The 57,140-nt window shown below is 61.5% G+C and carries 53 protein-coding genes (2 of these 53 cut by a window edge); 38 read left to right on the top strand and 15 right to left on the bottom strand.

Features of this window, described 5'->3' with window-relative positions:
- Positions 1-3,061 carry the 3' portion of an efflux RND transporter permease subunit gene (locus tag QWI75_RS20325; protein WP_289271194.1) on the top strand. It extends 107 nt beyond the left edge of the window, so the window shows 3,061 of its 3,168 coding nt (coding positions 108-3,168); its start codon lies off the left edge, out of view; the stop codon is at positions 3,059-3,061.
- 39 nt (positions 3,062-3,100) lie between these two features.
- Here the strand turns inward: QWI75_RS20325 and QWI75_RS20320 are convergent, their stop codons facing one another.
- The 5 genes from QWI75_RS20320 to QWI75_RS20300 form a co-directional block, all read right to left on the bottom strand.
- Complete coding sequence (locus QWI75_RS20320) at positions 3,101-3,433, bottom strand: lipopolysaccharide assembly protein LapA domain-containing protein (protein WP_289271193.1); 333 nt, start codon at positions 3,431-3,433, stop codon at positions 3,101-3,103.
- Positions 3,434-3,620: 187 nt separating this feature from the next.
- Positions 3,621-5,351: a mechanosensitive ion channel family protein gene (locus QWI75_RS20315; protein WP_289271192.1), complete on the bottom strand. Its 1,731-nt coding sequence runs from the start codon at positions 5,349-5,351 to the stop codon at positions 3,621-3,623.
- 98 nt (positions 5,352-5,449) lie between these two features.
- Positions 5,450-6,343, bottom strand: coding sequence for an HAD-IIB family hydrolase (locus QWI75_RS20310; protein ID WP_289271191.1), 894 nt, complete (start codon positions 6,341-6,343; stop codon positions 5,450-5,452).
- A gap of 53 nt (positions 6,344-6,396) precedes the next feature.
- The gene (locus QWI75_RS20305) at positions 6,397-9,570 is read right to left on the bottom strand and encodes an efflux RND transporter permease subunit (protein ID WP_289271190.1); all 3,174 of its coding nucleotides are present in this window, start codon (positions 9,568-9,570) and stop codon (positions 6,397-6,399) included.
- Positions 9,567-10,613, bottom strand: coding sequence for an efflux RND transporter periplasmic adaptor subunit (locus QWI75_RS20300; protein ID WP_289271189.1), 1,047 nt, complete (start codon positions 10,611-10,613; stop codon positions 9,567-9,569). The genes QWI75_RS20305 and QWI75_RS20300 overlap by 4 nt, the downstream gene beginning before the upstream one ends.
- A 496-nt stretch (positions 10,614-11,109) precedes the next feature.
- On the opposite strand from QWI75_RS20300, the gene QWI75_RS20295 reads away from it, so the two are divergent.
- From QWI75_RS20295 to QWI75_RS20285, 3 genes are all read left to right on the top strand, one after another.
- A complete protein-coding gene (locus QWI75_RS20295) occupies positions 11,110-11,610 on the top strand; it encodes a thermonuclease family protein (protein ID WP_289271188.1) in 501 nt (166 codons plus the stop codon).
- Positions 11,611-11,784: 174 nt separating this feature from the next.
- Positions 11,785-12,201 carry a hypothetical protein gene (locus QWI75_RS20290; protein ID WP_289271187.1) on the top strand — a complete coding sequence of 139 codons (417 nt, stop codon included), beginning with the start codon at positions 11,785-11,787 and terminating at the stop codon, positions 12,199-12,201.
- A gap of 302 nt (positions 12,202-12,503) precedes the next feature.
- Positions 12,504-16,724 (top strand): tetratricopeptide repeat protein, encoded by a 4,221-nt coding sequence (locus QWI75_RS20285; protein ID WP_370693594.1) that lies wholly within the window; start codon positions 12,504-12,506, stop codon positions 16,722-16,724.
- 111 nt (positions 16,725-16,835) lie between these two features.
- On the opposite strand, the gene QWI75_RS20280 is transcribed toward QWI75_RS20285, so the two are convergent.
- Positions 16,836-17,201: a hypothetical protein gene (locus tag QWI75_RS20280; RefSeq protein WP_289271185.1), complete on the bottom strand. Its 366-nt coding sequence runs from the start codon at positions 17,199-17,201 to the stop codon at positions 16,836-16,838.
- A gap of 282 nt (positions 17,202-17,483) precedes the next feature.
- Between QWI75_RS20280 and QWI75_RS20275 the strand changes: the two genes are divergently transcribed.
- From QWI75_RS20275 to QWI75_RS20215, 13 genes are all read left to right on the top strand, one after another.
- Positions 17,484-18,971, top strand: coding sequence for an amidohydrolase family protein (locus QWI75_RS20275; RefSeq protein ID WP_289271184.1), 1,488 nt, complete (start codon positions 17,484-17,486; stop codon positions 18,969-18,971).
- 219 nt (positions 18,972-19,190) lie between these two features.
- On the top strand, positions 19,191-19,874 hold the full coding sequence (locus tag QWI75_RS20270) for a TIGR00266 family protein (RefSeq protein WP_289271183.1): 684 nt from the start codon (positions 19,191-19,193) through the stop codon (positions 19,872-19,874).
- Positions 19,875-19,963: 89 nt separating this feature from the next.
- A complete protein-coding gene (locus tag QWI75_RS20265; protein WP_289271182.1) occupies positions 19,964-21,079 on the top strand; it encodes a M48 family metallopeptidase in 1,116 nt (371 codons plus the stop codon).
- 36 nt (positions 21,080-21,115) lie between these two features.
- The gene (locus QWI75_RS20260; protein ID WP_289271181.1) at positions 21,116-21,730 is read left to right on the top strand and encodes a metallophosphoesterase family protein; all 615 of its coding nucleotides are present in this window, start codon (positions 21,116-21,118) and stop codon (positions 21,728-21,730) included.
- Positions 21,731-21,752: 22 nt separating this feature from the next.
- Positions 21,753-21,974, top strand: a complete 222-nt coding sequence (locus tag QWI75_RS20255; RefSeq protein ID WP_289271180.1) for a hypothetical protein — start codon at positions 21,753-21,755, stop codon at positions 21,972-21,974.
- A gap of 233 nt (positions 21,975-22,207) precedes the next feature.
- On the top strand, positions 22,208-22,696 hold the full coding sequence (locus tag QWI75_RS20250) for a hypothetical protein (RefSeq protein ID WP_289271179.1): 489 nt from the start codon (positions 22,208-22,210) through the stop codon (positions 22,694-22,696).
- 486 nt (positions 22,697-23,182) lie between these two features.
- Positions 23,183-23,527: a TRL domain-containing protein gene (locus QWI75_RS20245; protein WP_289271178.1), complete on the top strand. Its 345-nt coding sequence runs from the start codon at positions 23,183-23,185 to the stop codon at positions 23,525-23,527.
- A 245-nt stretch (positions 23,528-23,772) separates the two neighbouring features.
- Positions 23,773-24,369, top strand: a complete 597-nt coding sequence (locus tag QWI75_RS20240) for an outer membrane protein (protein ID WP_289271177.1) — start codon at positions 23,773-23,775, stop codon at positions 24,367-24,369.
- A gap of 122 nt (positions 24,370-24,491) precedes the next feature.
- Entirely contained in the window at positions 24,492-25,004 is a 513-nt protein-coding gene (locus QWI75_RS20235) for a DUF3015 domain-containing protein (RefSeq protein ID WP_289271176.1), read from the top strand.
- A 44-nt stretch (positions 25,005-25,048) separates the two neighbouring features.
- Positions 25,049-27,010, top strand: a complete 1,962-nt coding sequence (locus QWI75_RS20230; protein WP_289271175.1) for an Lnb N-terminal periplasmic domain-containing protein — start codon at positions 25,049-25,051, stop codon at positions 27,008-27,010.
- Between the two features lie 22 nt (positions 27,011-27,032).
- Positions 27,033-27,788, top strand: a complete 756-nt coding sequence (locus QWI75_RS20225; RefSeq protein WP_289271174.1) for an alpha/beta hydrolase — start codon at positions 27,033-27,035, stop codon at positions 27,786-27,788.
- A 188-nt stretch (positions 27,789-27,976) separates the two neighbouring features.
- Positions 27,977-28,483 carry a PilZ domain-containing protein gene (locus tag QWI75_RS20220; protein ID WP_289271173.1) on the top strand — a complete coding sequence of 169 codons (507 nt, stop codon included), beginning with the start codon at positions 27,977-27,979 and terminating at the stop codon, positions 28,481-28,483.
- Positions 28,484-28,702: 219 nt separating this feature from the next.
- On the top strand, positions 28,703-29,704 hold the full coding sequence (locus QWI75_RS20215; RefSeq protein ID WP_289271172.1) for an MlaA family lipoprotein: 1,002 nt from the start codon (positions 28,703-28,705) through the stop codon (positions 29,702-29,704).
- A 154-nt stretch (positions 29,705-29,858) separates the two neighbouring features.
- On the opposite strand, the gene QWI75_RS20210 is transcribed toward QWI75_RS20215, so the two are convergent.
- Both QWI75_RS20210 and tdh read right to left on the bottom strand, forming a co-directional pair.
- Positions 29,859-31,061: a glycine C-acetyltransferase gene (locus QWI75_RS20210; RefSeq protein ID WP_289271171.1), complete on the bottom strand. Its 1,203-nt coding sequence runs from the start codon at positions 31,059-31,061 to the stop codon at positions 29,859-29,861.
- Between the two features lie 102 nt (positions 31,062-31,163).
- On the bottom strand, positions 31,164-32,198 hold the full coding sequence (tdh, locus tag QWI75_RS20205) for an L-threonine 3-dehydrogenase (RefSeq protein WP_289271170.1): 1,035 nt from the start codon (positions 32,196-32,198) through the stop codon (positions 31,164-31,166).
- Positions 32,199-32,294: 96 nt separating this feature from the next.
- Between tdh and QWI75_RS20200 the strand changes: the two genes are divergently transcribed.
- The 8 genes from QWI75_RS20200 (at position 32,295) to QWI75_RS22965 (ending at position 38,419) form a co-directional block, all read left to right on the top strand.
- Positions 32,295-33,392 carry an energy transducer TonB family protein gene (locus tag QWI75_RS20200; RefSeq protein ID WP_289271169.1) on the top strand — a complete coding sequence of 366 codons (1,098 nt, stop codon included), beginning with the start codon at positions 32,295-32,297 and terminating at the stop codon, positions 33,390-33,392.
- Between the two features lie 59 nt (positions 33,393-33,451).
- Positions 33,452-34,051, top strand: coding sequence for a YceI family protein (locus QWI75_RS20195; protein ID WP_289271168.1), 600 nt, complete (start codon positions 33,452-33,454; stop codon positions 34,049-34,051).
- A 107-nt stretch (positions 34,052-34,158) separates the two neighbouring features.
- The gene (locus QWI75_RS20190; protein ID WP_289271167.1) at positions 34,159-35,160 is read left to right on the top strand and encodes a zinc-dependent alcohol dehydrogenase family protein; all 1,002 of its coding nucleotides are present in this window, start codon (positions 34,159-34,161) and stop codon (positions 35,158-35,160) included.
- Positions 35,161-35,247: 87 nt separating this feature from the next.
- Positions 35,248-35,856, top strand: a complete 609-nt coding sequence (locus tag QWI75_RS20185) for a hypothetical protein (protein WP_289271166.1) — start codon at positions 35,248-35,250, stop codon at positions 35,854-35,856.
- Positions 35,857-35,885: 29 nt separating this feature from the next.
- Entirely contained in the window at positions 35,886-36,839 is a 954-nt protein-coding gene (locus QWI75_RS20180; protein ID WP_289271165.1) for a formylglycine-generating enzyme family protein, read from the top strand.
- A 132-nt stretch (positions 36,840-36,971) separates the two neighbouring features.
- Positions 36,972-37,217: a type II toxin-antitoxin system HicB family antitoxin gene (locus tag QWI75_RS20175; protein ID WP_289271164.1), complete on the top strand. Its 246-nt coding sequence runs from the start codon at positions 36,972-36,974 to the stop codon at positions 37,215-37,217.
- A gap of 492 nt (positions 37,218-37,709) precedes the next feature.
- Entirely contained in the window at positions 37,710-38,105 is a 396-nt protein-coding gene (locus QWI75_RS20170; RefSeq protein ID WP_289271163.1) for a type II toxin-antitoxin system RelE/ParE family toxin, read from the top strand.
- On the top strand, positions 38,102-38,419 hold the full coding sequence (locus tag QWI75_RS22965) for a helix-turn-helix domain-containing protein (protein WP_370693593.1): 318 nt from the start codon (positions 38,102-38,104) through the stop codon (positions 38,417-38,419). Before QWI75_RS20170 ends, QWI75_RS22965 begins: the two co-directional genes overlap by 4 nt.
- 833 nt (positions 38,420-39,252) lie before the next feature.
- On the opposite strand, the gene QWI75_RS20165 is transcribed toward QWI75_RS22965, so the two are convergent.
- From QWI75_RS20165 to QWI75_RS20155, 3 genes are read right to left on the bottom strand one after another with little or no spacing between them, the layout of a single operon-like run.
- The gene (locus tag QWI75_RS20165) at positions 39,253-40,113 is read right to left on the bottom strand and encodes a uroporphyrinogen-III synthase (protein WP_289271162.1); all 861 of its coding nucleotides are present in this window, start codon (positions 40,111-40,113) and stop codon (positions 39,253-39,255) included.
- 22 nt (positions 40,114-40,135) lie between these two features.
- Entirely contained in the window at positions 40,136-40,564 is a 429-nt protein-coding gene (locus QWI75_RS20160; protein ID WP_289271161.1) for a hypothetical protein, read from the bottom strand.
- On the bottom strand, positions 40,561-41,430 hold the full coding sequence (locus tag QWI75_RS20155; protein WP_289271160.1) for a formylglycine-generating enzyme family protein: 870 nt from the start codon (positions 41,428-41,430) through the stop codon (positions 40,561-40,563). Before QWI75_RS20155 ends, QWI75_RS20160 begins: the two co-directional genes overlap by 4 nt.
- Before the next feature lie 191 nt (positions 41,431-41,621).
- Between QWI75_RS20155 and QWI75_RS20150 the strand changes: the two genes are divergently transcribed.
- The 4 genes from QWI75_RS20150 to QWI75_RS20135 all read left to right on the top strand — a co-directional run bounded on the left by QWI75_RS20150 (position 41,622) and on the right by QWI75_RS20135 (position 45,270).
- A complete protein-coding gene (locus QWI75_RS20150; RefSeq protein WP_289271159.1) occupies positions 41,622-42,062 on the top strand; it encodes a VOC family protein in 441 nt (146 codons plus the stop codon).
- A gap of 88 nt (positions 42,063-42,150) precedes the next feature.
- Positions 42,151-43,776 (top strand): MBL fold metallo-hydrolase, encoded by a 1,626-nt coding sequence (locus tag QWI75_RS20145; RefSeq protein ID WP_289271158.1) that lies wholly within the window; start codon positions 42,151-42,153, stop codon positions 43,774-43,776.
- A gap of 87 nt (positions 43,777-43,863) precedes the next feature.
- On the top strand, positions 43,864-44,880 hold the full coding sequence (locus QWI75_RS20140; RefSeq protein WP_289271157.1) for an NAD-dependent epimerase: 1,017 nt from the start codon (positions 43,864-43,866) through the stop codon (positions 44,878-44,880).
- A gap of 69 nt (positions 44,881-44,949) precedes the next feature.
- On the top strand, positions 44,950-45,270 hold the full coding sequence (locus QWI75_RS20135) for a PilZ domain-containing protein (RefSeq protein ID WP_289271156.1): 321 nt from the start codon (positions 44,950-44,952) through the stop codon (positions 45,268-45,270).
- Between the two features lie 38 nt (positions 45,271-45,308).
- Here QWI75_RS20135 and QWI75_RS20130 read toward each other — a convergent pair whose 3' ends face one another.
- Positions 45,309-47,060 (bottom strand): GspE/PulE family protein, encoded by a 1,752-nt coding sequence (locus tag QWI75_RS20130; RefSeq protein ID WP_289271155.1) that lies wholly within the window; start codon positions 47,058-47,060, stop codon positions 45,309-45,311.
- Between the two features lie 213 nt (positions 47,061-47,273).
- Between QWI75_RS20130 and QWI75_RS20125 the strand changes: the two genes are divergently transcribed.
- On the top strand, positions 47,274-47,702 hold the full coding sequence (locus QWI75_RS20125) for a hypothetical protein (protein WP_289271154.1): 429 nt from the start codon (positions 47,274-47,276) through the stop codon (positions 47,700-47,702).
- A 51-nt stretch (positions 47,703-47,753) separates the two neighbouring features.
- Here QWI75_RS20125 and QWI75_RS20120 read toward each other — a convergent pair whose 3' ends face one another.
- Positions 47,754-48,482 carry an HAD family hydrolase gene (locus QWI75_RS20120; protein WP_289271153.1) on the bottom strand — a complete coding sequence of 243 codons (729 nt, stop codon included), beginning with the start codon at positions 48,480-48,482 and terminating at the stop codon, positions 47,754-47,756.
- A 168-nt stretch (positions 48,483-48,650) separates the two neighbouring features.
- Here QWI75_RS20120 and QWI75_RS20115 point away from each other — a divergent pair, with 168 nt between their 5' ends.
- From QWI75_RS20115 to QWI75_RS20090, 6 genes are all read left to right on the top strand, one after another.
- Complete coding sequence (locus QWI75_RS20115) at positions 48,651-50,672, top strand: monovalent cation:proton antiporter family protein (protein ID WP_289271152.1); 2,022 nt, start codon at positions 48,651-48,653, stop codon at positions 50,670-50,672.
- A gap of 200 nt (positions 50,673-50,872) precedes the next feature.
- On the top strand, positions 50,873-51,403 hold the full coding sequence (locus QWI75_RS20110) for a DsrE/DsrF/DrsH-like family protein (protein WP_289271151.1): 531 nt from the start codon (positions 50,873-50,875) through the stop codon (positions 51,401-51,403).
- Between the two features lie 87 nt (positions 51,404-51,490).
- The gene (locus QWI75_RS20105; RefSeq protein ID WP_289271150.1) at positions 51,491-51,736 is read left to right on the top strand and encodes a sulfurtransferase TusA family protein; all 246 of its coding nucleotides are present in this window, start codon (positions 51,491-51,493) and stop codon (positions 51,734-51,736) included.
- A gap of 98 nt (positions 51,737-51,834) precedes the next feature.
- A complete protein-coding gene (gene ftcD / locus QWI75_RS20100; protein WP_289271149.1) occupies positions 51,835-53,361 on the top strand; it encodes a glutamate formimidoyltransferase in 1,527 nt (508 codons plus the stop codon).
- 45 nt (positions 53,362-53,406) lie between these two features.
- Entirely contained in the window at positions 53,407-53,601 is a 195-nt protein-coding gene (gene rpsU / locus QWI75_RS20095) for a 30S ribosomal protein S21 (RefSeq protein WP_289271148.1), read from the top strand.
- A gap of 111 nt (positions 53,602-53,712) precedes the next feature.
- Entirely contained in the window at positions 53,713-54,372 is a 660-nt protein-coding gene (locus tag QWI75_RS20090) for an endonuclease III domain-containing protein (RefSeq protein WP_289271147.1), read from the top strand.
- A 51-nt stretch (positions 54,373-54,423) separates the two neighbouring features.
- On the opposite strand, the gene QWI75_RS20085 is transcribed toward QWI75_RS20090, so the two are convergent.
- Both QWI75_RS20085 and QWI75_RS20080 read right to left on the bottom strand, forming a co-directional pair.
- A complete protein-coding gene (locus QWI75_RS20085; protein ID WP_289271146.1) occupies positions 54,424-54,858 on the bottom strand; it encodes a hypothetical protein in 435 nt (144 codons plus the stop codon).
- The gene (locus QWI75_RS20080) at positions 54,858-55,223 is read right to left on the bottom strand and encodes a hypothetical protein (RefSeq protein ID WP_289271145.1); all 366 of its coding nucleotides are present in this window, start codon (positions 55,221-55,223) and stop codon (positions 54,858-54,860) included. Before QWI75_RS20080 ends, QWI75_RS20085 begins: the two co-directional genes overlap by 1 nt.
- 204 nt (positions 55,224-55,427) lie before the next feature.
- Here QWI75_RS20080 and QWI75_RS20075 point away from each other — a divergent pair, with 204 nt between their 5' ends.
- Both QWI75_RS20075 and polA read left to right on the top strand, forming a co-directional pair.
- Positions 55,428-55,871: a PGPGW domain-containing protein gene (locus tag QWI75_RS20075; protein ID WP_289271144.1), complete on the top strand. Its 444-nt coding sequence runs from the start codon at positions 55,428-55,430 to the stop codon at positions 55,869-55,871.
- A 27-nt stretch (positions 55,872-55,898) separates the two neighbouring features.
- Positions 55,899-57,140: the start of a DNA polymerase I gene (gene polA, locus QWI75_RS20070; protein WP_289271143.1), read on the top strand. 1,443 nt of this gene lie beyond the right edge of the window; 1,242 of the gene's 2,685 nt are visible here — the first part of the coding sequence; it begins with the start codon at positions 55,899-55,901; its stop codon lies beyond the right edge, outside the window.

The raw sequence follows: 57,140 nt of genomic DNA, 5'->3' as shown, positions 1-57,140 counted from the left end.
CGACGCCTTTCCCGACGTGACCAATGTTTGGGTGCAGGTCGTGACCAAAGCGCCGGGGCTGTCGCCGGCGGAGATCGAGCGGTTCGTGACGTTTCCGCTCGAACTTCAGTTGACGGGGGCGCCGGGTCTGGTCGAAATCCGCTCCCTCTCCAAGGTCGGCGTCTCGCTGATCGATGTCATCTTCGAAGACCGCGTTGATATCTATCTGGCCAGGCAGGTCGTCCTCGAACGAATCCTCGAAGTGCAGGAACTGTTGCCCCCCGGGTCCGTCTCGCAAATCGTGCCCAACAGCACCGGGCTTGGGGAGGTGTTTCAGTACTACCTGGAAGGCCCGAGGGACAACGACGAAGGCTACGTGCTCACCGAGCAGGAGCTCATGGAGCGGCGAACGCTCCAGGATTGGGTGGTCCGGCCGCTTTTGAAAGGCACGCGCGACGTCGTGGAAGTCAATTCGCTGGGCGGGTTCGTCAAACAGTATCAGGTCATGGTGGAGCCGGGCCTGTTGCGAAAATACGACTTGGCGCTGCATGACGTGTTCGATGCCGTCGCCAAGAACAACGCAAACGCCGGAGGGAACATCCTCGAAAAGGATGCGGAAAAATACATCGTCCGGGGAGTCGGGCTGATCAAGGCCCTTGCGGACATCGAGAACATCGTCGTCAAGGAGGTCCGCGGGACCCCGGTGTACGTGCGGGATGTGGCGCAGGTCCGTGTCGGCCATGCGGTCCGGCACGGCGCCGCCGTTCTCAACGGGGACCGGGAAGTGGTGACGGGCATCGTGCTGATGCTGAGGGGCGGCAACGCCCGTGAAGTGGTGCAGGACGTCAAGGCGAAGGTGGACGCCATTCACAAGGCGAATCTCCTCCCCAACGGGCTGCGCATCGTGCCGTTTTACGACCGCATCGAGTTGATCACCGCCGCGCTAAAGACGGTCTACAAGGCCCTGTTGGAAGGCATCGTCCTGGTCGTCGTGATCCTCTTTCTGTTCCTGGGGAATGTGCGCAGCGCCCTGATCGTCACCGCGACCTTGATCGTCACGCCGCTGGTCACCTTCATCGTGATGGGTCAGGTGGGATTGACCGCCAATTTGATGTCGCTGGGCGGGCTGGTCATCGCGATCGGGATGATGGTGGACGGGTCGGTCGTGGTCGTCGAGAATGTCTATCGTCTCATGTCGGAGCACAAGGGTGACCATCTGGACCGGAGGGCGCTCGTCATCCAAGCCGTGAAGGAAGTCGGCCAGCCGGTGATCTTCGGCATTCTCATCATCATTATCGTGTTTCTACCCATTCTATCCCTGGAAGGGATGGAGGGGAAGATGTTTCACCCGCTGGCCTACACGATCATGATCGCGCTGTTGGTGTCGTTGATCCTGTCGCTCACGCTCTCCCCCGTGTTGTGCTCGATGGTCATGAAGCAAGGCAGCGAAGAAGACACGTTCTTGATCAGGTGGACCAAACGCCTCTACCTGCCGACGCTGTACTGGGCCTTGGGGCACCGGGTGGCGGTCCTGGCCATCGCGATCGGGCTGCTGGCCGCCAGCCTGCTTCTGTTTCCGTTCCTGGGAGGCGAGTTCATCCCGATCCTCAACGAAGCGGCCCTGACGCCCCAGACGATCCGGCTGCCCAGCATTTCGCTCCAGAAATCCATCGAGATCGAGAAGGACATGCAGAAGGCGGTGCTGGAGTTCCCGGAAGTGCGGAAGGTCGTCTCCAAGATCGGACGGTCCGAGTTGGGGAACGATCCCCAGGAGCCGAATGCCAGCGACCCTGTCGTCACGTTGAAGCCGATGGACGAGTGGGTGACCGCGAAGACCAAGCCGGAGCTGGACGACGCGATCCGCAAGCGGCTGGAGCGGGTGCCGGGCGCCAACTTCCTCATGAGCCAGCCCATCCAACAGCGGGTGGACGAACTGCTCTCGGGGGTGCGGTCCGAGGCCACCGTCAAGGTCCTGGGCGAGGATTTGACCGTGCTGCGCAGCACGGCCGATCGGATCCAAGAGATCATGAAGTCCGTGAAGGGCGTTCAGGACGTGAGGGTAGAGCAGTTGTTCGGGCAGGCCTATCTGACCATCGACATTGATCGCGGGAAGATCGCGCGCCACGGCATCAACGTCGCCCACATCCGGGAGATCATCACGACGGCGATCGGCGCCGAGCCGGCGACGAGAGTCTATGAGGGGCAACGCCGGTTCGATTTGATCCTGCGCTATCCGGAGCAGTACCGGGACAGCGTGGAGGATATCAGCAACATCCTGCTCACGAGCGCGTCCGGCGCCTTGATCCCGCTGGGCGACCTCGCCCGTGTCGAACTGACGGAAGGGCCGGCGCTGATCAGCCGGGAAGGACTCCAACGGCGGATCTACATCGGATTCAACACCTTGGGCCGCGATATCGAGGGCATCGTGGCGGAGGCGCAGGCCAAGATCGACCGGGAGATCAAGCTGCCGCCGGGCTACCAGATCACGTGGGGCGGGTCGTTCGAGAACATGCAGCGGGCGATGGCCCGGTTGAGGGTCATCGTGCCGATCACGATCGGCATCATCTTCGTGCTCTTGTTTGCCTCGTTCAACTCGGTGCGGTACGCGGCGCTGATCATCATGAACCTGCCCTTTGCCATGATCGGAGGGATCGTCGCCCTCTGGGCCACCGGGGAATATCTGAGCGTGCCGGCCTCTGTCGGCTTCATCAATTTGTTCGGCGTGGCGGTGCTCAACGGGATCGTGCTCGTCTCCTATATGAACAAGCTCCGGGAGGACGGCCTCGATGTCCAGGAGGCGGTGATCAACGGCTGCCTCCTGCGCCTCCGTCCGGTCCTCATGACCGCGCTCGTCGCGCTGTTAGGATTGCTTCCCTTGGCGTTTGCCACCGGCATCGGCTCGGAAGTGCAGCGGCCGTTGGCCACGGTCGTAATCGGCGGATTGGTCAGCTCGACCTTGCTGACGCTGATCGTCCTGCCGGTGCTCTACCGCTGGGTCGAGGAGATGGGCAACGGCCGACCCCGGGATGCCACACGCCGGTCAACCCCGCCGGCGCCGGTCGCGGATTCGCACGCCTCCTGACCGGCTGCCCGGCGATCACAGCCTCCTCGCGTCAAAAGGCTATTCCCGCTCGTCCATGGCTCGACCGCCCGAATCGGCCTGCTGCGCGGAGGGCGCCGTCCGCTGCAGGTGCGCTTCCAATTCCCGGATGCGGGCTTCCTGGTTCTTCGTGAGCGATTCGAGCCGCCGAAGCTCTTTGGCTCGCCGGAGGCGGGGGCCGATGGAGGCCAGAAAGGCGAGCAGCGTCCCCAGCAGCGTCGCTCCCAGGATGATCAGGACGAGGGACGCTTGATAGTCCCACAGGAGAAATTGCACCGTCACGACTTCCGTATTCTGGAGCGCGAAGGCCGCGGCGACCAGGAGCAAGATCAGGGCGATGACGAGGGAAGGCATGGGTGGCGTCCTATCTCTCTGCCGGACCGATGGGGATTGGGCACGGAGTCTTGAATTTCGATGCGAGCGGACTGGCAAAGGTCATCATAAGAGGGTTCCGGCGCCGGCCCCATGCCCGCCCCGCATGACGAACGACGACGAAGCAGCCTCACGTCGGCTCCGTGGCTGTTGTGCCGATGATGGGTTCTCATGGGGCCTGATCCCGAGAGGCTCCCGGCGGAGTCTTCAGGAAATCGAACGGCAGGATGCGGAAGGCGGGGGCCTGGTAGGACTTGGGCAGGTACTCTTCCGGGATGGTGGTCTTGTTGCCGTCGCGCACCTGCGTGTAATGGGGCGACATGATTTCGAGGCCTGCCTCGTTGAACGTATCCTGAATCTGTTGATGCAGGTCCGAATAGATGGTCGCCATCAGGTTGGGTTCGTCCGTATAGGCGTTGATCTCATAGCTGACATAAAAGTCGTTGAGCGCGGTTTGCAGCACGAAGGGCTCGGGTGTCTTCAGAATATGCGGCGTCGCGGCCGCCGCCTTCTTGAGCAGCTCATGCACCGTTCGCCAGGGCGCGTCATAGCCGATGGTGACGCTCGTGTGGAGGATCAACGGAGGCGGATTGAACGAAGACGAGCTGAAATTGATGATGTGGGCTCCGAGGATGAGCGAATTCGGAATCGTGATGTCGACGTTCTTGATGGTCCGGACTCTGGTGACCAACAGCGTCTTTTCGATGATGTCGCCGACGGTATCGGCGATTTTGACGCGATCGCCCAACTGGAACGGCCGCATGTAGGTCAGGATCACGCCCGCGACCACGTTGCTGATGGCCCCCGCCGAACTCAGAGAGAACAAGATCCCGAGGAAGACCGACACGCCGCGAAACGCTTCGGACCGCGACCCCGGGATGTAGGGAAAGATGGCGATGGTCGCGAAGGCGATGACCAGGAACCGCACGATCTGATAGGTGGGCTGCGCCCATTCCCGATAGAAGCCGGGGAACCGGATCGCGCCGCGCTCGATGCCGTTGAACACCAGGTGGATCAGCTTGATGAGATACCGCGTCACGAAGACGATCACAGCGATGGAGACCAGGTCGGGGATGTAGCCGATGAACGCCGTCCCGATCACGTGGAGCGTGGCCAAGACCGCGGCGACGAGCTTCTCGGCCAGTCCTCTGGTGAGGTCGAAGACCCCGAGAACCGTGGTGAGGTACAGGTAGGTCAGCACCAGGGTGAGCAGGCCCCGGAGGACGCGCGCGGCCATCACGACCTGTTCGACCAATTTATCCGCCGACAGGACTTCGACTCGCTGGATGCGGATCGAGCGGATGTAGACTCCTTTCCAGGCTCTGATGCGCTCGTACACCTTCGGGAACAGCCTGCCGAGCGCCAGCAGCAGCGCGACAAACACGGCCGTGGCGGAGAGGACGTACCCGGTGTCGACGAGGATCGTATGCAGATCGAATCCGCCCGGCAACGATCCGACGGCTCCGCGGACGATCTCCGCATAGTGTGCGGCAAGTTGGACGCGAGGCCGGCCCAGGGCCTGCGCGTCGGCGTCGGTCACGGTCGCGATAATGGTCGTGCCGGCGACGATTTCCGAGAAGTGCTCGCCGTGATTGACGGCCACCCCGGCCGAGGCGGAGAGCGGATCCTGCGCCAGGCGCGCCAATCGTTCCGCGACGGCTCCGGCGCGATCTTCCGCCGTCAAAGACCCTAATGGGGCGGGAATCACGAACAGTCGCGACCCATTCCAGATGACCGGTGCGCCCTGGCTCGGGGCGCTGTCGCGAGACTCGGTTGACGGGGACGGAGTCTGTGCGTGGGCCGTCGAGGCGATCGAGCACAGCCAGGCAGCCGCGAGAAGGATCAGGGTTTGTCTCAGGGTCCACTGCATCACGATGGTCAAGCCTCGCCGGCAGTTCATCCGCTTGCTGCCGTCTTCCTGTCCTGGTCCGGTTCTATATAACCGATCCGCGGGCGGTGATCCATAGGCGGCCGGGAGGCGACAAACGTCGACTGAAGTCAGCGGCGGCGGCGCTTCTTGGGGGCGGAGGCTGGTGCAAGACCGGATTGGTCCCGCTCGACAAGGGAAAGCACGGCATGATCCCAGCCGACCGGCCCGATGCCTTTGGCGCGGATGAGGTTCGACAGTTGAATGCCGGGATCATAGGAACCGTCCGGCCGCGGGATCAGCACCGGATGATCGACGACCCGCAACATCGGCAGGTCGTTCACGCTGTCGCCCAGCGCGACCGACATGATCCCCTGTGCCGTTCCCTGCCATTGACGGCGGTATCGTTCGATCAAATGCAGGCATGCGCGCCCTTTGTCGCTGTCCCCCATCAGGTGATGGAACCGGCCTCCATGCGTCACTGTCAAGCCGCGATCCCGGGCTTCCCGCTGGAGTTCCGTCACCAAACTGGCCGGTCCTTCGATCAGGAACGGTTCGTCGTATTCCCGCTGCCGGGCGAGATGCACATCCGCTTCAGTGAGTCCCGTCCGCTCGGCGATTTCTTCCACCGACATGTCGCCGAACCCCCTGAGCCGTACGCCGACTGCCTGTTCCAATTCGCGCAGGGCTTGGCGCAATGCGGGGTACGGAGCCCCCAATTCGATGACTTCGTAGTCGTCGCGACGGACGGCCTCCTCGGGAGAGGTCGAGAAGTAGCCATCCGGGGAAAAGACGGCTCCGCCGTTTTCGCTCACGAACGGATGGTCGAGCTGCAACTGCGACCGAATGGCTTCCAGTTCGGCCCTGGTCTTGCTGGAGACCAGCACCAGGGGGATCCGGCGCGCCCGCAGCACTGCAAGGGCCTCGCGGGCCGGTTCCCACGAGTAGGTGATCCCGTCGAGCAGGCACCCGTCCAGGTCGGTGAAGATGACGACAGGAGGCGAAGGATCGGTCGAGGGGCTCATCCTGGCAACTACGTTACTGAAAGCGTCCGCTCACCGCAAGTCCGGCGCAAAACCTAGCGCGAGGAAGCGGTGATCTCTTCGCTGGTTTCGGGTCGAGTGCGCTCGGGAGAAGGAGGGACGGCGGGCGTTGCGCTCAAGCCCGGCTCCTCAAACCAGCGGAACAGGGCCGGAAGCACGATCAGGGTGAGGAGCGTCGAGCTGAGCACGCCGCCGATCACCACGACGGCCAGCGGCCGCTGCACTTCCGCCCCGATGCCTTGCGCAAAGGCCAGCGGGAGCAGGCCCAAGAGCGTCGTCAGCGCGGTCATGATCACGGGCCGGAGCCGGTGCAGACAGCCGGTGGTCACGGCTTCTTCGTGGGGCAGCCCCTGCTGCCGGAGTTCATGGATGTGGGAGAGGAGCACGATCCCGTTGCCCACCGCCACGCCGAAGAGGTCGATGAAACCCAACGAAGCCGGCACGCTGATATATTCGCCCGTCACCCACAGGGCGAGGACTCCGCCGATCAACGCGAGCGGGACGTTCAGGATGATCAGCGCGGCGTAACGGAGCGACGTGAGCGACGAGAAGAGCAGGAGAAAGATCAGCGCGATCGTGACGGGCACGACGATCAGCAGGCGGTCCATGGCGCGTTGCATGTTTTCAAAGGCCCCGCCCCAGGTGACCCGATACCCGTTCGGGAGATCGACGTCCGCGGCGATCTTCCGCTGCGCCTCCGCGACGACGCTTGCGACGTCGCGATCCATGATGTTGAACCCGATCGCAATCCGGCGCCGCAGGTCCTCCCGGCTGATGAGCGCCGGACCTTCCTTCATTTCAATCGCCGCCAGGTCGCTCAACGGGATTGGGACTCCTGTCGGGTCCCGCACCAGAATGTTGCCGATGGCCGCCGGGGTCGATCGGGCTCCGGGAGGAAACCGCAGGACCAGATCGAATCGCCGCTCCCCCTCATAGACCTGCGTGGCCGGCATGCCGCCGACGGCCGTCGCGATGAGCGCCTGCACGTCGGCGACGTTGATGCCATGCCGGGCGATCTTCGATCGGTCGATGGAGACCGTGAGGTACGATTGACCGAACAGTTGCTCCATTTTCACGTCCTTGACCCCGTCGATCGTCTTCAGGATCGCGACGACCTGTTCGGCCTTGTCCTTCAGCAGAGAGAGGTCCTCGCCGAAGATCTTGACGGCGACCTCCGTCCGGATGCCGGAGATCAGCTCGTCCACACGCTCCTGAATCGGCTGGCTCATCAGGATGGCGATGCCGGGAATGTCAGCCAGCCGCCGGCGCATGAGCTCGACCAGTCCATCCTTGGTGGCGGCCGAGGTCCAGGCGGACTGTGGCGCCAAACTGACCACCGGATCGCTTTCGTTCGGCTCTTCGGGGGTGGTGGCGATCTCTGACCGTCCGATCTTGCTCACGATGCTCTGGACCTCGGGGAATGTGAGGAGCGCCTCATGAACCTGCCGTTCGAGCTCGATGGAGTGGGGGAGGGAAACGCTGGGGTGCCGGATGATCTGCGGGGTCAGCGCGCCCTCGAAGAGGATGGGGACAAACTCCCGTCCGAGAAAAGGGACCAAGCCCAGCGTGACGAGAAAGAGCGTCAGGGCGATGGTCAAAACCTGCGTCCGCCGCGACAACGCCCACCGCAAGACGGGCAAGTAGCGGGCTTTGAGCCATCGAAGCACGGCCATGTCCTCCTGAAAGCCGCTCTTGAGGATCAGCGAGCAGAGGACTGGGGTCAGAGTCAGTGACAAGACCAGCGAGACGAGCAGCGCGATGACCATTGTATAGGCCAGCGGCTGGAACATCTTGCCCTCCATGCCGTGGAGGGTCAGGAGCGGCAGGAACACGACGAGCAAGATGAGGATGCTGAAGGCGATGGGACGCGCGACTTCCTGGGCCGCCTCGAAGACGATAACCAGGCGATCTCGCACTGACACGGTTCGTTCGGTCAGGTACCGGTGTGCGTTTTCGACCACGACGATGGAGCCGTCCGCGATTTCTCCGATGGCGATGGCCATCCCGCCCAGCGTCATGAGATTGGCGCTCAAGCCGACCCGATCCATCACGATGAAGCTGACGAGCGGGGTGAGAAAGAGAATGCAGGTCACGATGAAGGCGGCTCGGAAGTTGCCGAGAAACGGGATCGACATGAGCAGGAGGAGCCCGATGCCTTCTATGAGCGCATCATAGACGGTTCGAAGAGCTGCGGTGATCAGGTCGATCCGATCGTAAAACGGGATGATCCGAATACCGTCCGGGAGCAAGCCTTTCTGGTGGATCTCGTCCACCTTCTCCTTGACGGCGGTGACCACGTCGCGAGCGTTGGATCCCCGCAACATGAGGACGATGCCGGCGACCACCTCCTGGCCGTTGACGAGCGCGGCGCCGTGCCGGACCGCATGCCCGATCTGCACGTCCGCAATGTCGCGGACCAGCACGGGGGTCCCGTGTGCTTCCTTGACGACGATCGTCTCGAGGTCCGCGAGCGTGCGGATCAGCCCGATGCCCCGCACGATGAACTTCTCCTCGTGCCGTTCCAGGATGTTGCCACCCGTGTTCTGGTTGTTCCTGGCGACGGCCTCGAAAATGTCCTCCAAGGCAAGGTTGTATTTTCTGAGCCGATCGGGGTCTACGATCACCTGGTATTGTTTCACGAACCCGCCGAGGGAATTGATCTCGATCACGCCGGGCTGGCCCTTGAGCAGGGGACGGATCACCCAGTCCTGCACCGTCCGCATCGCCATCAGTTGTTCCGCGCGCGCCTCGGGACGGCCGCCGGGGGCGGGGCCGTCGAGATAGTACTGGTAGACTTCGCCGAGCCCTGTGGTGACGGGCACCATGATCGGTTCGATGCCGGCCGGGAGCCGGCCCTTCACCTCGATCAAACGCTCCAAGACCACCTGGCGGGCGAAATAGACGTCGATGTCGTCTCGGAAAACCACTGTCAGTTGGGCCAGTCCGAACTTGGACATCGAGCGGATCTCCACGAGGCCCGGGAGTCCGGTGAGCTGGATTTCGATCGGGATGGTGACGAACCGCTCGACGTCCGCGGGCGATTGTCCCGGGACCTGCACGGCCACCTGCACCTGCACGGTGGTCACATCGGGGAAGGCATCGATTGGGATTTTTTGAAACGCGTGGAGCCCCAAGACCGCGAGAAAACAGGCGAGCCCGATGATCAGCAGGCGCTGACGAAGCGAAAATGTGAGGATCGCGGCGATCACTGTATAGCCATGGGATGTTGGCGGGCCGCCAATTCCGATTTGAGGCGAAAGGCGCCGTCCACCACGACCGGGTCTCCCGCGCGCAGCCCGGCGAGCACCTTCACCTGTCCATTGGTTTCTTCCCCGAGGGCGACCGGACGCCGCTCGAAGGCATGGTCCTCGACCTGGACAAAGACGATGTTCTCCCCGCGGTCGTGCACGACGGCGGTGGCCGGGATCGTAAGGACGCCCGGCTCCGGCTTCGTCCAGAGCCGGACTTTGGCGAACATTTCCGGCCTGAGTCGCTTGTGTGGGTTCGCGACTACCACCCGGAGCCGAATGGTGCGCGTGGCCGGGTCCAGCACGTCGCTGATATAGCCGATGCGCCCTTCGAACGATTCACCGGGGTAGGCCGTGACCTCCACCTCGACCTTCTGGTCCGCTTGCACGAAGGCGATGTCCTTCTCCGGGATATGGGCGATCACCCAGACATCGGAGAGGTCGGCAATCGTAAAAAGCTGGTCGGTCATCTCGACGACTTCGCCGCGGACGATGTTCCGCGCGATGATCCGCCCGGCGAACGGCGCGCGGATGAAGACGGTCGAACGGATGGTTTCATCGCGACGCAGGCGGGCGATTTCAGGTTCCGCCATGCCCAGGAGCCGCAGCCGGTCGTGGGCCTCCCGCATTTCCGATCGGGCGGTCAGCAACTCTCCTTCGCGCCGCTGATACTCGGCCTGCCCGATTACCTTCTCCTCCAGCAACGCCTTGGCGCGTTGAAAGGCGCGCTCGGCCACCGTCAACTTGGCATGGGCTCGAAGGAAGCCTGCCTGGGACAGTCCCAACTCGCCGCTTTGCAAAGTGGCCAGCAGTGCCCCGGCCTCGACGTCCTGGCCGAAGTCGACGAGAACCTCATCGGCCCTGCCGCGCACCAGGGTCGTGATCTCCGCCAACCGGTTGGCATCGGCCTGGATCGTCGCAGGAAATTCGCGGAAGATGCGAAAGTCGCCAGTGGTGGCCGGCGCGATTCGCAGCGCGGCCTTGGCTTCGGTTTCGGGCGTCAATCGAAGGAGATTGGTTGGGGGATCGGAAGTCCGTGTTTTGCCGCCGGAGACTTCTTGTGGGGTGCCGTCGCAGGCCGTCGCCGAGATGACAGCGCAAAAGATAGCCGCGAGGGACCATCGGCAACCTTGCCCTCCCGGCAAGCCCGACGGAATCCGCTTCGGATTGGAACCGGGTATCCAAGGGCGCGGATGTTGAGAATGGGTGACGGTCATGTCAGGGCATTCGATGTGTCCCTCACTTTCCGGAGGCGCAGCCTACGATCAGTGCGGAAGTCTGGTTGAAAACTCCACTATTTCTCGTGTGATTCTCACCTGAAGATCAGCAACTCGTATGCCGAAACAAAGTGCTGAATTATCAGATGATGGTCCGTATGCAAGAGAAGTTCTGCCACCGTTTCCGAATCGATGCTGGGGCAAAACGCTACGTTCAGATGGCGCCCTCGATCGGTCTCTGGTCGGCTCGGAGCCAGCCTCTTCTGCATGCTACACTTGGCCCATGACGATCTTGGGAACGGGTTTCAATCGCCTGACATTGGGGCTGGGGTTTCTGACCGTTATGATACCCGGCGTGGTGTACGCGGCGGAATTCCGCGCGGACGTGTTCCGGGTGATCGACGGGGACACCCTCGAAGTCCGTCATCATGGGCGGTCGGAGCGAATCCGTGTCGAGGGGATTGATTGTCCCGAACTCAAGCAACCATACGGGAAAGAGGCCAAACGGGCTGTAATGGCGCTGGTAATCGGATCGCCGGTGACCCTTAAAACCTATGGACGAAGCCATGACGGCGCGCTCCGTGCCGATGTGTTCCTGCAGAACGGGCGGCGACTCAGCCAGATCCTGCTTGAAGAAGGTCTCGCCTGGAAGGTCGCGACTACGGATTCATCCGGTGGCGATGGAGAGGGGGAGGCCCGTTATGCCAAGCGAGGCCTGTGGGCCGATCCCAATCCGACTCCTCCCTGGAAATTTCGGGCCGCTCAGGTTCGAAAGCGCCGCTGAACGATTGGTCGGCTTTCCACTGTGGTTGGCTCACCCCTCCGCTGACTGCGTCTCTTCTCCTTTATCCCAAGGCCTGTAAGAACGAAAAGGCTGTTCGCCGTCCCGCCGAGGTGCCGTGCGGTTGGGCCGGACTGATCGCAGCCTGTGCTACACTTGGTCATGGGCATATTATCGATGGATCAACAGGACATTCAGACCAAGGTCCAGGCCTTTGCACAGCGGCTTCTGGTGGAGGCCAAAGGAGACCCCATTCGCGCCTTGGGCCTCCTCGTGCTTGTGCTGGATGGCATCGAGACCCAAGATGTGAACTTGGTGAAACGCCTGATCTCCGAGGTTCGCCGGATCCTGATGCCGGCTGCCGCTCCGGTCATGGTCCAACCTTGCGAAGAGGATCTGCCGATTCAACACCTGGCGGGCGATCTCTCGTGGGAAGGGATTCAGCACTGCATTCGATGCGGAAAGGTGCTGGTCCGCGATGGACAGCACAGGGCTGGCGGTCTTCCCGCCGGGTACGTCTATCAGATCGGCAGTCACTATCGTGTCGAGGATGTTGCAGAGTTCCGATCCTGCAAGGACATTCTGCCCGCCTAGCCATTTCTCTGACGGAGAGAGCCCGCTCAGAGTTCCCTTCATTCCAACTTTGTGATCACAGACCGGCCCATCACGATCAAAATGGCACAGTCATCGCCTGGAACATATGGTTGATGAGGTCTAAGCCATTGTCTTTCCTTTTCTTGTCCGCCTGATACTCCGAAAAGAGAGGGCATCTCCCTTGCATGAACCTAGGGTTTCCCTTTCGGCCCCTCACTTCTGAAAACAAAGACAGCCAGGGCCCACAGGTCGGGTAGCCGCAAACAGGCGTCGTGCTTATGGCTCTCTGGTAAGGTTGTACAGTGCGTGGCGATCGACGGTCCCCAGCTCGTGCCGACAAGAAGGCTCCGGCCCGCGCTCACAAGCGCAGTCAGGGGACTGGCGCTGCGCATTCGAAAAAATCCGCCCTGCTCGAAGAAGCCATCACACATATGAATGCCGGCCGGTATGGCCGGTCTTCATCCGTCCTCAAGGAATTGCTCGCGCTCGATCCAGCCAATCCGGAGGCCAAACGCCTCTTTGCCACGCTCCAACTTCGCTTGGGAAGTCTGGTGACCGCCAGAAATGCCTTTCAGGCGTTGACGGACGAAGCGCTGGAACGGCAGGACTATTGGCTGGCCGAGTCATTGCTTCGGGAATATTTGGTGGCTGGACCCCGTTGTGTGCCCTTCGTGGAGAAACTCGGTTCGGTCTTCGAGCTCAAAGGGGATGTGGATGCCGCCATTGAAGAGTACGCCAAGGCGGTCGAGATTTTGGTTGAGGATCCCGATTCAGAGCAGCCTGACCTTGCAGCGCAGTTGGTGAACAAAATCACCCAACTTTCTCCGCGGAATCCCGTTCTGCTTCACCTTGACTCCCTCCTGCAGCGTGCGAAAGAACGTCCGCGTGAAGCGGCCCCCGCAGAAGAAGACAGTGGTCTGCCACGCTTCGCTCCGGCCATGTCGGGTCTCGATCAACCGGTGACGGACGTCGAGTTTCGAATTCCACCCGCGGATGCGGTCTCCGATCCCGGGCGCGCTCGCTTGCCTTGGGAGGAGGAAGCTGAAGATATCCTGGTTCCTCAACAGCCGACGGCTGGTCAGGAGACCGAACCGGCAATGCCGAACCGGAATGTTGCGGAACAGCATTCGCAGGCGGCGGAGCTTGACGCGCCGCCGGTCTCGCATGAGATCCAGATTGCGACGACGAGTCCCATACCGGCGGACCAGCCCACCGATCAACTTGCAGAGCACGCCTCGTCAGTGGCGAGGGCGGAGGGGGATCTACCAGAGTGGTCCGCGCTTTCGAGATCGGATTCAGCTCCCTCCGCCGACCACCCGGCCGATCAGAGCGTGACGACCGTTGTCCACGAGGAGGTTCCTCCGGCTGGAGACAGGGAGGCTGCAGGAAGTTTCCTCGACCAATCGAACGTCGCGTTCGAGCAATCAGTGGTGCAACTTGAGAGTCTCTCAGCGCCGGCGGGAATCAGTGAAGAGTCTCTGGCCTTTGCCGAGATGGGGTCCGGGGAGGGACTGGATAACGAAGACCCTTTACCTGCCAACAAGCCAGATTCAGCTCCAACGGGCGGCGGGTTGACGGCCACGGAGGAATCCCCTTCGATTGAAATCCCCGCGCGTTCGGAGGACTCCGAATCGGAACGATCGATCGCAACCGTTCCCCCTCCCATGCCCTGGGAGCAAGTCGAAGAGAGTCGTCCGGAAGCTACGCCGGTGGGAACAGAGAGCCGGTTAGTTGTCGAGGAGGTCAACGAAAATCTCATCACCGGCATCCTGCAACAGATCGATTTGCGAGAGAAACTTGCGGGCGAACCGGCGGGGACCACGATCCAAGAGTTGCCTGACCATTCCCATGCGCCACAGCCTGTTCTGTTGCTGGAGCCTGAACCTGCCTTGGATGCTCCGCCACCGGTCTCGACGGGCAAGAGCGATGATGACGCGGCCCGTCTCCTGTCGCAGGTCGAATTGTCTCCGCGCCCTGATGGCGCGCCGGAGGTATCCGCGGCGATAATGACGCCGTACGAAGCGCCGCCATCTGAACCGGAGAAAGGCGTCATCTCCTCAGCCGCCATAGGCAATCCTCCCGAACAGCCGGCCGAGACGATACCACCCGTCACTCAACAGAGCGGATTACCCGATGTTGAACTGAGACTTGCGGTGTCACGGGAGATCGGTGCCGACCCTGCATTTTTCGCAGAGGCTGAAACCTCTCCTCTCGTTGAGACTCAAGAGCCGCGCGTGAAAGAGGAGGACCCTCCGGATTCATCGTCCTTGCGTCCTGCATTGGAAGAGCCTCACGCCTTTGAATCACGTTCAGACCCGGCACGGCCCGATGAGGTGAGCTCGGCAGGCGATCTCGTCTTTCCTGATATCCAAGAATCTCCTTCAAATAACACGGGGCTGCCAGTCCAAGGGGCGATCATCGCCCGCGAGTCCATCGGCGGATTCCAGATCGGATCGGCGCCTCAGGCGGTTCCCGGCTCGGATGAAGATCCTGCCGGATACTCGGAACCCGAGGTTGTAGAAGCGGCCAATTCCCTGATCTTGGACGAGGAGGGGACGGCAGCATCCACTGATTGGGGTGAGCGCTCTGTTGGACACTCCGACCGCGAGAACAGTCAGCCAGGTGTATGGGAACAGAGGCAATCGGTTGAGCCGAGTGAGCGGCCTTCGGAAGCTCCTCCCATTTTTGAAGAACGGGCTTTAGAGCCGCCGGTTTCTCCACATAGATTGGCCCCACCGTTCGACGGCGGAGAACGGTGCGAAGAACCTCAGGTCGCACAGTCCTGGCATGAACCGCTCAGTCCCCGATCGGAGCCGGGAGAACCCGCAAGTTCTTCTGCTTCGTCAGAAACCACCGCAAAAGTCGCAGCGCACTGCGATGAGCCGTTGCCGGCGGTTTCGGCTTCTGTCGTGGACGCATCCAAGGGCTCTGCTGCGACGGTTGAGCTTGCAATGGATTCGACGGCTAGCCTGAAGGACTCCCGCGTCCAGATCGCAGAACCACGGAAACCCATATCGACCGTGGGCCTCAACGAATCGGCCGTTCGAACGGCGTCTCGGCCTGTCACGGCGATGCTGTCCCGGCTCTTCTTTCGAATCGCGCTGTTCATCCGGTCTTGTTTTGCGACCGCCCATGCTGTCGTGGTGACCCTGGTCAGCCTGACGATCTTTTTCGTGGGATGCGCCATTCTTCTGGTCGGCGGACTGGGGCTTGTCTGGTTAGGCTTGGAAGAAAAGCCCAACTCGGCCTTTCAGGACTTGATGGGGGCGCGGCCTCAGTTCACCGAAGATGCGAGCCGCAACGGGGCGCTCTTTCTCTTGGGGTTTGCCGCGCCGGAATCCAAGGATCCAATCCAGGCTGGACTCGCCATCCAAAATGAGCGGGCTGATCTCATCGAGGCGAACGGTTGCCTGACCTTGGACGACCCGGGAGTCTCCCAGTCCGATCAAGTCTCCGCTTCCGCCCTGGCAAAGTGGTATCGCGAGGATATTCCGTCCATCCCGTTCCGTGACAAGGCGACAATGATCAAGGATTGGACCAGGAGCGGAGCCGTCTCGCTGGCGCGCTATCAGAAGTGGCTGACGCTTCCATTTGACGATACGGGCTATGGCCAGGCCGCGACTCCTGATTGTCGGCTGATTCTCGACACGCACCGGCTCTTTGTCGCGGAGGGTTTTGCCCAGGGCCTCGATCAGGGGGTTGAGCGAATCGAAACCGATATAACCATGTGGCGAGGCCTGCTGCGGAAGGCCAAGACATTGGGGACAAAATTGCTTGCCGTTGCGGCCGTCACCGACGATGCTCGCGTTGTTTCAGGGTTGTTGACGATGCCGGAACTGGATGCACGTTACCTGCCCAAGTTGGCGAAGCTCGTGCCGCCGATGGACAGTGTCGAACAGTCCTTGCGCTGGCCCATGCAGCACGAGTTTCTTCTCGAAAAGAAACGGATCGACATGGCTCTTCGGACCGACCGTCAGCCCGCCCGGCCTTGGTACCTGGCAGGGGTTGCGCTGATGCCACTTCCCGACCAACGTATCCTCAACAACTACGCCGACTACTATGAGGACCTGATCAAGTCCGTTGAAACGGCTCGGACGATGCCGACGTTGCCCAGTTCCTATGTACACGTCCGCACGCCGGCGGCCGGGGTGCTGGATTATCTCATGAACCCTGTCAACAACATCGTGGAGGTGTCTCCCGGACCTGCTTGGGAACAGCCGGTCGGTCGGATACGAGAAACCGATGCACTGCTGCGGCTGACCAGTCTTCAGGTCTGGATTCGAAAAGGAGCGGCCGATGGCGACGTCAAGACCCGGGTGGCCAAGGCAGGGCAGAATTTCTATGATCCCTTTACGGGCTATCCCATGCTGATCAATCCGGCCAACAATCGTCTGTACAGCGTGGGGGCCAACGGCAAAGACGACGACGCCGACCCTCAGAAGGACGTCAGTGTCCGCCTCCCGGCCGTGGGCGCATCTCCCAGTCTCAACGCCGGATCGGCGCCCACGACCTCGTCAAGATAGCCTTCTCCGCCTTTCCGTCCCGACTGCCGCTCCGTCCCGTCAACAAGACCAGCCTGGGTTCTTCCTGCCAACCGCGCTGGTAATCTCGATGCCGCCGTTCATCTTTATTCTCTATTGCGGAGCCGCTTGAACGCGCGTGGCCTCCTTGACCGGGGGCTCGATCTTGATTTGAGGGCCTTGGACCTTCGGAAGAATCCCCGCTCCGGGCTTCTCCATGATCCGTTGATCATTTTGGTTGATCGAGAGATCTTGCTTCACGTGGGCGTCATCAAACGCCGCCGCTTGCTGGAGAGCCTTATTTCCCGTGGCGTTGGCCTGCCCAGGGTCATTGGCAAGGGGCTTGCCTGTGACCGGATCAACGGCCTTCCCCATCGGATAGCCGGGATGTTGTGGCAACATGGCGGGGTTGGCGAATGCAAGTGTGACGAAAGCCAGCGCGCCCAGAACGACAAACAAAAACGCGAAAGTGTATCGCATGGCGCCCTCCTTCCCGAAAACACCCGCGCCTTCCGCGAGGACTCCTCGCGGAGGGCGGGAGGTGGGTATCGCGAACGGTGGTAACGGCGTTGAGGTGAATGGGCGGGCTACCCCGGGCTCATCACATCCTCCGAGGCATCAAGACGTACCCTGTATGCTGCTCCTCGCCGGAAGCCTGCGCAAGCTGGACCGTTTACGTAATCAACTGGTCGATGCTCGACTTGACAGGCTTTGGTCAAATACACAGAATCGCACAGACTGTGGTGCCCCAGAGAGAGGACGATGATGCTGCCCCGACGAACGAGACGAAGATCCGGTTCGTCCCTGACGAGAGAGACGGTTTCGCCGCTTCCGCTCCCCACGCAGGTCGTCTCAAACGAGGAATTTCTCCCGTCTCCGCAAACCATCCGACAAGCGCAGGTCGAAACGGTGGCCCTTCGTCTGGCCGAAGCGGCCGCCGCCAGGTTGAACGTGACCCGCCGGGATTTTCTTCGCCGTTCCGGGGGAATGGCGGCGGTCTTCCTTGCCATGAACTCCGTGTTCGGGAAGGTCTTCGACGTGCGGGATGTGGAGTTGGTCGATGCGGCGGCGGCCGCGGAGCGAGGCGGTGAGCCCTTCTTTATCTTCGACGTACAGACCCACTACGTCAGCACCCACTATGATCCGACCAATGCCGAATCGAAACGGGAAGGGGCGGTCGCGAAGGATCGGCTGCTGGCGTTGCGCCGGCGAATTCGCGAGGCGGGATGGAATCCGGCGCTGGCTAAGGATACGGATACGCTGAAGGACTTGTCGTGGGAGACGTTTATCAAGGAGGTCTTCCTGGACAGTGACACGACGATCGGACTTATCAGCACCCCGCCTGGTCCCTACCCGCAGGAAGCCGTCGTTCCGCCCAAGGAGATGGCGCATATCAGGGATGAGGTCAACCGCGTGGCTGGGTCGCAGCGGATGCTGGCTCACGGGTTGGCGACGCCGCAGCTCGGCGCCGCGGACCTGGACTTCATGGAGATGCAGGCCTCGTCGCTCAAGATCGATGCATGGAAATGTTATACGGGGTCCTGCCCGAAAGGATTCGACCGCGGGTGGTGGATGAACGACGAGCGCATCGCCTATCCCATGCTCGAAAAGGCCCGTGCCCTCAAGGTCCCTCGTATCTGCGTTCACAAGGGCCTTCCACTGGGACCGGTGCCGGACTACAACCATCCCAAGGATCTCATCCAGGCCGCGAAGGATTTCTCCGACCTGGATTTCCTGGTCTACCATTCCGGCTTGCTCACGTCTTCGGGGATCGAGGACACCTTCAGGAAGACCGGCGCCATTCCCTGGACCACGGAATTCTGTCGGATGAAACAGGCGGAACCGGGGCTCACGAACATTTACATGGAACTGGGATCGACCTTTGCCCAACTGGTCGTGACGCATCCGGTGATCTGCGCGCATCTCCTCGGCCAGCTCATTCAGGCGTTCGGAATGGACCATGTGCTCTGGGGAACCGACTCGATCTGGTATGGAACGCCGCAATGGCAGATCGACGCCTTTCGCCGATTCGAGATTCCGGAGCCGCTGGTCGAGAAACACGGCTACCCGCCGCTCACTCGATCGGTGAAGGAACACATATTCGGCCTCAACGCGGCCAAGCTGTTCGGGATCGATGTCGCGGCCACGCGCAAGCAGGTGCCCGCCGACTACCTGGGCAAGATTCGCATGGCCTATCGTGAAGAAGGTCCGCTGCCGAGCCATCGGTGGTACGGATGGGTGGCGGGGTGAGGCCTGGTGCCCCACGGCTCGGCCCCGCTGCATCGGCGAAGACAGTTGGTCGGCGGACGGCGGAAGCCTTCGGAAATTCCCTCGAAGACTCGGTCAGTTTCCGCTTTCCCTCCGGCCCGCCTCCCAACTCGCCGACGAGGCGGCGCCGCAGCCGTGGGGGCACCAGATTTCCTGGAAGGAACGGTGAAATCATGAGAAGCCGGATCAAAGGAGCGATGAATGAAGAGTGAGATTTTGTATCCGGGGGCGTTTCCGATGGTGCGGGTGTTCCTGGCTGCCGGCGAGAGCATCAAGGCTGAGTCGGGCGCGATGGTCGGGGCCTCCCCGACGATCGACGTCGAGAGCAAAATGGAAGGCGGGTTATTGGGCGCGCTGTCCCGCAAGCTGCTCACCGGAGAAAAATTCTTCTTTCAGACGCTACGGGCCGCGCGGGGAGCCGGGGAGGTCCTGTTGGCCCCCACAGTCCCCGGCGAAATCGTCTTGTTTGAGCTTGACGGCGTCAACGAGTATTTGGTTCAGAAAGATGGATTCTTGGCGGGAGCCGAGAGCATCAGAATCGAAAGCAAGATGCAGAGCCTGAGCCGAGGCCTGCTGGGCGGCGAGGGGTTCTTTATTTTGCGGATCAGCGGGCAGGGGCAACTCATTCTCAACAGCTTCGGCGCCATCCACAAGATTGAGCTGAGACCCGATGAGGAGTACATCGTGGACAACGCGCACCTGGTTGCCTGGTCGGCAACGACGTCCTATAGCATCGAGCGGGCTTCGAGCGGATGGGTATCGAGCTTCACATCGGGCGAGGGATTTGTCTGTCGCTTTCGCGGTCCGGGCGTAGTCTTCATCCAAAGCCGCAATCCCGGCGGGTTCGGAAACTGGATCAGGCAATTCATTCCGGTGTCGGAATGATCGTCATGCGTCACTCGTCATGCGTCACATGACAGAAGTTCTGAATCTTCATCTCGAATGGCGTGTGACGATTGACCATTGACGTGTTCATGGCTCCTACGCCGAACGCCCTCTGTTTCGGATCTGAATTGCCGGCTTCCGGCGCCACCTGTTTCGCCAGCATTTCCCCGAACGGCTTGATACTCATCTTTCTTTCGGACCGAGGCGAGGAGGCGCACACCGTTCCGTTCTCGGCGCTGGCCGTGGGAGCTGGCGGCTTCGATCATGACCAACTCGTGCTGAAGTGGACTGATCGTGGGCGTACCTTCGCGCTCCACAGCCGAGACCCTGAACTCATCCAAGCGCTTCGGGCGAAGGCTCCAGCGGAGCTGACCGAGGCCCTTGGGCACGCCACCGCCCAGGTTCGCTGGCGACGCGCGATCCGTCGGCTTGCCTGGGGCGCGTCGGTCGCGGTGCTCGTCGGCGGACTGACCTGGCTCTGGTACGGCTCGGATATGGTGGTCGACCTGATCGTGTCGCGCATCCCGCTTTCGTGGGAGGAGTCGCTGGGGGAATCGGCCTATCGGCAATTCCTGTCGGGCCAGACGGTCGTGAAAGAGGGGCCGGCGGTGCAAGCGGTGCAGGCGATGGCCGATCGGTTGACGGCCCATCTTGTCGAGAGTCCGTACCGGTTTCAGGTGACGGTAGTGGAGAATCACGCAATCAACGCCTTCGCGCTTCCCGGCGGGTATATCGTGGTGTTCAGCGGTCTGCTCAAGCAGGCGAATGGTCCGGATGAAGTGGCGGGCGTGCTGGGCCACGAGATGAACCATGTGCTCCTCCGGCATGCCATGGAACGAATCGTCAAGAATATGGGACTGGTTGCGGTGATCACCGTGCTGACCGGCAATCAGCAGGGCCTCGCCGGTGTGATGAAGGAGCTCGGCATCGAGCTGGTCACGCTCAAATTCGGGCGCGAACAGGAACTGGAGGCGGATCTCGAAGGGCTCCGGCTCCTGCATCGAGCAAGGGTCTCTCCGGATGGCATGATCACCTTTTTTCAGCGTCTCGCCGAGTCGGAAGGGCGGATGGTGGCACTCCTCTCGACCCATCCGATGAGCGAGGCGCGCGCCGAGCGGCTGAGGACGGCAGCGGCGACGCTGCCTCGTATGACTCCCGAGCCGTTCGGTATCGACTGGCAAGCGGTGCAGGGTGCGGTGAGGTAGCCAGTGCGTGCGACGGCAAAATTCCCCAACGCGACCATGAGGCGAGCGCAACGGCCGTTCCGTCTGGGCGTGATCGCCGATACCCATGGGCTGTTCGACCCGGCCATTCCGCGCTGCTTCGATGGCATCGATCACATCATCCACGCCGGCGACATCGGGGGACGTTCGGTCCTCCGGCAATTGGAGGCCATCGCGCCGGTGACGGTCGTGTCGGGGAATGTGGACGGATTCGGGAGGAGTGGGTTTCCGTCCGAGCGGATCGTCGAGCTGAGCGGGCGTCGTATCGCCGTTTGCCACATCCTCTATGAACGAGGAATGCTCACCCAGAATGGGCTGGCCTTTCTCGAACGAGAGCAGCCCGACATCTGCATCTTCGGCCATACGCACCGCCCCCTGGCCGAATGGCTCGGGCGGACATTCCTGTTCAACCCCGGATCGGCAGGGCCGAAACGGTTCACGCTCCCGCGCGCGTTGGGCATCATCCTGATCGATCGAGGCGAGGTGAACGGGCGCCATATTGCTCTCGCCGACCGTGCGGGCGAACCTGGTCCCGATAGCCCGCTCTTCACGCCTCTTGGGAAGGGACGTGCCGATGGACGCCAAGATGCTGGAGCCGAACGTTCATTGAGGCGGCGTGGAAGAAAGTGCTAGACTTTCTTGGCGAGAACCCAACATGACAATGAAGTCCGATCGTGAAGAAAGGAAGCGGCGCGGCGGCGCTGTGCTACTCGAACCTGACCCCGTGATCGAATCGTACAAACGGGATATTGACCGTACGCTGCTCCGCGAAAACTTGAAGCTCACGGTCGAGCAGCGCTTCCTCAAGCTATGCGAACTGCAACGGCTGGCTTCTGAGCTGCGAAAGGCTCGGACGGCCAGCCCACATTATTCATGATGATTCGTCGCGAAATTGCGAATTCGCCAAGTGTTGGACCCACTGCACGGAGAAGAGCTACGGGTACCCCCGCGTGGAGCCGGGAAGGAGAGAAGCGTACTTGAAACAGTACGTTGACCGACTGAGCGGCGAGCCCGCCCGCCTGGCCATCCATCTTGTACGGCCAGGCTTGTCGCAACGGCGAAGACGCGATTGCAGCAGAAGCACTCATGAATGATGTGGGCTAGTGCCTCATGACGGATTTCGCAGCCCTGATCCGACTCCTGGTCAAGCATGGGATCGAGTTCATTATTATCGGGGGGGCTGCCGCGACCACGCACGGTTCGGCGCGGCTGACCGAGGACCTCGACGTCGTCTACGGCCGTACGTCTGAGAACATTGCCAAGCTGGCAGCCTGCCTGGCGCCCTACAAGCCCTACCTCCGTGGAGCTCCCCCAGGATTACCCTTTCAATTTGATGCCAAGACGATCCAACGTGGTCTGAATTTCACGCTCACAACCGAACTCGGATCTCTTGACCTATTCGGAGAGATTCCCGAGGGGGGGCGGTACGAGGACCTGCTTCCTCACACGATCACCATCACCCTGTTCGGAGCCACCTGTCGCTGTCTCGGGCTTAAGCGCCTGATCGAAGTGAAGCGGGCGGCGGGAAGGCCGCGCGATCTCGAGGTGGTGGCAGAGCTGGAAGCGCTGCTCGAAGAAGGCGAGGAGCAGTCATCCTGAGGAATTGTGCATTGCGGAGCGCAGGCCGACACAGTATGAACAACGGTTCAGGCGGTGACGAAACCCACTCGTACCTTTCCTGAACGAGCACAAGCCGACATCCGCTCCTCAACCATACGTATCGCCCGCTGGCCGAATGGTGCGTGAATGGCCTGCTACTTAACCCTGGCTCCGCCGGGCCCAAACGATTCCATCTGCCCAGGGCCGTTGGTCTCCCCGCCAATCGAGCCCGATCCCGTGACGCCGCCGCGCATCGTGCTTGCGTGGCCGTCGTTATGAATTGGTTCCGATTCAATCCACCCCCGTCCGGCGAACCCGCCAAAGGTCACGATCCTTTTGCAAGGAAATCATTGACATTTCCGTTCATCGTCCATATAGTGACGCCGTCTTGAGCAGTGGTGTCTAAGGGGAGTTGCACATTCTCTCGCGGCCGCTGCGGCATCTCTTAAGTTCAATTCAAACCAAACTACAAAGGGAGGCTATCTCATGAAGAGAGTCCTGATGTCCTTAGGGGTGATCGTGTTCGCGACTTCTCTCTATGGGTGCAGCGGCATTGGGGGTTACTACCAGCCGTCCGGGCTCTTTCCATCCGCAGGAATCTACATGGAAACAACCTCCGGCGGTATCTTGCATGACAATGGTGCAACTCCCACCAAGACTGGTAAGGCCTGTGGAACTGGCATCCTCGGCATCGTGGCGACCGGTGACACTACTGTCGAGGCAGCTATGAACAATGGTGGCATCAAAAAAGCTGTGTTTACTGAGCAGTCCATCAAGTCAATTCTCTGGGGACTGTACGTTGAAGTGTGCACTATCGCGAAAGGTAACTAGGTAGAGTCTGTAGAGTCATTGGATTGAAGTCTGTAGAGGAGTGGGGACGGTCTTTGAGACCGTCCCCACTCTGATGCTCGTCGAGTCTCCCCCTACCCCCCTTTGCTCCAGCGCTTGTTGACGAAGCTTTCCCATTCTTCCGGATGCGGGAAGGTGTAAACTGTTGTTTCCAACCCATGCTGTTGATCTTAGAGAGAAGGTATCGGCGGTGGCAGACGTTTCTTTACATATGGTTTGTGACCGGGATGCTGTTGATCCCGCCGACCGCGTGGGCCACAGATACCGCTGATGTCTACATCAAGGCCTATATGGTGGGCGGGTTTTTTCAAGACCGACCTGTCAGCGTCGCAGGTGTGCAAAGCGCGAGCACGAACGTCCGCAATGGAGTCGGAGCAGGACTTCGAGTCGGCGTTTTTCCGGGATTCACCAGCCGCGTCGTAGGATTTGAGCTTGAATATTTCGGAACTGACGGCAGATTCTCATTCCTGATTCCGAGTAACGGCGGTGTTGCTGAGGGGAACTCAGGACTAGCAGTCCTCAATAGCATGGCGAATCTTGTGGTGCGACACCCAAATGGCCCTTTTCATCCATATGTCGGATTTGGAATTGGATATTCTTCTGGGATGCTTCACAATGCAGCAATACCGGGAGGACATACGAAGGACTTTGACTCGACGGCCTCGTTTGCCTATCAGTTTTTGCTCGGATTCCAAGGCGATCTGACAGAGCGAACATTTCTGTTCCTGGAATACAAGCGTTTGGCCGCTGACTTTCATTGGGACGGAATGGCCTTGGATCTTCGTGCAAATTATGTAGCTGGAGGCTTGGGTTTCAGATTTTGAGTCCGAGTGTCCTCCAGACTGTGCTTCTCATTGTCTGGCGCGTACCATTTGTTATAATTCGGGCGGTCCGTCATGCCTGCACTCTGCATCATCACAGTTCTACGATCAGAAAGGAGGGCGGGATGAAGGGAATGATCAGACTTCATCTCGTGTTGGGTTTGTGTATCATGCAGGGTGGGATAGCGCTCGCGACGAATCCTGACACGGGACCAGGCTGCGGGGCGGGGAAAGTGCTCTGGGCCGATTTCAAGAACCAAAAGAACATTCTGCCACAGGCCTTCATGGCGACGACCAACGGCTCCTTTGGGAGTGGCACCTTCGGCATCAGCAGCGGCACCTCCGGTTGCACGAACGACGGGCAAGTCTGGGCTGAACACAAGGTCACGACCTTTGCGAGCCTCAATTTCGAGAATCTGGCTCAAGAGATGGCTCAAGGGGAAGGCCAGCATCTGTCCTCCCTGGCCGCGCTGATGGGCGTGCCTGCCGAGCATCAGGCCTTGTTCTTTGCGATGACGCAAGATCGATATACCAGCCTGATCCGGGGCGGCGAGTCTTCCCCCGTAGCCTTGATCAAGGCATTGAATGACGCAATCGCCGGTCATCCACTCCTTGCGAAGGCGACCGCGACCCGCTGAAGGCCTTGCGGTTCCCGCTTGGCCAAGAATCGGGGGGCGATCGAGTGTTTCACTCCTGCTTCCGTTCGGTTGCCAAACGGCTGCCGGCATTTTGTGCGGCAGTCGCCTGGCGTTGCTTCTTCGTCGCCCTTCTCATCCCGTCCTACTCCGGCGCCTTCGCGGCCGATGATCCATCCGCTTACCTGAGCGAACTGATTCAGCGCGCGAACAGACAGGCGCTGGCCGATCGTCGGGAATGGCGGCAACTCCTCCATTATTACCCGAAGCTATTGGGCGGCGTGAAGAGTCAGCAAGATGACCCGGGATTCTTTCTCGACTCCGACGGGAAGACCAATCCCCAAGCCGAACTGGAAGCCACTCTGGCCGCCTTCTTCAAGGACGATCTCGTTGGGCGCTCCAAACAGCCGGCGCAATGCGCGTTCATCGCGCGGTACACCTGGCTGAAGGAACAGTTATCCTTCGATGAGCAGCGCCTGCCCCCGCAACGCTGCGAGCGGTTCGAAACCTGGTTCAAGGAACTCAATGCCGAGGGGATCAGCTTGATTTTCCCCGCCGGCTTCATGAACAACCCCTCCTCGATGTTCGGCCATACCTTTCTGCGCGTCGATCAACGAGGCCAGACCGAGCAAACGAGGATTCTGGCTTATACGATCAACTACGCGGCGGAGGTGCCGCCCGATGCCGGACCGGAATACGCGTTCAAGGGGATTTTCGGAGGGTATCCGGGCCGGTTTTCCACCATTCCCTACTACCTCAAGGTGTTGGAATACCGCGACATCGAAAACCGCGACATCTGGGAATACCGGCTGGATCTGTCAAATGAACAGATCCGGCGGCTGCTCATGCATGCGTGGGAAATGGGCAACGCCACGTTCGACTACTTTTTCTTCGACGAGAACTGCGCCTACCATATCCTCTCTCTGCTCGACGCGGCGGATCCGTCGTTTCATCTCACCGATGGATTTCCCTTCTATACCTTGCCGAGCGACACCGTTCGCCGGGTGATGGCGCAACCGGGACTGGTCAAGGACGTCGTGTACCGACCCTCCCGACGCACGGTGGTCGATCAAAAGCGGCGGGCGATGTCGCCGGAAGAACAAACGTGGCTGGGGAAGCTCGTCGGCGATCCACAGGTGTTGCAGACGGGCGGGTTTACGGCTCAGTCACCTGAGCGGCAGGCGTTCATCATGGATACGGCCTCCGACTATCTCCTCATGCGGGGCGGAGGCGCGCCCCAGAGTTCATCCGAGTTCAAGGATCGCAACCGGACGATCCTGCGAGCGCGGAGTCGGCTGAAGGTTCCTCCGGAGGATCTGACCATCGTGCCGTTTACCGATCGGCCTGATCGCGGTCACGGCACGGCTCGCGTCGGGGTGGGAGGCGGATGGCGCAACAACGACGCCTACGAGGAACTGGCCTTCCGCGGAGTGTATCATGATCTCCTGGACCCGGAGCCCGGCTATACGCCGGATGCGCAGATCGAGGCGATTTCCGTGGGGCTCAGGCACTACCACCATCGCGACCAGACCAGATTGGAGCGATTCGGCCTGTTGAACATGGTGTCATTGTCTCCGATGGACAGCCTGTTCCTGGCCCCGTCATGGAAGCTGAATCTGGGCATGAATACCATCAAGCACAAGGCTTGCGATCTGTGCAGCAACGGAGTCGCCGGCGGAGGCATCGGCGCGGCCTTCGAGACCAGATGGTTCCGGCGCGAAGTCTACTTTGGGTTTGCCGAAGTGGAGGCGAACTACAGCCGGGCTTATGATGAACGGCACCGGATCGGGGGAGGCGGCACGGTCGGCGTGCTGGCGGATCTGACGGAACGGTGGAAGATCATGGCCTCGTCGACCTATCTGAAATATCCGATCGGGGACCGGTCGGACGATTGGCGATGGTCGATCGGACAACGGTATACATTGAGCCAGAACCTGGCCCTTCGTCTTGAGTACCACCATCGCGACCATGACAACGACGTGCAGTTCTTGCTGCACGCCTATTTTTGATCGGCGACCGATCGGAGGGCCCATGCTCGATCGGCTGTTTCTCTATCATCCGGCGCCCTGGGAGGATCGCGACTGGGCCAGGCTCAGCGGCCTGCCGCTGGAGGAGGCGAGGTTTCGGGCGGAGGATGGGCCGCACCTGTTCGGGTGGTATGTGCGGGCACCGCATTCGCCCGCCGTCCTGCTGTGGTGCCACGGCAATGCGGGCAACATCATTCACCGGCTGGAAAATCTTCGTGCACTGTACCGAACCGGACTCTCAGTGTTGCTGTTCGACTATCGGGGCTATGGACGCAGCGAAGGGCGGCCGTCGGAGCAGGGTCTCTACCGGGATGCTATTGCCGCCCATGATTATTTGAGGGCGAAGGAGCGCGTGAGCCCGGAGCGGGTGGTGCTGTTCGGGCGGTCGCTCGGCGGGGCCGTGGCGGGCGAGGTGGCGCTGCGACGCCCGGCGGCGGGATTGATTCTGGAATCCAGCTTTCCGTCCGTTGAGGCGGTCGCCAGATTCCATTATTGGGGGCTGCCGGCCCATTGGCTGATCGGAGCCGACTTTCGTTTGATCGACCGATTGCCACATCTGGCGCTGCCTTCTCTGGTGATCCATGGCGATCGGGACGATCTCATCCCGCCGGCCTTGGGCAAAGCCGTCTTCGACGCGCTCAAAGACCCAAAATCCTTTTACTTGGTCCCTGGGGCCGACCATAACAACCTGCCGTTCCAGGGAGGAGCGGCCTATTTCACCCGCCTCCGCACATTTGTCGAATCAGTTGTTCGCGGCTAAACCGCGTCCTTCTCGGCTGCCCTGTGGAGCACCATTGTTAGCGAATCGTTCGCTGGACCAGTATCCCCGATATCGATAGGTCTGTATGGACCGAGTCTTGCATCCCTAGCGATCCAATCGTGCAGATGATTATTTGGTGCCCTTAGCATTCAAATGCTTAGGTAGACAGTGTACAATCTGGAACACTTATGAGATTGCCAGTCAAAACAACGACAGGTTATGAAGGTTCTACCCTGGTCTTCGACAATACCAGGGAACTATTGTCCGTGATCTCTCCGGGTGGAGAGGTCCTGGGGACGGTCAGTTGGGCCTCCGTGATCGAGTTGGTTCAAAGCCGGCAGCAGAGTGATGATCGGGAGGTGGTCCAGAGCATGGTTCCCCTGGCGCTGAAGGTGCATTACCATGCGGCGGGAGCCCTATCCGGCGAGGGGCTCACGGCGGAATTCGGAGGGGGTGGGTTTTTTCTTGAGACCGGCACTCCGCTGCCTGTCGGAACCGAGCTGACGGTCGAATTTTCCCTGCCTGACCAGCCTCACCAGCGGCACATGTCCAAAGCTAGAGTCGTGTGGGTTCGGCACAAGCCGGAACGCCATCTCTTTTTGCCTGGGATGGAAGTCCAGTTTGTCAATCTTCCCGAGACTACCCATCGGCAGGTTCGTGACCTCGTCTCGGCGCTCCAACGGGCCAGGCGCTGAGTCTTCCTCCCTCCATCACCCAACCGGCGCTCCTTCTTCCTCGTCCCTTCACGGCTCCCCATCCTGTGGCCGTAAGACGCGCTCGCGCATGCACAAGAGGCAAGACCGACCGTGCGACCCTGTGCCCGCGTACTCTCGGAGAAACTTTGAGCTTTCGACCTCTATTTGCTAAAGTTCATTCTTCTACGCAGTTCATACAATCCAGACGAGTTCAATACGATGAGCAATCATGGATATGGCCGGGATCTGTCTGTAAAACGAGGTCGAGGATGGGGAGAGGTGCTGCTCTGGCTCGTCCTCGCAAGTTTGAGCGGCTGCGCCGATCACGGGGCACTGCTACGAACCGACGCCGCATCGCCATTTCATCCGTCCTCGGGCTTGCCGGCGAGGGAGTGGGATGGAGCGATCCTCTTGATGACGTCGGCGGCTCATCCTGTCACGGCAGCCGCGCAGCAGGCTCCCGCTTCGCCGGAGTCTCCCAAGGCAGGCAAGACCGACCAGGTTGACGAACATGACGCGGATGAGCCCTATGATCCCTTTGCCAGTCCGCAGGATGTCGTCGAGGAATACGATCCCTGGGAGCCGTTCAACGTCTTTATGTTCGAGGTGAACCGGAAGATCGACAAATATGCCCTCAAGCCGATCGCCAAGGCCTATAACGCCGTTCTGCCGGATGATGTGCAACGGGGCGTGCAGAATTTTTTCCATAACATTCGGACAGGGCCGCGACTGTTCAATAACCTCTTTCAAGGCAAGTTGCGGGGCGCCGGGATCGAGTTGGGCCGGTTTGCGCTCAACACCACCTTCGGGCTGGGCGGGTTCTTCGACGTGGCCAAGCACATGGAGATCGACACGCCGGATGAGGATTTTGGCCAGACGCTGGGCTACTACAACGTGCAGCAGGGACCCTATCTTGTGTTGCCGCTGTTCCCGCCGTTCACGGTCCGCGACTTCACCGGATACCTCATGGATCTGGCGCTCGATCCGATCAACTGGCTGGTATTCCCGATCATCGAGATCGAGAACGTCCCTTCGCTGGTCGCCCACAAAAACCGTATGACCACCACGATCGTGCAATTGGGCTCACGCGCCACCTTCATCGTCAACGAGCGGTCGCGTAATCTGGAAACGTTCGAGGGGGTCGAGGAGTCCACGATCGACCTGTACAGCGCCGTCCGCAACGCCTATCTGCAGAAGCGCGCGAAGCTGGTTCGGGAATAAGATACAGGCGTCACTCGTCAAGGGTCATTCGTCATTCGAGAGAAGCATCTCCTCTGGGAGCAGAGGAGATGGACGGTGGGAACTTTAGACCGGTTGGCGGCTGACGAATGACCAATGACGGTTGACGCACCCCGCTTGACGAGCGGGGGCGTCGTCAGGCGATCACGCCGAGTTCTCGCCCGACCTTGGCAAAGGCGTGCACCGCCCGTTCCAGTTGTTCTCTTGTATGGGCAGCGGACAGTTGCACGCGAATGCGGGCTTGGCCTTTCGGGACCACGGGATAGCTGAACCCCACCACATAGATTCCTTCCTGCAGGAGCCGGTCCGCCATTTTCGTCGCCAACGCCGCGTCGCCCAGCATGATGGGCACAATCGGGTGGGTGCCGGGCAGGAGGCGAAACCCGAGTCGAGTCATTTCCGTGCGGAAAAACAGGCTGTTCGCCTGAAGGGCGGCTCGAAGCGTATCCCCCTGCGCCACCAGCTTCACGGCCTGGAGCGCCGCTGCGGCAATCACCGGCGGAAGGGAATTGGAGAAAAGATAGGGACGGGATCGTTGGCGAAGCAGCTCGATGATTTCCGCCCGTCCGGTTGTGAACCCGCCGGCCGCGCCGCCCAACGCTTTGCCGAGGGTGCTGGTGATCAAATCAACGCGGTCCGCGACCCCGAAGTGATCGGGCGTGCCCCGCCCTTGGCGCCCCAGCACCCCGGTGGCATGGCTGTCATCCACGACCACGGCGGCATCGTACCGGTCGGCCAGGTCCGCGACGCGATCGAGCGGCGCCAGATCGCCGTCCATGGAAAAGACCCCGTCGGTGGCGATCAGCCGGAGGCGGCAGGACGCGGCATCCTTCAGCGCCGTTTCCAACTCGCCCATATCCGCGTGGGCATAACGAAACCGTTTGGCTTTGCAGAGGCGAATCCCGTCGATCAGGCTTGCATGGTTGAGCGCGTCGCTGATGACCGCGTCCTCTTCGCCTAAGAGCGTTTCGAACAAGCCGCCGTTCGCATCGAAACAGGAACTGTAGAGGATCGTGTCCCCGGTCCCGAGGAAAGTGGTCAGCGCCCGTTCAAGGCGCTTATGCAGATCCTGCGTCCCGCAGATGAACCGCACGGAGGCCATGCCGTAGCCGTGTTGATCCAACCCGTCCTTCGCGGCCTTGCGGATCTCGGGATGGTTGGCCAGCCCGAGATAGTTGTTGGCGCAGAAGTTCAGCGCGGCTCGTTGGCCTTGGCCGTGGGCCACTTGGATCTCGGCCGCCTGCGGACCGATCAGTTGCCGCTCGGTCTTGTACAGGCCGGCGCTGCGGATCTCGGCCAGTTGACGTTCGACCGCTTTCTTCAACGACGTGTAGGCCATGTCGCCTCAGTCCTTAGTACCGAGTGCTGGGTGCTGAGGAAGGAATGGTTAGCACTCCTTGATGGTGCTGAGCACTCAGCATTGAGCACCCAGCACCTCGTTTCACGGAAATAGCACCACCTTCCCGCACTGGCCCGAATTGAGGAGCGCAAAACCCTGCTCAAACTCCGCCAGCGGAAACGTATGGGTCACGACGGGGCGAACATCGAGCCCTGCCTTGAACAACCCGGCAATGCGATACCAGGTCTCGAACAGACGCCGTCCGGTCACCCCGTACACGCGAATGCCTTTGAAGATGATCTCGTTCGGCAGGTCGAAGCAGATCGGACCTTTGGGAATACCGAACAGCGTCACGCGCCCTCCGTTCTTGACCGCCTGGAAGGCCTGATGCAGCGCGGTCGGGTCGCCCGACATCTCCAGCGACGCATCCACCCCTTCGCCCTCCGTGATGTCTCGGATGGCCGACGCGATGGCCTCGGGCGTATCGGCCTTGACATTCAAGGTGTGATCGACGCCGAGCTGCTTGGCCAGGCCCAGTCGGTAGTCGCTCACGTCCGACGCGATGATCGTCGCGGCCCCCGCGGTCCGAGCGACGGCGGCGGCGAACAGGCCGGTGGGGCCGCAGCCGGTGATCAAGAGGGTCTGGCCCGTCACGTCTTCCGCCAAGGCCGCGTCCACGGCGTTGCCGAGCGGCTCCTGAATGCAGGCGAGGTGCGGGGGAATGTCGGGCGCCGTTTTCCACAGCACGGCTTCCGGCAGGGCCACATATTCAGCGTAGGACCCGTCCAGATCGACGCCGAGAATGCGATAGCTCCGGCAGACGTGCGCCTGCCCGGTCCGGCATTGAAAGCAGCGTCCGCAGGTAAGGTGGGATTCGGCGGCAACGTACTCGCCGAGGCTCACCAAGGTCACGGCCGATCCGACTTCCACGACCTCTCCGCATAGTTCATGGCCGACGGTGAGGGGCAGATGGATGCGGCTTTCTGCCCAGGGGTCCCAATTGTAGATATGTGCGTCGGTCCCGCAGATCGACGTGGCCTTCACGCGCACGACCACGTCGTGAGGTCCGGGACGCGGGTCCGGCTGTTCGGTGAAGATCAACCCGGGGCCGGGAGCCAGCTTGCGTACGGCATGCATGGCCGTATTATCCCACAAGCTGGACCGGATGCGAAGAAAAGGCCGTTTGCGATCGCGGCGGTTGCATCACTTTTTCGGGAACGGTAGGATGCAGCCATGTCGCCTGCGGCGGATCAACAACGGTGTCCGGTTCTGACGCGCGTCCTGCTCCTGCCCGCGTTGCTGCTCTGTTCATCGGTGGCCCCGCTCAAAAGCGACGCGGCTGAAACCCAGAGCCCCGCCGTCAAACCTCCCGCTCCCAAGCCCTCTCTGAACGTGATCCTGGAGAATGCGCTGGAGACCGGCGTCGTGCAGTTCGGGGAGGAACTGCCGCTTACCGTGACGCTCGCCAACGGGCCGAAGAGCAATGCCTCGCTGGTCACCGCGGTCGAGAGCCTCGCGTTCGACAAGGCCATGGTGCCGATGGAGCAGACGGAAACCCCGGGCGAGTGGAAAGCGGCGATCACGATCCAACCGAAGCCGGTGGGTTATACGTCCGTGAGGCCGAAGGCCGTCCGCCTGCGGGTGACGGTGTCGCGCGTGCGAGACAATACGCTCAAGCGAATCCTTGCCCGCACCGTCTATCTGACCATGGTGCACGAGCCGGCCAAGCCGCAGGAGAAAGAGAGCGAGGACGAAGCCCTGGAGTCGCCTGCCAACGAGATGCCGCTCGACGAAGTGCAACCGGATGTGCCGCCGGTGGCCAATGTGCTGATTGCGGAGGAAGACCTCAGGCCATTGCCGGAGACCAAGCAAGAACGGCTGTACTGGAAGGAAATCACGCGCCTGATCAGCCGGAGCTGGAGCCACCGGATGCGGTTTGCGAGGGGGGTCAACGGCGCGCGGGAAACGGTGCGGGTGCGGTTTCGCATGCATGCCAACGGGAACGCGCAGCTCATCCAGCTCGAACGGAGTTCGGGTGTCCGCGAGGTCGATGAGGCCGGCCTGTTGGCGATCGTACAGGCCCATCCCTTCCCCCCGATTCCGGGTGGCACCAATGAGGACTATGTCGATGTCCATGTCCGCATGCGGACCGGAGCCAGGCCGGCCGCGGCGGTGCAACAGAACCAGCCTGCGCTGGCGGGAGCGACCTCTTCGGTCACGGCTGGACCAGCGCCCGTGCCTGACCCAAAGGGGGACCAGAAGGCCGCAGAGACCACTACGGTCGAATCAAAAGAGTCCAAGCCGGTGGCGCCGAAGCCGGCGACGAAGTGACCGACCGTCTGACTATCTGTTCACAATCAGGATGAGGTGAAGCGATGCGGAGCGCCGTGATGCGAAGCATGTGGGTGGCCGGCCTGTTGGCAAGTACCGTGATGGTCGGCGGGATGGCGTGGGGCGAGATGGCCCGGTACGATGTGGACCTGGACCACTCCATCATCGAGTTCCAAGTCAAGCACATGGTGATCTCCAAGACGACCGGACGGTTCATGGATTACAGCGGGTTCGTCGAGATGGACCCGGAGGCGGGGCAATTCAAGACCATCGAAGCCACGATCAAGGCCGCGTCACTGAACACCAACCACGAAAAGCGCGACACACATCTTCGGAGCCCGGACTTTTTCGATGTCGAGAAGTATCCCGCGATTACGTTCAAACTCAAGCAGGTCAAGAAAACAGGTGACGAGTACACCGCTGTCGGGGACCTGACGATGCGCGGGGTCACCAAAGAAATCACGTTGATCGGCGCCTTCAACGGGGTGACCAAAGACCCGTGGGGCAACACCCGCGCGGGCTTCACCGGAAAAGGGAAGCTGAACCGGAAGGACTTCGGCATGAATTGGAACAAGACCTTGGATAGCGGCGGGTTGATCGTCGGCGACGACGTTGATATCCGGTTGGAGGTTGAGGTTATCAAGGCGAAGGGCGGTTGATCGGCTTTCTGATCTTCGGCGGCTGGGTGCCGAGGCGCCACGTGGCGATGCCTCCTGCCAGGCCCCGCTGCAAGTTCCTCCCCTGATCCGTCTTCAGGCATTGCGTCATGCAGGCCATGGTGTTGCACAGGCCGGCGGATATCCGGTCCTCGCCGTTGATCTTCGAGGAGGTTCCCGCGCCCGCGCCGGGTCCCGATGAGATCCTGATCCGAGTCTCGGTCTGCGGCATTTGCCGAACGGATCTGCATGTCATCGAGGCAGAGTTGCCTCCCCAAAAATCCCCCGTGATCCCCGGGCACCAGATCGTCGGGTCGGTGGAGGCGGTCGGAACCAACGTGCGGTCGTTCCGTTCGGGCGATCGTGTTGGAATCGCCTGGCTCAGGCGCACCTGCGGGACTTGTGATTTCTGTCGGACGGGCCGCGAGAACCTGTGCCCCTCCGCCCGGTTCACGGGCTACCATGAAGACGGAGGGTTTGCGACGGCGGCTGTCGTGCCGGCCTCCTTCGCCTATCCGATCCCTGCGACCTTTGCCGACGAGGAGGCCGCGCCGCTCCTCTGCGCGGGGATCATCGGGTTCCGCGCGCTGCGCTTGAGCGGCATCCAGCCGGGACAGCGGCTTGGCCTCTATGGATTCGGGGCCGCGGCGCACCTGGCCATTCAAGTGGCCCGGCATTGGGGCTGCGAAGTCTATGTCTGTTCGCTCAAGGCGGAGCACCAGGCGATGGCTCGTGAGATGGGGGCGAGATGGGCAGGGGAGGCGGTGGCCATGCCGCCCAAGAAACTCCACGCTTCGATCATCTTTGCGCCGGCGGGCGAACTGGTGCCGCCGGCCTTGCGCGCGTTGGAGCAGGGGGGCACGCTCGCCCTCGCCGGGATTCATATGAGCGCGATCCCTTCGCTCGATTACGACAGGGAGGTGTTCGGGGAGCGGGTCATTCGCAGCGTCACGGCCAATACCAAGCAGGACGGGGTGGATTTTCTCCGCGTCGCGGCCGAGATTCCTATCCGGCCCCGCACCACCAGCTTTCGACTCGACGAAGCCAACCGGGCGCTCCAATCCCTCAAGGCTGGCACGATCAACGGCTCCGGCGTCCTCGTGATGCCGTGAACGAAGCGCTCTCGGGCCGGACGAGGCGTTTCGGCGTCCGCAGGCGGCGCGGGGCCGGCTATGGTAGGATGCGGCAGGGGAGGAAGCATGAATCCAAAACAGGTGGTCATCGGGTTGCTCGCCCTGTGCTGGATGGCCGAGCCGGCCTTGGCGCTGGAATTCACCGCCGACCAGATCGTCAAGAGCAACGGCCGGACAAGAAAGACGGTGATGTACTACCGTGATGATATGTGGCGGCTTGAGCACCATGACCTGGGGCCGGTGAACGTCACCATCGTTCGCAAAGACAAGCAACTCATGTGGCTGTTGCTGTCGCGCATGAAACATTTCAAGACCGTGCCCTACGATCCGGCCATGGCGCCCAAGATCGCGGAGAAACTGGAAGGCGAAACGGGCCGGGAGGAGATCGGGACGGAAGTGTTCGACGGGCATCCCACCATACTCTACGAGGTGACCACGCAGACGGCCGAGGGCACGGAGCAGTACTATCAATGGCTGGCTACGGACATTCGGTTTCCCGTGAAGTTGGCCAAAAAGGACGCTAGTTGGATCATAGAGTATCGACACTTGAAAATGCGGGCGGTCTCGGATTATTTGTTTCAACTGCCGGTGAATTTCCAGCCGTTGGAATCCTACGATCAGCAACCAGCAGAATCTAAACCGGAACAGCAACTCGAATCCAAGCCGAGGATGTAACCGAGTCAACAGGAGAGGGCGCAGCGGCCATGAAGAAGAACCATGTAACGCATCTGGCGGGTGTGGCGGTGGGACTGTGCGGGCTGGGGCTCTCGGCGGCGGGGCTGGTGTGGGCCCTCGATGTCGGCGACGTGAAACAGGAGTGGACGCCGGAAGGCAAGAAGCTCGCGGCGGAACGGATCAAGCTTCCGGCTCATGACGAGATGGTGGTGATTCCGGCCGGCGAGTTCCTGATGGGGAGCAACAAGAAAGTCGATAGGCTGGCCTACCAGGCGGAGATGCCGCAGCGAACGATCTATCTCGACGCCTACGAAATCGACAAGTATGAAGTGACCACCGTCCAATATTTGAAGTACGTGTTGGCCAATAATTTGGATCCACAGGTTGATTGGAAATTCGACGGCGGGAACTTCCAGGAGACCATGGTCAACCATCCGATCATGCACGTCACCTGGTTCGAAGCCGATGCCTACTGCAAGTGGGCGGGGAAGCGCCTCCCGACCGAGGCTGAATGGGAAAAGGCGGCGCGCGGCGCGGACGGGCGGATCTATCCCTGGGGCAATCAACCGGCCGGGCTGACGCGGGCGAACTTCGGGCGAACGGGGCTCTCCGGCCCGGTCCGCGACCGCCCGGAGCGGCTGCTGCTCTATCCGCCGATCATCTCCGTGGACAAGTACGACAACGCCGTGAGTCCCTACGGCCTGTTCCAGATGGTCGGCAACGTGGCGGAATGGGTTGCGGACTGGTACGACAAGGACTATTACAAAACCGGGCCGGACCGGAATCCCAAGGGACCGGAAACCGGCACGCATAAGGCCTTTCGCGGCGGGGGCTGGATCGACAGCACGCCGACGGTGCGCGTGGCCCAGCGGAACGGGACCGACCCCAAGACCTCCATGAACTGGCTCGGCTTCCGCTGCGCGCGGGACGTGCCGGCCGAGCAGAGCGCCGCCGCGTCTCCTGTGTCGCAGAACGTGCCCTGAAGAGCAGGCGGTTCATCTGGAGAAAAGACGTACAAATCGGAGGATATGAACAAACCAAGCTGCTCGCGAAGGCGTTGGCAGGATCAAAAAACCTCCGCTTTACTGCTATGGTCTAGAATGGCACGACGCAGAGTGAACAGGAAGGACTACCACATCAACATTTTTTACAGTGAGGCAGATGGCGGCTACGTTGCCGACATCCCGGACCTCCAAGCCGGTTCCGCATTTGGCAAGACTCCTGCTGAGGCACTGAAGCAAGTTCAGTTAGCAAAGCGGCTCTGGCTACAGAGTGCCAAGGCGGAACGGAAACCCATCCCCAAGCCGCGCGACCGCCCTGCGATCTACCAGACTGCTTCTGAACTTCTTGTAGGATTCTGACTTCTGCACAGTATCGACCTGTGGGTCTCTGCCAGTGCCACTTACTTCATCAAAATGAGGGTCTTGCAATCGCACGTCCCTCTCTTTGCCCGCCCACTCACCGAGTTACTTGATCATGAATTGTGCCGATTGTCACAACGAATGCAACACGAAATCAGCGGCGCGCGCTCAGAATGAACAGAACCCAGTTGGCCACTGACTCACAGGGTCCGAGGGTAATCTCGGCATGTGTTATTGCAAGACCACTATTGGAACCCAGACACGCCGGCGGCCACCACGCTGGCCCCCTGACAGGCGAACGCTAGTGCCGCCGCGATGTCACCAGCTTGCGTCAAATGACTGATTGAGACAAGACCTCTTCAAGCAAACCTCTTCAAGCAAACCTCTTCAAGCAAACCTCTTCAAACAAAGATTCCCAACCCCATTTGTCTTTGCGTAGGCTGTCCATCTTGAGCGTGTAGTAGCATATATGCTATATCGTATCCAGACAGCATGGCGAATCCGGCCGGTAGACATTCGTCCACTCGGCTCGTCTACCGCGGTGCCATGCTCAGCATTGAGTTCTACGTTACTCACGGTGGGACGGCACCCGCCGAGGAATGGCTGGAACAGATGCCGCTTGCAAGCCAACAGAAATTCGCCGCGCTGTTCGTTCGGATGGGAGATACCGGGAAGATCTGGAATGAACACAAGTTCAAGCATTTGACCGGAACGGATAAGATTTTCGAGTTCAAGGTTGAGGCAGATCGCGTCCTGTGTTTCTTCTTCGTTGGCAAGAGGCTGATACTGACGCATGGGTTTAGGAAGGCGGGAGACAAGACTCCTAAAGGCGAAATTGAACGAACTGAGGCATGTAAGCGAGAATTCGAGCGAGGAGGTCGAACATGAAGTCGAAACCAAGCCGCGGGGGCAAAGGGTGGCTCAATAGAAAGCTCGCCAACCCCAGCTTCCGTCGAGGATTTGAAGAAGAATTACAGAGGTTGGCGATCGGAGAGCAGTTAACCCGACTGCGCCGAGAGGCCGGCTTGACTCAGGCCCAGGTCGCCCAGCGAGCGAAAACCACCGCCTCTGCAATAAGTCGCTACGAAAACGCGGACTACAACCGGTATGAGCTTCGCACACTTCAGAGAATCGTTCGTGCCTGTGGAGGACGAATGGCCATCAACCTCACTTCAGGATCCAACAGGCATCGAGCTGTCTGATCGGACACAGGCGGCGAGCACCGACAACGACCGTCCAAGGTCTTGACTGCCGACGTCTAATCCAGCGGGATGTCCCCGCCTGTAATGGCGGGTAAGTCCATGGCTCACAAATTGTGTAATGGTGCGACCGCAAAACCACCGTCACACAAAACCAAGAGGGGCAGGTCTTGCAATCACACACTGCGCATTAGTAGTCCGCTTGACTTGTCCTGCTGTTTCGCGTCCGTGCCCTCGTCTCAGCAGCCTCACGAATCGACGACAAGGGCGCCTTGCATTCCTCGGCATAACCCAGACTCAAGATGGGGTGTAGTGGAGCTATGGTCAACAGAGAATGTGTGGCTGCAAGACCTGACCCGATTTGGGCTGAAGGCCGGAACCGCAAATCCGAGCAGGCCGTTTCTTTTCGGTGTCTGAGCGAGGGTGGCCTGGTTGATCCCCGCCGTGCGCGCGTCCAACGAGCACCGCCCGCTTCGATCGCAATCCGATTGACCAGGCTGCCCTCGCCTCTCCTCCCGGGAAAAGAAAAAGGCCCGCTGATCTTTCGACCAGCGGGCCTTTGTTGTAACCCGGCAGAGGTCCAAACCAAGCTTGCTTGTGCCGGCTACTCTTCATCGCTTTATCGTAATCTACGTCGCCGGAGAAAACCCTTCGACTTTCTTCGTGGAAAGGAGGAGTCGGCGCTGCCGGGGTTCAAAAGAAAAAGGCCTGTCGGATCGTGAGATCCAACAGGCCCTTTTGAACCCCGGCAGCGTCCTACCTTCCCACTGCCTCACGGCAGCAGTCGCATCGGCGTTGGGGGCTTCACTTCCGTGTTCGGTAGTCAGACGCTCATCCTATGCTGGTCGCTTTCCCTGGAGCAGCCGCCATGCCGCCTCGCTGGCCTCTTTGACCAGCACGCCCATCTTCGGGTGCGACGGCTCCAGGTCCACGGGCCAGCCGTGGCTGCGCAGCCGTTCGCTGGCCGTGGGGCCGATGGAAGCGACCACCATCCGCTTGAGCGCCGTCCGAAACGGCTCCACCTTGCCCTCTCTTTCAAGCACCTGCATGACATGCTCGACCTGCACGGCATTGGTGACGAGCAGGACATCGATCCTTCCGGCAGTCACCTCAGTCAGTAGGTTGCGTAGCGGGGCCGTGTCTTCCGGAAGCGCCCATTTATAAATCGGAACCGGCATCACCAGGGCGCCTCGCGCCATCAGCTCCCGGACCAGCTCATCATTGGACACGCCGTACTCCTGAATCGCCACCCGTCGGTCCTTGACCGGTCCCTGTTGATCCAAAGCCGCTAGCAGGTCCCGCCAGGTATTCGGTTCCGGGACGACCAGAGCCGGCGTCAGCCCCAGCCGCTTCAATGCAGCGACTGGCTTCGGGCCCCTGGCGACGAGCGTCGTCCGGCTCAAGGCCTGAGTAATGGATTCAATCGGATGGCGCGTGGCAAGCACCTCGACCAAGGTTTGAGTCCCCACGCCGGTGAGCAACAGCACCACGTCGATCTGTCCGACGAACAGGCGTTCGCTGAATTCAAACGCCGCATGGTTATCGGACAGGGGAATTTCACGGAGCGCCGGGACAACCAGCGGCTCGCCGCCGTAACGGCGGATCAGGTTCGCCATCGACTCCGCCATGCGGCTTTCGAGGGCCGCGACGTGGAGCCCCGCGAAACCTGTGCCTTCAGCCGGTTGGCTCTGGCTCATCGGCGTCTCGTTCGGAATACGACTATTCTGTGAGGTGATCCACGCGCAGCAGCGTGGCCTCGATCTCGCGCCGGTCTGGATCGACGGACGGATGTTCGATGATGGCGGCCCTCACGCGAACCTGTTCGCCTCGCCGGTAGTCGCCCGGCAGGGCCGGCACTGATTCCCCTTCGACGCAAGCCCCGACATTGCGGATGGGAAGCTCGCCGGTATCGTCCCGGAGATACAGGATGAATCCGCCGTCCCCGCCGCAACTCCCTTCGACGTGAATGAGCCGGATATCCCGGATCGTGCCGGCCAATGTCACCACATCCAGGTTGTAGAGGGAGGGGCTGGAGAGGATGCGCGCGATGGCCACCGGCGGGTCGCCCTCGGTGCGGTCGGCGGCGAGTACGCCGGTTTGGAAGGAGGCGACCATCGCGGCGCACAGCAGACCGGCCGCCCAGGTCACCGCGCTGCGTCCTTGGCGTCCATGGCACACCGGAACCCCGTCGATTCGTTGCGGATCAGGGGGTCGCTCTTGACGCGCGTGAAGATCCGGACCAACGGCGTTTCGACCTGCCAGCCGGAGCTGCGCAGGACTTTATGGGAGCCGGTCTCCGGGCCTGATGGGTTCTTGGCCGGGCTCTTTTCGTAGTAGCGGTCGTCGTACCAATCATTGACCCATTCCCAGACATTACCCGCCATGTCGTAGACGCCGTAGGGGCTCTTGCCCAGCTCGTAGCTGCCGACCGGCATCAAGGTTTTCTCCCCGATCCACCGTTGGTTATAGTTCAGATGCTTGGCCGTCGGCTCCACATTGCCCCAGGGAAACCGCCGGTCGTCCACTCCGCGCCCCGCCTTTTCCCATTCGGCTTCGGTGGGGAGCCGTTTGCCGGCCCACTTGCAATAGGCCTCCGCGTCGTACCAATCCACGTTGATGACAGGCCGGTCTGCGGCCGATTCCGGCATCATGTTCTTCTGCCACAGGTTCCGGCTCGGGTCTTTGGGGTGCTGGGGAATGCGATGGTTGGTGGCACGCACGAACTCGATGTAGCGGCCGTTGGTGACCTCAAATTTGTCGATGTAAAACGCATCCAGCGTGACTTCGTGGCGGGGATACTCGTCGCGGCCTCCGTCCCGGTCACCGGGAGGGACCCCCATCGGAAACGGCCCGGCCGGAATCAGCACCATCGGGGCTCCGTCCTTACCGGTGATCTCGCCGGTCTGCGATCCACCGGATTGCCCTGATGATGTCCCACCGGCGGCCCCACTCAAGCCGATATTCCAGAGCATCGAGCAGGCACAAAGAGTCAGCACCGAGAACCTGGTCCACATGGTCATTCCTCCGACACGGTGAAGGTCAACTGAGCTGCGAGATCGGCACCCTCTCCGTGCGGGGCCCCGCAACCTTGAAAGACAGAAAAGCACGTGCCCGCGAGAAAAGCGATTGACGCCTTCTCGACGGCTCCCTACTATACACAGCATTCGTGCAGGCAGAAAAGCCCCTGCGACCTCGATCTGGAGCCATGGCGACGCCTCCTCCTCATCGCGGGTTGCGCCATCTGGCGCTCCGCGTGACCGATCTCAAGAAATCGCGAGCCTTCTACGAGCGGCTGTTCGGGATGAAGGTCGTCTGGGAGCCGGACCCGGACAATGTCTATTTCAGCTCGGGGTGCGACAACCTGGCCCTGCATCAGATTTCACAGGCTGAGTTGGCCGACTATCATCAAAGGCGCAGCCAATTCCTCGACCATGTGGGGGTGATCATGGAGAACCCTGCCGCGGTCGATGAGTTGTATGCCCTGGTTGTTGGCGAAGCCGCTGAGTTGGAAGCCACCATCGTGAAGCCTCCGAAACAACACCGTGACGGGAGCTATTCGTTTTACGTGGCCGATCCGGACGGCAACGTGGTGCAGGTGTTGTACGAACCCACGATCAGCCCGTTGGAGTTTACCCGCAAAACATGAGGCATGAGCCGTCGGCGAAGCTCGCAATGAATCGACTGAGAGCCGGGGACCCGTCTTCGTCTACCGTCAACCCTGCCGAGCATCCCTCATGAAACTCTGGGACCACTATCGCCCGACCGATTACCTTGCCCTGTTGCCCTGGGTCTGGGTGCAGTTCGAGAGCGCCGAGGCGCCGGGCCCGTTCCCCTTTCTGGGCGGGATTGCCCCCGAAGTGACCGTCGCCCTCCACGAGGCGCACCAACACCTCCTCAGTAGCGTGGAGACGGCGATCAGCGACGTGTTTGCGAAGCGGGCGCCGCTCGACGATCCCGATCTTCGCACGAGGCTGGAGGATGCCTATGCCGAGCTGGTGAATTCGCGCCCGCAGCTTAGCCAGCACATCCGTTGCGGGCGGCGTCCGGACGGGACCTTCCAGTGGGAGTTTCCACGCGATCCCAGTAAGTCCTCGACGGTGACCAGCGCCGGATTGCGGGTCTTCCATGCGGTCAAGCGCCAGGCGATTCCGATGCCACTCGACCGAATGAGCGGCCCCGCGGTGGCCAAGCTCATCGGGTTCTTGGACGGCAGCCAACCGGCCGGCGCGATCCGCACGATTGTGACTGCCTCCCGTGAGCAGGAGCGGACGCTCACCCGCTTCATGGAACTCCTGCATCAGCACGAGTGCCTGTCCGCCACGCCCGAGCATCGCGTGCGGAGCAGATGGCTGGAGGCGACAGCCGATCGCGACCTGATCCATCTCGGCCATGCGGCGCTGATGTATCGCCAGCGCGAACAGTTTTTTCTGTTCGATCCCTGGCTCTTGCCCTGGTTCGCCGAGATGCCGATCCCTTCGCTCTGGGGCCAACTGCTGCCGCGACCTTCGGCGGTCTTTCTCACGCATGACCATGACGACCATGTGGAGCCGCGCTCGCTCCTGAGCCTGCCCAAGGATATTCCGGTCGTCGTGCCCAGCCGGCGCAATCGGAAGACCTGCTACTACGACTACCAGGCGTTGCTGCGGGACATGGGCTTCACACAGGTTATCGAGTTGGCGCATGGCGAGTCCTGGGCCTTTGACGGCGGGGCCGTGTGGTCGGTGCCGTTCTATGGCGAAGATCCCTGCGATCTCGAGATGCCGCGGAATTGCTACCTGATCGCGGACCGCGGCCATACCGTCCTGGTCCACGCCGACAGCGGCCCGACCAATGACGGGCGCTCCGCGCTAAAAGAAGGCGTGATTCAGGCGCTCGTACGACAGCACGGCCCGATTGCGGTCGTCTGTGCCTCGCAGCAACAGTTGAAGGAGCTGCGCACCTATGCGGCCCATGCCGCGCTGGCGCCGCCGGGGACCTGGTTGGAAGTCGGAGAAAACGGGTTCTTGACCAATGCCTATCTGGCCGAGCTGGCGCAGACCGCGCAAGCCAAATTGTTCGTATCCTACGCGACCGGCGGAGCCGATTGGTATCCCGACCATCTGTCCTTCACGTTCAGCCGGCGGAATCCCGCCCGAACGAAACTGTTAACGGCGCATTGGGAGCCGCCGTCCGAGTTGGCCCAGGCGCTCGCGTCCTTCGGGTGCCGATATCACTATGCCCAGGCGTTGGATGCCTTTCGGCTCAAACCGGACGGGGCGATGGAAGCTCTGTCATTGACGCAGACCTTGGCGCCGCTGGAACTCTATCGGCTTGACCATGGCGATCCGCCGTTCATGCGATCTTCCGGGCAGAAGAGATAAGCGATCGATCGTCCGCAGAACATGGAACGGCGCTGAGGCGGGGTGCCTGAGCGGCCTTGTGTGAGTCGGGGGGGGGGAGAATAAGAGATGGAGCCGCAAACGGTTCTGGTCACGGGCGCGGCGGGGTTTATCGGGTTTCACACGGCCGCCCGGTTGTTGGAGCGGGGCGATCGGGTCATCGGCCTCGACAACCTGAACGACTATTACGATGTCCGTCTCAAAGAGGCGCGCCTGACCCGCTTGACCACGTTCGACCGGTTCCGTTTCGTCAGGATGGACCTGGCGGATCGTGCGGGAATCAAACAAGTGTTCGCCGAATCGCAGTTTCGGAAAGTCGTGCATTTGGCCGCCCAGGCCGGGGTGCGGTATTCCCTGGTCAATCCTCATGCTTACACGGACAGCAACATCGAGGGCTTTTTGAGCATCCTGGAAGGGTGCCGCCACAATGGCATCGAGCACCTCGTCTTCGCTTCCACCAGCTCGGTCTACGGCGGCAACACCCGCATGCCCTTCTCGGTGCACGACAACGTCGACCATCCGGTGTCGCTCTACGCGGCCACCAAAAAGGCGAATGAGCTGATGGCCCATTGCTATGCGCACCTCTATCGGATTCCCTGCACCGGGCTCAGGTTCTTCACGGTCTATGGACCATGGGGGCGGCCGGACATGGCGCTGTTCCTGTTCACCAAGGCGATGCTGGAGGGCAAACCGATCGAGGTCTTCAACCATGGGCAGATGCAGCGGGACTTCACGTATATCGACGATATCGTGGAGGGGGTGGTGCGCGCGCTTGATCGCCCGGCGCAGCCGGACCCCCGGTGGTCAGGCGACCAACCGGACCCGAGCCTCAGCAATGCCCCCTATCGACTCTACAACATCGGCAACCATCAACCGGTGCCGCTGCTGCGCTTTATCGAGGTGCTGGAACAGACGCTCGGCCTCAAGGCCGAGAAACGCCTCTTGCCGTTACAGCCAGGAGATGTGCCTGCGACCTATGCCGACGTGGAGGATCTCACCCGCGATGTCGGCTTCAAGCCCTCGACGTCCATCGAAACCGGCATTGCCCGCTTCGTCCAATGGTACAGGGAATACTATGCAGTGTAATCGGCCGCGCGTGGTCTGCGCGAAAGAGAGTCATGCAGCCCTCCTGCCTGTTCATCGCGGCGTGACCCCATGAAACCCCGGCGAGTCCTACGATACTCGGTCCAGTTGCCCGCCGGGTTGCAGGGGGACGGCCCGGATCGGAAGGGCACGATCGTGAACCTCTCGATCGATGGCTGCGCGGTGATCGCCGAACGGCCGGTCCCGGTGGGGAGCTACGTGAGGATCGGCATGGAACTCACCCCGCAGGAGCCAGTGCTGGAGATCGAATTGGCGGCCGTGCGCTGGCGGGCCGGCTCGCGGTTCGGCTGTGAGTTCATCAAGGTGCAGCCGTCGATGAAGGCCCGATTGGCGGAGTTCGTGCGGCTGCTCGAATCGCCGCCAGCCGGGTGACTGGAGGGGAAACCCGATTGTGCCCCGGCCGGGGCCGGTCACTTCATGGCGACGGTCCGAACCTGCTTGAAGGTCGTCAGGCCACGCAAGACCTTCTGAATGCCGTCCTGCATGAGCGTGACCATGCCGTTCTTCATCGCCAGGCTGGTCAGCTCCGAGGTCCGGGCGTGAGACTGGATCAGGTTGCGGAGTTCGTCACAGGCCACGAGCAGCTCGTGCAGCGGCACCCGCCCGCGAAAGCCGCTGCGGTTGCAGGCGTCGCAGCCACTGCCGCGGGAGAGCCGGAACTCGTCCCTATACTCAACCCCGAGCGAGTGCCAGGCTGCCGTTCCGTATCCGCGCACGAGTTCGTCGTACTCCTCGCGGGACGGATGGTAGGTTTCTTTGCACGCCGGGCAGATCCGTTTGCAGAGCCGCTTGGCGATGACGCCGAGCATGGCGTCGGCGAAGTTGAAGGCGTCGCAGCCCATGTCGAGGAGGCGGGTGACTGTTTCCATGGCGCTGTTGGTGTGAAGGGTGCTCAGGACGAGATGGCCGGTCAGGGACGCTTCGATGGCCACGTCGGCGGTTTCTTTGTCCCGCATCTCACCGATCATGATCACGTCCGGGTCGGCGCGCAGGAACGACCGCATGGCGGCGGCGAAGGTGAAGCCGATTTTTGGATTGACTTGAACCTGCCGCAATCCGTCCTGCGTGATCTCGATCGGATCTTCCGCGGTCCAGATCTTCCGCTCGTCGGTATTGATGGCGCCCAGGATCGCGTGGAGCGTCGTGGTCTTGCCGGAGCCGGTGGGGCCCACGCAGAGGATCAGTCCGTGCGGACGGTCGGCGAGGTCCTTGATGGCGGCCAGCGCCTCTGGGGAGAATTCCATCGCTGACAGCGGCATCGGTTCTTTGGCCGTCAGCATCCGCATCGCCACGTCCTCGTTGTGGCCGGCCGTGGGAATCGTGGCGACCCGCAGTTCGATCTCCTTGTCCTTCGCCAGCTTGTATCGGATCTTGCCGTCTTGCGGCCGCCGCCGTTCGGCAATATCGAGATTCGCCATGATCTTGATGCGGGACACGATCGCGCGCCGGTAGGCGGGCGGGATTTTCATATAGGAGAAGCAGGACCCATCCACCCGGTACCGGACGGCCGTCTCCTTGCGATCAGAATACGGTTCGATGTGGATGTCGGAGGCCCCCAGGCGGTAGGCTTCCGCGATGATCTGATTGGTCAGCCGGACGATGGCCGAGTCGTGCTCGTCGATGGCGTCGGCTCCCGATTCGTCCGATCCGGCCTCAGAGGCTTCGTTGACGAGTTCGCCGAGAATGTCGGTGATCGAGCCGGATTCCGTTTGCCCCATCGCGGCCAGGATGAACTGTTCGATCTCCTGCCGGAGGCTGACCGAGTAGCGGACGGTCAGGCCGGGGAACGCGCGGCGGATGTCGAGCCCCTTGTCGAGGTTGTGCGGATCGTCGATCAGGATATCGAGCAGGGGGCCCTGCCGGCGGAGCGGAATCCAGAAGTTCCGGCGGAGATAATCGAAGCTGAGATTCTTCACCAACTCCACGTCGACGACGGTCCGGTCGTCATAGGGCACATAGGGACAGTCAAAAAACTCGCTGAGCGCCTGCCCCAGTTGCGCCTTCGAGAGGCGATACGTGGTGAGGAGGATCGATTCAAGCTCTTTTTTGCCGCTGAACGACTCCTTGAGGGCCGCGTCGAAGTCCTCGCGGGCGAGGAGTCCCCTGGAGACGAGGCGATCAAACGCCGCGGCTTCGATCGCCTTGTGTGCGGGAGGGAGCATGGTGCGTTCTGCGGCCGGTACTCGGAGATTGTCGCTCAGACCTGTTGTTTGCGCCACGAGAATCGCGCTACATGACGGCTCTGGTCCGCCGCCCGCCGACGTGATCTTGAACGGCTTTGCTCCGACGTTGTATCGTGGATGTGCACGGCCTGGGGCGCTGGCATGGAATGGGTAGACGCAAGAGGATTGATGATCGGATAAGAGGCATCGAGGATGCTTCCTGGCAGCAAGAGAATCGTCGGTAGCTTCCCGTTGGCAGCGGGGGTGCTCTGGTTCAGCGCCGTTGCCTGGGCCGGTCAGGGGGGAGAATCGAACCTTCCTCTTCAGGAGACCCAACCCTCCTTCCATTTGCGCACGGGCGAGGTGTCGGAGACAACACTGGTCGATCCTCGATCCATTCCTGTTCCGGATCGGTCCGAGACGCTTCTGCGCGAGCCGCCCACCATCCATGGAGAACTCCATTTCGGAGAGCAGACGCTGATTCCCTATGTCGGAGCCGGTTTTGGAGGCGGGTATGTGACCGAACGAGATCGGATGCTCGGGCCGGACCCTTCCCTCCAGAACAAGAATATCCTGGGCGACGGCACCGGCAAGGGCTATGTGCCGAACGAGTTTCAGATGGGCATCCGCATTCCGTTTTGAGCTATCCTCGACGAGCGCCGGCCCTCTTCTCCGTTCCGATCGCCTCCCTGCTTATCGGCTGCTGCGAACCGTCATGGACATCAACTGTTGGAGAGTCACGCCTTCGAGCCCTGGCAGGACCGCATGGGCTTCCGACAGCAAGGGCGCCGGGTAGGTCGTCGCGAGGGCGATGACGTGCATCCCGGCCTGTTTGGCCGACAGGATTCCGGCCTGCGAGTCTTCCAGCACCAGGCACTCTTCAGCCCGGATCAGCGGCGGCCGCGGCTCCCGGCCGTTCAGCAGCTTGAGCGTCAAGGCATAGATGGCAGGGTCCGGCTTTCCGACGGCGCACTCGTCGGCCGATACGATCACGGCGAAGTCCTGCTCGATCGGTGTGCCGCTCAAGGCATAGGCAATCTGCTCGCGCCGCCCGCCCGAGGCAATGGCCAGTCGGCAGGTGGCCTTCGCGGCTTTGACAAGGTCGATGACGCCGGGAAACAGCGCCGGTCTGTGCGCTTGACTAGAGGCGTGAAACAGTTCCGCTTTGCGTTGCGTGATCCGGGCGAGCAGCAGGGGATCGTCCCGGCCCTCCCTCTCTCGAATCAACGCCGCCGTACAGGTCCGTTCATCCATGCCGAGATAGGTGCCATAGTACTCTTCGGCGGTGAGCCTGAACCCCTGTTCTGCCAACGCCTGTTGAAAGCACCGGAAGTGGGGCGTCTCGTCGTCGGCGAGGACCCCGTTGAAATCGAAGATGAGGGCTCGGCACCAGCCGGTGGGGCTCGTCAGAGGCATGGGCATGGGAGAAGGCCACGATACGCGAAGCCAGGGCAGGCGGCAAGCCCGGCAAACAGAGGACGTGCGGTTCGCGGCCTTCCCTTGTTCCCGTTGTGCTCCTCCGGTATTCTCCTCCGACGTGAAACCTGCTGATCCACGGTTGAATTCTTTCCGACCGGACCGCGCGCCCGCATGAGCAATCACACGCTGCTGCCAGACCTGCTGACGATTTTCGTCGTGTCGATCACGGTGGTGTTTCTCTTCCACCAGTTTCGACTCCCCTCGATCGCCGGGTTTCTCTGCGCGGGAGCCATGATCGGGCCGTACGGACTCAACCTCGTGTCCGATCAGGAACAGGTCAAGGTGCTGGCGGAAATCGGGGTCGTCCTGCTCCTGTTCACGATCGGCATCGAATTCTCGCTGGCCCATCTGACCTCGGTCCGCCGCCTCATGTTGGTCGGCGGAACATTCCAGGTCGGCGGCGTGCTGCTGTTCGCGACGGTGGTCGGCTATCTCTTGGGCCTCTCGTTGGCCGAATCGGTTTTCTGGGGCTGCGTCCTGTCCCTGAGCAGCACGGCAATCGTGCTGAAACTGCTGACCGACCGCGGCGACATGGACTCGATCCACGGCCGGGCCACCACCAGCATCCTCGTCTTTCAGGATCTGGCGGTCGTGCCGATGATGTTGATCGTGCCGCTCCTGGCCACCCCGATGGAGGATGCGGCCAAGCAGGTGGCCCTCACAATGGGGAAGGCGCTGCTCGCGGTCGGCCTGATTCTGGTCGCGGCCCGGTATCTCGTGCCGACATTCCTCGAACGGATCGTGCGGAGCCGCAGCCGGGAATTGTTCCTGCTGACCGTGATCGTCCTCTGCCTGGGGATCGCCTGGCTCACCTCGTTGGGGGGCCTGTCGTTGGCGCTGGGCGCCTTCATCGCCGGGCTGGTGATCTCCGAGTCCGAATACAGCCATCAGGCGATGGCCGAGGTGCTGCCGTTCCGGGACAGTTTCAACAGCCTGTTTTTCGTCTCGATCGGCATGTTGATGGATGTCCGGTCGCTGCTCTCAAGCCCGGCCCTGGTCTTGGGGCTCGTGCTCGCGGTCGTTCTGGTGAAATTTCTCGCCGGCATGGGAGCGGTCATCGGGGCCAAGCAGCCGCCGCGCGCGGCGATCCTCAGCGGAGTCGCGCTGGCCCAGGTCGGGGAATTCAGCTTCATCCTGGCCGGGCAGGGCCAGACCGTCGGGTTGCTGTCCGGCACCGCCTATCAGGTGTTTCTGGCCACCTCGGTGATCACGATGGTGTTGACGCCCTTCTTGATGCAGTGGGCGCCGCACCTCGCCCGGCGGTTCGAAGCCTGGCAGCGGCTCCGTCACCTGCTGCCCGGGCGGACGATCAGCCACGTGCAACAGGAAACCGGGGAACAGATCAAGGTGCGGGACCATGTGATCATCCTGGGCTACGGCCTCAACGGACGAAATCTGGCCCGCGTGCTGAGCGAGACGGAGATTCCCTTCGTGGCGTTGGACCTCGACGGAGACATCGTGCGTCGGGAGTCGCGGGCCGGGGTCCCGATTTACTACGGCGACGGCACCAATCCCAACGTGCTGCGCCATGTCCGGATTCACGACGCCCGCGTGTTCGTCGTGGCGAATTCGGACCCATTCGCGGCGCGCCGGGCCGTGCAGGTGGCGCGCAGCTTGAATCCCAAGCTCTACATCATCGTGCGCACCCGCTATCTGCGCGAATTGCAGGAACTGCACGAGGTGGGGGCGGACGACGTCGTGCCGGAAGAATTCGAAACGTCGATCGAGATTTTTGCGCTGGTGCTGCGGACGTTCAAACTGCCGCAGGAGTATGTCATGAAGAAGGCGGAGCAGATCCGGCGGGAAGGCTATTCGCTGTTGCGCCGCAGCGAGATGCCGGAAATGGCGCACCATCTCCGCGCCGGCACCTTGACCGATGTGGAAGTGGAGACCTGCCGCATTGACGAGGATTCCCCGGTCTTGGGGAAGCCTCTGGGTGAACTGGCCATACGGCCCAGAACCGGCGCGTCGGTGATTGCGTTGACCAGGGGCGGCATGACCGAATCGAACCCGTCCGGGCGGACGGCGCTGCAAGCCGGGGATGTGCTCACGCTCTTGGGCACGCGACCCCAGATCAGGCGGGCCATCAGCCTGGTGACCGAGACAAAGGTTCATGACGAACCGCCCCCGTGAGCCGGTCGTTCCGAGTCCCGGCGGTGATCCGGCCGTGATCCTGGTCTTCCAGAGGCTGGACCGTGGACAGGGCCGTCTGAAGCTTGCTTGACAGTGAAAAAAATCAGGGACTATAGTGAAAATCTGTCATTGCTGTTCCGTCACAGCGCCGCTTCGGTCGGCCATCTGCCGGTCGAGGGAAGGGCGCGGGAGGTCGCCAGATGAATCTCACACAGGTTGAACCGTCGGCGGCATTGGCCGATTTACAGGAAACGAAGCCGGAGCGCGTCACCATCGTGGTGTTGAGCGGAGACATGGACCGTGTCATGGCGGCGTTTATCATCGCCACGGGCGCGGCGGCCATGGGGATGCCGGTGACGATGTTTTTCACCTTTTGGGGGCTCAACGCGATCCGCAAGCCAGGCGCCTCGACGACCGCCAAGAATTGGCTTCGCCGGATGTTCGGCTGGTTGAACAAGGGCGGCGCCCATCAGTTGCCGCTGTCGCGTTTCAATTTCGGAGGGATGGGGGCGCGCATGATGCAGAAGGTCATGCGAGACAACCGGATGCCCGGCATTCCGGAGCTGATGCAAACCGCCAAGGACCTTGACGTGCGGTTTATCGCCTGCACGACGACGATGGGGTTGATGGGTATCTCGAAAGACACGCTCATCGACGGGGTCGATCAGTTGGCCGGCGTGAGCACGTACTTGAACGAGGCGCGGCAAGGCGCCGTGAATCTCTTTATCTGAGGAGTGCGAGGTGAAGGCCAAGGTGAAGCTGAGGCCGGAGGCGCAAGACCTTTAGTCTCAACCTGAACCTCAGCCTCATGGAGTCTTATGATGCAAGCCGATGTGAAACTGGATACCCTCGGGTACTTCTGCCCGATGCCGATCATCATGACCTCGAAGAAGATCAAGGAACTGTCTATGGGGCAGGTCTTGGAGGTGCTATCCGATGATGAGGGCATCAAGAAGGATATGCCGGCCTGGTGCCAGACGACCGGCCACCAGATGGTGGGGCTGGAGGAAGAAGAGCAGCAGGCCAAGCGCGTCTACAAGGCCTACGTGAAGAAAACGAAGTAAGTCCGTTCTCTCCTTTCTCCCGCCTGTGTTCCTTCCGCCCGCGCTCCATGTTCCGTCCCACCTCAATGAGGCAGAATGAGCCTCGGCCAGAAGGGCCTATGACTGATCCGATTGTTGAATGTGTGCCGAACTTCAGCGAGGGGCGAGATTCCTCGGTGATCCAGGCGCTGTCGGAGGCGGTGCAGGCGGTTCCGCAGGTGGTCCTGCTCGACCGCACGAGCGATCCGGACCATCACCGGTCCGTCCTGACCTTGGCCGGGCCTCCTGAGGCCGTCGCAGAAGCGGCCTTTCAGGCCTGCCGAATCGCAACCGAGCGAATCGATCTGCGGCGGCATCAGGGCGTGCATCCCAGAGTCGGAGCAACCGATGTAATGCCCTTCGTGCCGGTGCGAGGGATGACCATGGCCGATTGTATGGACCTTGCGAGCCGGGTGGCGTGTCGCATCGGAGAGGAACTTGGAATCCCCGTGTTTCTGTATGAGCAATCGGCAAGGCAGCCGGTCCGGCGCCGGCTCGAAGCGATCAGGCGGGGTGGGGTGGAGGCTTTGGCGAAGCGGATGGCGGAGGACCCAGCCTGGCATCCCGACTATGGACCTGCGAGGCTCCATCCGACGGCCGGGGCTACGGTGGTCGGGGCCAGACCGTTTCTTGTGGCCTTCAACGTGAACGTGGCGAGCGAGGATCTGGCGGTGGCCAAGGCCATTGCACGGCGGGTCAGGGAATCCAGCGGGGGGCTGCCCGGCGTGAAAGCGATCGGTGTGCCGCTGCCCAGCCGCCGGCTCGTCCAGGTGTCGATGAATCTGACGGATCTCGGTCGCACACCGATTCATCACGCCTACGCGGCCGTTGTCCGGGAAGCGGCACATGCCGGCGTTCGTCTGGCGGGATCGGAACTGATCGGACTGGTCCCGCTCCAGGGAATACTGGCAACGGCGCAGCAGGCGCTTGGATTGGAGGTGCTTTCGGAGCGCCACATCCTGGAGATCGAACTGGAGCAGGCGCTCCGGCGCGGCCAGACGCAGCCGGCGGACACCTCGAAACGCGACGAGCGGCCGGAGGCTGCATTCGGCAACGTCGCCGACTTGTTGCATACCCTTGGCGAGGCCGGCAACCTGACGGCCGGCGCGCTGGCCGCCGGCCTGGCGGGCGCGCTTTCGGCCCAGCTCGGCGCGAAGGTGTTGGCCATCCAGGAAAAACGAAAGTCGACTCCATCCGGCTCGGCGTCCCGCCTGGCGGATCTCGGGACGAGATTATGGGACGTTGCGCAACGCGACGCTCCGGCCTACGCCAAGGTGTTGGAATCGGCTCGCCGGTTGAAGCAGGATCCAGAGGAAGCGCCCGTCTTCTCGGAGGCCCTTGAACAGGCGACCGAGATTCCCTTAGCCATGGCCGGTTTGGTTGCCGAGGTCCGGCGTCTCCTGCCCGAAGTGGAGTCGAGCCGGGATACCGCGCTGAGCCCCGACGTTTTCGTCGCTCGCGAGCTGGCCCGTGCTGCCTTCCTGGGCCTTCGATCGGTCGTGCTCGAGAACTGTAAACGTCAATCAAATCATAGAGTTAAAGACAAAATGCTGCATGAGCTGAAACAAATGGAAAGGTGCCTTGAGGGGCCTGGGGGGCTGTGGTAGACTACCGCCTCGTTTTCGTCCATCACCCCAAGACATATAGGAATCATGGAAATCAAAGTCTTCAACAACAACGTCGAGAAAGCTCTCAAGGTTGCGAAGAAGAAACTCGCCGGCGAAGGGTTGTTCCGCGAACTGAAGCGGCGGCGCTTCTACGAGAAGCCCAGCGTCCGCAAGAAGGCCAAGCAGCGGGAAGCTCAGCGGCGACGCCAAAAGTGGCTGTCGAAGCATCGAGCCGACTAACCCTTCGGTCCCTGCCGCATTCCTCGCGATCCCATTCGGCTGCCGGCATCACGGCGTCGGTCGGGTCACCCGCAACTAAGTCATCGGCAACAGGCATTGCTTCAACCGCCGATGCGTGACGCAGACATTCATCCGGTGTTGCGGACGCTGCGGCGTGAAGTCCGCCAATGGCCGGACCCCGTGGTCGGGGTCGTCGCAAAGGACTCGTCGCAGGACCCTTTTCGGATTCTCATCGCGACGGTCCTGAGTCTCCGCACGAAGGATCTCACGACAGCCGAGGCCAGCGGGCGGCTCTTCGCGCTGGCTGACACGCCGGCCGCCATGCTCAAGCTGACGCCGGCCCGCATCGAGCGGGCCATCTATCCCGTCGGATTCTACCGCAACAAGGCCGTGCAACTGCTGGGCATCAGCCGCGCGCTGCTCGGTCGCTATGGCGGACGGGTGCCGGACGATATCGACGAACTGTTGACTCTGCCCGGCGTGGGGCGAAAAACGGCGAACCTGGTCGTAACGGTCGGCTATCGGAAGCCGGGCATCTGCGTGGATATCCACGTGCATCGCATCAGCAACCGGTGGGGCTACATCAAGACCAGGACTCCCGAGGAATCGGAGGAGGCCCTGCGAGCCAAGCTGCCCAAGCGTTATTGGATCACCTACAACGATCTGCTCGTGCCCTTCGGCCAGCACCTGTGTCAACCGGTCTCGCCCTGGTGCAGCCGATGCAAGGTCTCGGACTACTGTGATCGGATCGGCGTCACGAGATCGCGCTGAACCCGGAACCGTGATGCGGGCGGGCGACGCGGAGGGAACGGCGAGCGACTACTAAATAAAGAGCTTGGTTTCCGCGTGGGCGGTAAGGGAAAGAATCGACGGCAAGCCCATGACCTCATCGACGTTCTTCGCGACGCGCGCGGCATCGACGCCCATGTATTCCAGGCCGGCGCTGCAGGCGATCAGCCTCAATGATCCCACCGCTTTGGCTTCCTGAAACATCTCCGAAATCGTCGGCACCTTCTTTTCCTTCAGCAGCCGGCGCACTTCATCTCCAGCCGAGGCGTATTCGGGCGGAAAATCCACTTCATCCAACCGGCCGTCGGCCAGTTTCTTGATCGTCCAGAACAAGAGGATGACAAGGACCTCCTTGCCCATGGCGGCGGCCGTCAGGCCCAACGTCGCCACCTGATGCAATTTGTCGTAGGTGGCGTTGTGCGCGAAGATCACGAAACGCGGCTTGGCTGGACGGGTGGTGCCGGACATCACTGGTACTTCGCGGCTTGGACTTTGGCGCTGCTGACGAACTCCTCGATGACGGCGTCGACCTCGGAGGGGGTAAACGACCGGTCGTGAGTCTCGCTGTCATCGAGCACGTAGGTGTCGAGATTTTTTTCCTGTCGCAGGACCACCGTGTTGTCCGGCGTGACTTCGACCAGAATGTACCATTCGTGCGGGCCTTTTCGAAGCACGGCTTCCTTGCCGAGTCCTTTTTTGTTGACCTCGACCTCGACCTCGCTGTCCGATCCGGCCTGCACTGTCGCCGGCACCGGCATGAATGGCGAGAGGGCCACGACGAGCAGCCCGCACCGGACCACCCGATCAATACAGTCGAGAGACAGACGGCGCATGAGTATGCCTCACCATCGAAGCGGACGAACCGGATACCGGGCCATTATAGCCCGAGACTTTCGAGGACGTAAACCCGCGCGCGGCCGGAACGCGGACAGGCGTAGCCGCAAACGGCGGAGTCAATCCCGGAACTGATCTCCGCCGTGCGACCGGAACCCTGCGGGTCCTTCGCTCGTTGTTGTCTGCCGAGGCTGCATGCTACGATGCCCGTTCCGCTTATGGACTCCTTTCTTTCCACCGTGCAGTCCTATGTCTCCGGCCAGACGTTGCTCTGGCTGGCGTTCTCCTCCGTGGTCCTCTTCGTCGGAACCCTGATCGCCATTCCGTTGATTCTGGTCCGGTTGCCGTCGAACTATTTCGATTCGGACTATCCCCATTCATGGATGCGCAACCACCATCCTGTGTTGCGCATGCTCGGCCACCTGATCAAGAACATCCTTGGGGCGATCTTCTTGCTCGCCGGGTTTGCCATGCTGTTCCTGCCGGGCCAGGGGCTGCTCACCATGCTGATCGGCATTTCACTGATGGATTTTCCTGGCAAGCGGGAGCTCGAGCGAAAGTTGATCGGTCAGCCAACGGTGCTGTCCACGATCAACAAGATGCGGGAGAAGTTCGGCACGCCTCCGCTGGTGATCAAGCCCCGCTGAACGACGGCATGAAGGAATCGATCTGATATGGCCGCCGACTTAACATCTCAAGGCGCCGAGCGCCCGCTCCTCTATCTGATCGACGGGAGCGCCTATATCTATCGGGCGTTCTATGCCCTGCCGGCCCTGACCAACTCCAAGGGTCTCCAGACCAACGCCATTTATGGGTTCACGACCATGCTCACCAAGATCCTGCGCGAGCATCAGCCGCAGGGCCTCGCGATCGTGTTCGACGAGAAAGGACCCACCCACCGGCACGAGGAATTCAAGGCGTACAAGGCCCAGCGGCCGCCGATGCCGGACGGGATGCAGGCGCAGATTCCGTACATTCACAAGGTGGTGGAAGCCTTCCGGATTCCGGTCGTGCGCCTGCAGGGGTATGAGGCCGACGACCTCATCGGTTCGTTGGCGCGGCAGGCGGAGCAGGCCGGGTACGACGTGGCGATCGTGACGAGCGACAAGGACATGTTTCAACTGCTGACGCCGGCCGTGCGCATCTACGACCCGGTCAAAGAACGATGGTTTGACGAGGCGGATTGTCGCGAGCGGTTCGGGGTCGAGCCGGGGCGCGTGGTCGAGGTCATGGGACTGGTCGGGGATGCGACGGACAATATCCCGGGGGTCAAGGGCATCGGCGAGAAGACGGCGGCCAAGCTCATCGCGGAGTTTGGCACGATCGAGGGGATGCTGGCCCGGCTGGACGAGGTGAAGCCGCCCAAAACGAAGACGTTGCTGACGGAGCAAGCCGAGATGGCCAGGCTCAGCCGGAAGTTGGCGACGATCCACGTGGATGCGCCGATCGAGTTTCACGCGGAGGACTATCGGGTCAAGCCGCTGGAGTCTGACCAACTCGCTCCGCTCCTCCGCGAACTGGAATTTCATAGTCTCTTGCGCACGCTCCAGGTGACACCGGCTGAGACTGAGGCGCTGGGCGAAGGGCTGTCGCTGCTCCACGATCGGCCGGACCTGCAGCGGTTCGCGGACCGGATCAGGCAGACCGGTTCTCTCGTGCTGGCCTGTGTGCTGAGCGAACAGGTGCCGGTCCGCGCGGATGTGTTGGGCCTGGCCCTGAGCGGACCGGATGCCGATCCAGTCTATTATGTAGAGGGGCCGGGCTCCGGGTTCGATCCGCTGTTGAAAGACCTGTTGAGCGATCAGGCCGTGCTGAAGGCGGCTCATGATCTCAAGCCCGTGTGGCTGGCGCTCAAACGGGAGGGGATCGATCTTGCGAGCCCCCTGTTCGATACGATGATCGCAGCCTATCTGCTG

The organism is Nitrospira tepida, from assembly GCF_947241125.1.
Lineage (GTDB): Bacteria > Nitrospirota > Nitrospiria > Nitrospirales > Nitrospiraceae > Nitrospira_G > Nitrospira_G tepida.
This window is presented reverse-complemented; position numbering and strand designations above follow the sequence as displayed.

Excerpts from the sequence above, each read along its gene's own strand:
- QWI75_RS20320 (WP_289271193.1), bottom strand. The coding sequence starts at position 3,433 with ATGCCTTCCCTCGTCATCGCCCTGATCTTGCTCCTGGTCGCCGCGGCC.
- QWI75_RS20315 (WP_289271192.1), bottom strand. The coding sequence starts at position 5,351 with ATGAACTGCCGGCGAGGCTTGACCATCGTGATGCAGTGGACCCTGAGA.
- QWI75_RS20310 (WP_289271191.1), bottom strand. The coding sequence starts at position 6,343 with ATGAGCCCCTCGACCGATCCTTCGCCTCCTGTCGTCATCTTCACCGAC.
- QWI75_RS20295 (WP_289271188.1), top strand. The coding sequence starts at position 11,110 with ATGACGATCTTGGGAACGGGTTTCAATCGCCTGACATTGGGGCTGGGG.
- QWI75_RS20290 (WP_289271187.1), top strand. The coding sequence starts at position 11,785 with ATGGATCAACAGGACATTCAGACCAAGGTCCAGGCCTTTGCACAGCGG.
- QWI75_RS20280 (WP_289271185.1), bottom strand. The coding sequence starts at position 17,201 with ATGCGATACACTTTCGCGTTTTTGTTTGTCGTTCTGGGCGCGCTGGCT.
- QWI75_RS20275 (WP_289271184.1), top strand. The coding sequence starts at position 17,484 with ATGATGCTGCCCCGACGAACGAGACGAAGATCCGGTTCGTCCCTGACG.
- QWI75_RS20270 (WP_289271183.1), top strand. The coding sequence starts at position 19,191 with ATGAAGAGTGAGATTTTGTATCCGGGGGCGTTTCCGATGGTGCGGGTG.
- QWI75_RS20265 (WP_289271182.1), top strand. The coding sequence starts at position 19,964 with ATGGCTCCTACGCCGAACGCCCTCTGTTTCGGATCTGAATTGCCGGCT.
- QWI75_RS20260 (WP_289271181.1), top strand. The coding sequence starts at position 21,116 with ATGAGGCGAGCGCAACGGCCGTTCCGTCTGGGCGTGATCGCCGATACC.
- QWI75_RS20255 (WP_289271180.1), top strand. The coding sequence starts at position 21,753 with ATGACAATGAAGTCCGATCGTGAAGAAAGGAAGCGGCGCGGCGGCGCT.
- QWI75_RS20250 (WP_289271179.1), top strand. The coding sequence starts at position 22,208 with ATGACGGATTTCGCAGCCCTGATCCGACTCCTGGTCAAGCATGGGATC.
- QWI75_RS20245 (WP_289271178.1), top strand. The coding sequence starts at position 23,183 with ATGAAGAGAGTCCTGATGTCCTTAGGGGTGATCGTGTTCGCGACTTCT.
- QWI75_RS20240 (WP_289271177.1), top strand. The coding sequence starts at position 23,773 with ATGCTGTTGATCCCGCCGACCGCGTGGGCCACAGATACCGCTGATGTC.
- QWI75_RS20235 (WP_289271176.1), top strand. The coding sequence starts at position 24,492 with ATGAAGGGAATGATCAGACTTCATCTCGTGTTGGGTTTGTGTATCATG.
- QWI75_RS20225 (WP_289271174.1), top strand. The coding sequence starts at position 27,033 with ATGCTCGATCGGCTGTTTCTCTATCATCCGGCGCCCTGGGAGGATCGC.
- QWI75_RS20220 (WP_289271173.1), top strand. The coding sequence starts at position 27,977 with ATGAGATTGCCAGTCAAAACAACGACAGGTTATGAAGGTTCTACCCTG.
- QWI75_RS20215 (WP_289271172.1), top strand. The coding sequence starts at position 28,703 with ATGAGCAATCATGGATATGGCCGGGATCTGTCTGTAAAACGAGGTCGA.
- QWI75_RS20210 (WP_289271171.1), bottom strand. The coding sequence starts at position 31,061 with ATGGCCTACACGTCGTTGAAGAAAGCGGTCGAACGTCAACTGGCCGAG.
- tdh (WP_289271170.1), bottom strand. The coding sequence starts at position 32,198 with ATGCATGCCGTACGCAAGCTGGCTCCCGGCCCCGGGTTGATCTTCACC.
- QWI75_RS20200 (WP_289271169.1), top strand. The coding sequence starts at position 32,295 with ATGTCGCCTGCGGCGGATCAACAACGGTGTCCGGTTCTGACGCGCGTC.
- QWI75_RS20195 (WP_289271168.1), top strand. The coding sequence starts at position 33,452 with ATGCGAAGCATGTGGGTGGCCGGCCTGTTGGCAAGTACCGTGATGGTC.
- QWI75_RS20190 (WP_289271167.1), top strand. The coding sequence starts at position 34,159 with ATGCAGGCCATGGTGTTGCACAGGCCGGCGGATATCCGGTCCTCGCCG.
- QWI75_RS20185 (WP_289271166.1), top strand. The coding sequence starts at position 35,248 with ATGAATCCAAAACAGGTGGTCATCGGGTTGCTCGCCCTGTGCTGGATG.
- QWI75_RS20180 (WP_289271165.1), top strand. The coding sequence starts at position 35,886 with ATGAAGAAGAACCATGTAACGCATCTGGCGGGTGTGGCGGTGGGACTG.
- QWI75_RS20170 (WP_289271163.1), top strand. The coding sequence starts at position 37,710 with ATGGCGAATCCGGCCGGTAGACATTCGTCCACTCGGCTCGTCTACCGC.
- QWI75_RS22965 (WP_370693593.1), top strand. The coding sequence starts at position 38,102 with ATGAAGTCGAAACCAAGCCGCGGGGGCAAAGGGTGGCTCAATAGAAAG.
- QWI75_RS20165 (WP_289271162.1), bottom strand. The coding sequence starts at position 40,113 with ATGAGCCAGAGCCAACCGGCTGAAGGCACAGGTTTCGCGGGGCTCCAC.
- QWI75_RS20155 (WP_289271160.1), bottom strand. The coding sequence starts at position 41,430 with ATGTGGACCAGGTTCTCGGTGCTGACTCTTTGTGCCTGCTCGATGCTC.
- QWI75_RS20150 (WP_289271159.1), top strand. The coding sequence starts at position 41,622 with ATGGCGACGCCTCCTCCTCATCGCGGGTTGCGCCATCTGGCGCTCCGC.
- QWI75_RS20145 (WP_289271158.1), top strand. The coding sequence starts at position 42,151 with ATGAAACTCTGGGACCACTATCGCCCGACCGATTACCTTGCCCTGTTG.
- QWI75_RS20140 (WP_289271157.1), top strand. The coding sequence starts at position 43,864 with ATGGAGCCGCAAACGGTTCTGGTCACGGGCGCGGCGGGGTTTATCGGG.
- QWI75_RS20135 (WP_289271156.1), top strand. The coding sequence starts at position 44,950 with ATGAAACCCCGGCGAGTCCTACGATACTCGGTCCAGTTGCCCGCCGGG.
- QWI75_RS20130 (WP_289271155.1), bottom strand. The coding sequence starts at position 47,060 with ATGCTCCCTCCCGCACACAAGGCGATCGAAGCCGCGGCGTTTGATCGC.
- QWI75_RS20125 (WP_289271154.1), top strand. The coding sequence starts at position 47,274 with ATGCTTCCTGGCAGCAAGAGAATCGTCGGTAGCTTCCCGTTGGCAGCG.
- QWI75_RS20120 (WP_289271153.1), bottom strand. The coding sequence starts at position 48,482 with ATGCCCATGCCTCTGACGAGCCCCACCGGCTGGTGCCGAGCCCTCATC.
- QWI75_RS20115 (WP_289271152.1), top strand. The coding sequence starts at position 48,651 with ATGAGCAATCACACGCTGCTGCCAGACCTGCTGACGATTTTCGTCGTG.
- QWI75_RS20110 (WP_289271151.1), top strand. The coding sequence starts at position 50,873 with ATGAATCTCACACAGGTTGAACCGTCGGCGGCATTGGCCGATTTACAG.
- QWI75_RS20105 (WP_289271150.1), top strand. The coding sequence starts at position 51,491 with ATGATGCAAGCCGATGTGAAACTGGATACCCTCGGGTACTTCTGCCCG.
- ftcD (WP_289271149.1), top strand. The coding sequence starts at position 51,835 with ATGACTGATCCGATTGTTGAATGTGTGCCGAACTTCAGCGAGGGGCGA.
- rpsU (WP_289271148.1), top strand. The coding sequence starts at position 53,407 with ATGGAAATCAAAGTCTTCAACAACAACGTCGAGAAAGCTCTCAAGGTT.
- QWI75_RS20090 (WP_289271147.1), top strand. The coding sequence starts at position 53,713 with ATGCGTGACGCAGACATTCATCCGGTGTTGCGGACGCTGCGGCGTGAA.
- QWI75_RS20085 (WP_289271146.1), bottom strand. The coding sequence starts at position 54,858 with ATGTCCGGCACCACCCGTCCAGCCAAGCCGCGTTTCGTGATCTTCGCG.
- QWI75_RS20080 (WP_289271145.1), bottom strand. The coding sequence starts at position 55,223 with ATGCGCCGTCTGTCTCTCGACTGTATTGATCGGGTGGTCCGGTGCGGG.
- QWI75_RS20075 (WP_289271144.1), top strand. The coding sequence starts at position 55,428 with ATGCCCGTTCCGCTTATGGACTCCTTTCTTTCCACCGTGCAGTCCTAT.